Source organism: Nocardia otitidiscaviarum NBRC 14405 (genome assembly GCF_000308635.1).
GTDB lineage: Bacteria > Actinomycetota > Actinomycetes > Mycobacteriales > Mycobacteriaceae > Nocardia > Nocardia otitidiscaviarum.
In genome coordinates, this window is sequence record NZ_BAGD01000081.1 from 169,168 (window position 1) to 226,510 (window position 57,343).

Here is a 57,343-nt window from a genome sequence, read left to right on the forward strand (position 1 = left end):
TCATCGGCTGCGCCGCCATCGCGGCCCGACACGAGAACCGCAGGCGTGCGGCCGGGATCGTCTTCTCCGGTGTCGGGGCCGGCATCGCCGCGGCCGGGCTGCTGGTGCTCCTCACCCAGCACGTGCTGTCCTGGCAGGCGCTGTGGCTGGTGTCGGCCGCGGTCACCGCCGCGCTGCTCGCGCCTACGCGACGCCTCGACATCCGACCGGGCACCCGGCCCGGCACGGGGGCACGGACCGGTGCGAGCGCCCCGCCACCGGATGGCGATCCGGCCGGGCACCGCGTGGTGGGCCGCCCGATGGCCGCACGAATCCGGCCCCGTGTCGCCGCCGAGGAGGCCGTATGCCGGGTGGGCCAGGGCGAGATCATCGCGTCTCAGGTGGGGCACGGCGAGATCACGGCACCCCGAGCGGACGGCCCGCCCCGCCCGGGGCGTGCCTGGCTGGCGCTGCGTGTGTCGTACCTCCTGGAGGGACTCGGCTATATCGTGATCGGCACCTTCCTCGTCGCGGCCGTCGCTGGGCCGGGCCGACAGGCCGAGAGCACGCTGATGTGGATTCTGGTGGGATCGGCGGCGGTTCCATCGACGGTGCTGTGGGGTGCGGGCGCGCGCCGGTGGTCGGCCTCCCGCATGCTCGTCCTCGCCCTGATACTGCAGGCGATCTCGGCCGCCCTGCCCGCCGTATCGTCCGGCACCGCCGCCGCGCTGGTCTCGGCCGTCCTGTTCGGCGCGACGTTCATGGGCATCGTCATGTTGGCCATGGAGATCGGTGACGATCTGGTCGACGGCCCGGCGGCCGCCACCCTGACCGCGGGCTACGGTTTCGGGCAGATGCTCGGCCCGCTGGTCGTCGCACCGGTGCTCGGGAGCGGGTACACCGCGGCCTTCGGTATCGCCACCGCGGTCCTGCTCGCCGCCGCGGCGGCGGCATTGGTTGTGCACCGGTCATATGCTTCGATCGAGACATGACGGACAGCATTGATGTCGCACGGGTCGTGAGCGCCAGCCGGGAGGTCGCCGCGAACGCGGAGCGGATCTTCGACCTCATCGCCGATCCGGCACAGCAGCCGCGCTGGGACGGCAACGAGAATCTCGATCGCGCACCGGACGGGCAGCGCGTGCGCGCGGCGGGTGCGGTGTTCACGATGACGCTCACCAACGGCCATGTCCGCGAGAACCACATCGTCGAGTTCGAGGAGGGCCGCCGCATCGCCTGGCTGCCCTCGGAACCCGGTAAGGACTCCCCCGGCCACCTGTGGCGCTGGGAACTGGATCCCCTGGGCGACAACCGGACTCGGGTCACCCACACCTACGACTGGTCGAACCTGACCGACGAGAAGCGCCTCCCCCGAGCCCGTGCGACGACCCCGGACAAGCTACTGGCCTCCATCGACCGTCTGGCCGCCCTCGCCGAAAGCGAGTAGCTCCGCGCGGGTCAGCCTGCCGCCGGTTGGAAGAGTTCGACGACATTACCCGCCGGATCGAGCAGCAGGATCTGTTGTCCGCCGGGGCCTTTCACGATGTCGTTGCGGAACGGCACCCCGGCGGCACGCAGTCGCTCGACCTCGGCGGCGATATCGTCGACGATGAGCTGGACGCGGTTCCATCCACCCGGGTGCGGGACCTCGCCGTCCGGCATGGGGCGGCCGGCGGAACTCTTCGGCCCGGAGAGCAGCAGTCGCAGTGGGCCACGGCTGATTCCGGCGAAAACCGGGGCGGCGTCGAGATCGACGCTGAAGCCGAAGTTGTCGGTGTAGAAGGCGAGCGCGGCGGCGACATCGTCGACCATATAGCGGACGCTGATCTGGTCAGTTGCGGTGTTCGACATAATCGACACTCCTGGGAGTGAATGTGGGTTCCATAGCGGTCGACAGGAATCGGATACGGGTGTCGAGTTCAGCCGCGACACGGCAGAACTCGGCGTATTCGGCCTGCGGAGTGGACCCGGCGGCCGCCGGGTCCGGCATGCTCCAGTGCATGCTGACGGCCGCCCCGTGGTCACGGGGTACCTCACGGACCTTGTCGCATAACGTGATCACGTAGTCGAAGTGGCGGTCGGCGACGGCCGACAGCCCCACGGTGCCGTGGCCGCTGAGGTCGATGCCGTACCGCTCCCGCATGACGCGCACGGTGTTCGGATGCAGTGCGGACTTGGGATGACTGCCCGCACTGGCCACCTCGAGGGCACCGCCACCCCGCCGACGCAACAGCGCCTCCGCCATCGGTGAGCGGGCGCTGTTTCCGGTGCACAGGAACAGCACCGCGCCGGACGGCTCCCCGGCGGCGTCGACGGTGGGAGCCAGGGCGGGATGCAGCGCCGCCGATGCCGCGGCGAAGGCCGTGCCGCAGCGGGCCAGATCGAGGTGGTAGTAGCTGTCGCGGCCGTCGAAACTACTGCGCCGCACCGTCACCAGACCGGCCGAGCGCAGCAGTCGCAAATGGTAGGAGACCAGATTCTGCGGCTCCCCGGTCGCGGTGACCAGTTCCCGCACGCGCCGATCACTGCCCGCCAGTTCGGTGAGCAGCGCCCAGCGCAACGGGTGCGAGGCCATCCGCATGAGGAGTGGGACCCGATCGACCACCATGTCTCGAAAATACATCAAACCAGTTTGATGCACTAGGGGTGCGCGGGGCCCGATCCCGTCAGATACGTACAGCGACAATCCGGAAAGGCGTCGTGGGCGTCCCCGGAGCCATCGGCCCACCCTTGTCGAACTGGGAGGCCACGACCAGCGTTCGATCTCCCACACGCACCAGAGTCGTCGGGATGGCGAGGGATTCGTCGGTGAACTGCTCGGCGAGGGTGGCGGTGGCGTAGTCGTCGGACATGGTCCAGCGGCTCAGCGTGTTGGTGGTGTTGTGGGCGACCCGCAGCGTGTGATCCACCAGGTCCAGGCCGTCACCGTGAGCCACGTCGCCACCGTTCAGGACCACCTTGCGCACCGGCTCCGCCGCGTCGGGCGCGGTCGCGATGCGGTACAGATCCCCGCCGGTCATATCGACGATCAGCAGATACCGGCCCGTCGGATCGACCACGATGCCGTTGATGCCGAAGGCATCCTCCGGGAGTGGTTCGAGATGCGGCGCGAGATCGAATACCGGTGCGAGTTCGGCATTTCCGCCGGCGACGACTTGCTCGGGGGTCACGCGGTAGACGACCGAGCGGATGCTGTCGGTCAGGTAGGCGGTGCCGTCGGGCGCGAAGTCGAGATCGTTGACGAAACGCGGCGCATCGCCCGGCACGTCGAAGCGCGCGACCAGCGCCCGGGTGGCGATGTCGTAGACGGCTACCCCGGCGGTGGAATCGGTGACCCACAGCCGACCGCGGTCGTCGACCTTCATGCCGTTGGCCGTGGCCCGGCCGTCGGTTCCGGCGGGCAGGAAGACCTCCGCCGCGGTCGCACCGGCGGCGGCCCGGTAGACCGCGCCATTGGTGTAGGAGCCGACATAGGTGTCGCCGGTGCGGGCGTCGAGGGCGATGCCCTCGGGATAGGCGCGGTCATCCGGCAGCGCGTAGGCGGTGGCGACCCGCGTCTCGGGATCGTTCGAGCTCGCGGCCGGTTCGTCGGACTGCCCGCAGGCGGTGAGGACGAGTGCCGCCGCCAGGGTCGCGATGAACGTCGGCATGCGGCGGGGTGCGGTGAGCATGGGTTTCTCTTCTCGACAGCACGAATGAGTGACTACTCATCATTGAGTGGTCACGAATGTAGATTAGAGGTCTAATAATCGTCAAGACACTAATCATGGGACGACCGGATACCATGCCTGCATGACCGCCATGCCTGCCGCCGAGCGGATCGGCTCCTATGTCAAACGCGCCGAGCAGGCTCTCAACGCGGCCAAGAACGCCGCCCTCAAACCGGCCAGGGTGACAGTCGCGCAGTACGCCGCCCTGCTCTTCCTCACCGAGAATCCCGGCATCTCCGCCGCCGCCCTCGCCCGGCTGTGCGGCGTCACCCCGCCGACAATGAATACGATCCTCACCAACCTCCAGGACCGCGGGCTCATCGAGCGCACCCCGCACGCCTGGCATCGAAATGTCTTGGAAACCCGTCTGACCGAACAGGGCGAGCAGGTGATGCACGATGCCGACGCCCGCGCCGTCCGCGTCGAACGCGCCCTGGCCGAGGAGTTCACCGCCGCCGAACGGCAAACCCTGCTGGACCTGCTCACCCGCTGCGCGGACCGCCTCGACACGATTCGTCCCGAACCCCAACCCGGGAAGCGGTGAACCAGGGCGGGCGTACCCGCGCCCCCACCGTGTGATTGCCGTCGCGATGCGCGGGAACCACCACGGTTATGACGATGATCGTCGGCACCTCGGGCTGGCAGTACGCGGATTGGCGTGCGGTGTTCTACCCGAGGGGCGTCGCGCAACGGCGGTGGCTCGAGCACTATGCCGCCTCGTTCGCCACCGTGGAATTGAATGCCGCGTTCTATCGGCCGGTGACCCGATCGACCTTCGAAGGCTGGCGGGAGCGCACCCCGGCCGACTTCACCATGGCGGTGAAGGCCAGCCGGGTGGTCACCCACTATCGGCGGCTGGTCGATGTCGACCTTCCGCTGGAGCGGTCACTCGCGGCGGCATCCGGACTGGGCGACAAACTGGGTCCGATCCTGCTGCAACTGCCGCCGAATCTGACCGCGGCACCGAATCGGCTGGATGCGGTGCTGCGGCTGATTCCCACCGCCCTGCGGGTGGTCGTGGAGCCGCGCCACGAGAGTTGGTGGAGCGATGAGGTGCGCGCCGTGCTGGCGGCGCATCGGGCGGCACTGTGCTGGGCCGATCGGCTGAACGAGCCGGTCACGCCGCTGTGGCGGACCACGGACTGGGCGTACGTCCGCTTCCACGAGGGTACGGCCGAGCCGTGGCCGCGCTATTCGGACGAGGTGCTGGCCGCCTGGGTGCGGCGGATCGGCGATACCTGGGGCACCGACCGAGACGTGTACGTGTACTTCAACAACGATCCGGGCGGTGCGGCGATCCACAATGCCGTTCGCTTCGCCGCATTCGCGCGCGCTGCGGGCTGGCCGGTCACGCGCACGCCCGCGCCACTGGCACCGGCCGTGGACCCGCCCGAGGTATCCAGGGAGTGGAACACGCCGTGGTGAAATCCGAGATCATGTTTGCCCTCGATCGAGCCGGGTAGTTGCCGAAACATAGCTGAACCAAGGTCATTCGATTCCGAGAATTCGAGGAGCACTACCATGACTGGACTGCTCGACGAGATCATCGGCAATTCCGTGTACGACCGCGGTGGCGACAAGATCGGCAAGGTCAAGCAGATCTACATCGACAACACCTCGGGCGCGCCCACCTGGGCTGCGGTCTCCACCGGCTTCTTCCATGACGACTCCCTGGTGCCGCTGGCCGGGGCCCGGCACGAGCCCGGCTCGGACGCCCTCCAGGTGCAGGTCGCCAAGGACGAGGTGAAATCCGCCCCGCACGTCGACCTCGAACCCGAGATCAGCGTCGACGACGAGCGCGAACTGTTCACCCACTACCACCTGGACCCGCGCGGTGCGGGCTGGGACGCCGGCGGCGGACCCGGCTACGACCGCCGAGCCGACGACGAGATGATCCGCTCCGAGGAACGCCTCGAGATCGACAGGGAGCGAACCACCACGGGCCGCGCCAGGTTGCGCAAGTACGTGGTGACCGAGGAGCAGACCGTCACGGTGCCGACCACCCACGAGGAGGTCCGCATCGAACGCGAGCCGATCACCGATCCGCGCGCGGCGGAGCACGCGGATATCGGCGACGAGGAGCGCGAGGTCACCCTGCACGAGGACCGGTTGACCGTCGACACGGAGGCCGTCCCGGTCGAGCGCGCCCGCTTGGCCGTCGACGAGGTCGAGGACAGCCGGACCGTCTCCGGCATCGTCCGCAAGGAACGCTTCGAAACCGAAGGCGTCGAGGACGATCCGAACCGCGAGCGCTAGGGAGTCCGCGCCCGCCGATCCCGCCACGGAACCGAGGGGTCGGTGGGCGCGGCACCGGCTACGTCGACACTGCGGCACGGACTCCGCGTCCGACGCAGACCAGTGCCGCGACAATCAATGCCGCAGGTACCAGGAATGCCCACCAGCCCGTCGCCCTGCCCAGCGCCACAGCGCCTCCCGCACCGACCACCAGTCCGGCGATGCGGGCCGGTGACCACGGGTCCGCCTTGCCGGTCGCGGCGAGATCGCTACAGAAGCGGGTGAAGGTGCTCGTCAGATAGGTGGTGGGGGAATTCGGATCGGCCGCCATCACCGTCGCGGACTGCATGCCCATGGCCAGCGAAGCCAGCACCAGCAGCGGCGCCCGGCCGAACCCGTCGCCGCAGACCACGGCCAGTGCGGCGAGCGCGCCGACGAGAACGGCTTCGGCGACGAGACATTCGAGTACACGGCGCTCGCGGCGCCCGCGCTCCGCACGACACCAGCGGGCCGCCACCACGACTCCCACCGCATAGCCGCCCAGCACGGTGAGCGGGCCCGCGACATCCGTCCACGGCAGTGCCGCGGCCACGCCGAGCAGCACCAGATTGCCGGTCAGGACGCTGGCGAACACCTTGCCCAGCTCGGTGAACACCAGCGCGTCCGTGGCCCCGGCCCCGGCGCTGAGCAGCACCAGCGCGGTGGGGCCGCCCGGAAAGCCGATTCGGCTCCCCTGTTCGATTGCCATGCGGTCACCGTATCCGCGTGGCGCCTAGCCGCCCGGCAGCGACGAGAGCGAGCCGCGTCACCCCCGCGCATCGACGGCGACGCCGTGACCGCAGCACCGGGACGCGGATCGGCCCCGTGAGCCGACCGTCAAGCCGATGTCGCGGCGGGTTTCACTCCGAGGCTGTCGAGGCTGGTGAGCAGGAAGTCGTTCACCGCGGTGGGGTTCTCCAGCTGCACCAGGTGACCCGCGCCGGGCACCTCCACCACCGCGCGCAGGTCCGGGACCGCGGCCCGCATGGTGGCCAGCGGATCGCGGCCGCTGAAGCCCTCCATATCGGGATCGTGCTCACCGTAGAGGAAATAGGCGGGCACGCTCACCGTCGCGTCGGCGAAGTCGGCGGTCAGTTCCCAGTTGCGGTCCAGATTGCGGTACCAGTTGAGCCCGCCGGTGAATCCGGTGCGCTCGAAATCGACAGCGAGAGTGTCGAATTCCTCCTGGGTGAGCCAGGACCACGGCAGTGCGGGGGCATCCGGCAGTACGTCCAGGTAGCCGAGGCCGGGCGGATTCTTCCAGGTATCGAGGTAGTGGTAGGCGCCGCTGAGCGAGTAGTACACCCGGGCCAGGAATTCCCGTGGGCGGGCGGCGAGTTCGGCATCGGCCACACCCGGCTCCTGGAAGTACGACAGGTGCAGGAAGTGCCGCTGCGCGGCCTTGGTCCAGAACGCCGACGGCGGCTTGGGCGGGCGCGGGGCGAACGGATTGTTCAACACCATGACGCCGTCCACCCGCTCGGGGGCGCGCAGCGCCAGCTCCCACACCAGCTGCGCCCCGAAATCCAGGCCGACGAAGACGGCCCGCTCGGCTCCGATGTCGTCGAGCAGGGCGAGCAGATCCCCGATGACGACCGCGTTGGTGTACGCCTCGGGATCGGCGGGAGCGTCGGTGCGGCCGTATCCGCGCAGGTCGGGGGCCAGTGCCCGGTAGCCCGCCGCGGCCAGCGCCTCGACCTGGTGGTGCCACACGAAGCCGGTGTGCGGGAACCCGTGACAGAACACCACCGGGTGCCCCTGCCCCCGCTCGGTGACATGCATATCGATGCCGCTGGTCCGCACCGTGCGATGGCTGTTGTCCACTACCGCCTCCAACTTCTAGAACACGTTCTTATTTCAAGGTAGTGTCCAGCGGTTGTGAGCGAAATACCCAAGATTCTCGACGGCCGGGTCGCGGTGGTCACCGGCGCGAGTCGCGGTATCGGCAAGGGCATCGCCCTGGAGCTGGGCGCGGCGGGTGCCACCGTGTATGTCACCGGCCGCAGCACCACGGCCGGACAGCTGCCCGGAACCGTGCACGCCACCGCCGCCGAGATCACCGAACTCGGCGGCGCGGGAGTGGCGGTGGTGTGCGATCACCACGACGACGCGGCGGTGGAACGCCTCTTCGCCCAGGTGCGCGCCGACCACGGGCGACTCGACGTGCTGGTGAACAACGTCTACAACTCGCCGTCGGCGGCGCGCTGGCTCGGACGCAAGTTCTGGGACGTGCCGCCGAAAGCCTGGGACGAGACCTTCGATATCGGGGTGCGATCCCATTACGTGGCAAGCGTTTTCGCTGCTCCCCTGCTCATCGAGGCGGGCGGACTGATCGTGAACGTGTCCTCGCCCGGCGCGCAGCGGCACATGCACAATGCCGTCTACGGCGTCGGCAAGACCGCCCTGGACCGGATGACCGCCGACTTCGCGCACGATCTCGCCGACACCGAGGTCACGGCGGTGTCCATCTGGCCCGGCATCGTGAATACCGAACTACTGCAGATGGTTCCGGCCGACGAACACGGCCGCCGAATGGTCACGCTGCCCGGTGAGGGCACCTTCGACCTCGACGCCGCCGAGTCGCCGCGCTTCCCGGGCCGTGCCGTGGTCGCGCTGGCCGCCGATCCCGAACGCCGCAAGCGGACCGGAAAAGCCTGGCGGGTGGCCGATCTCGCGGACGAGTACGGATTCACCGATATCGACGGCCGTATTCCGCGCGCCGACTAGCGCACCGCACCAATTCGCAGCAGTTTTCCGACAGAAGGAGTGCCAAGTATGCGACGCGTATTCATCGTGGGTGTCGCCATGACGCCGTTCGTCAAGATCGGCTCCCGCGAATGGACCTATCCGGAGATGGTCGCGGAGGCGGTACGCGGGGCGCTCGGCGACGCGGGCATCGGCTACGACCGGATCCAGCGCGCCGCCGTCGGCTACGTCTTCCAGCCGTCCGCGGCCGGGCAGCGCGCCCTCTACGACATCGGACTCACCGGCATTCCGATGGTGAACGTCAACAACAACTGCGCCACCGGCTCCACCGCGCTCATGCTGGCCCGGGAATGGGTCGGTGCCGGCCTCGCCGACGTGGCGCTGGCGGTCGGGTTCGAGCAGATGACCAAGGAGGCCATGGCCGGACCGGCCAGCAAGCCCAAGGCGACCACCGTCGACCACCACCTGACCGTCATACGCGGGCAGTTCGACTTCGGGAACGCGCCCATCACCACGCAGTTCTTCGGCAATGCCGCCATCGAGCACATGAAGCGGTACGGCACCACGCCCGAGCAGCTGGCGCGGGTGGCGGTGAAGAACCACGAACATTCGACCCGGAATCCGCTGGCGCAGTTCCAGAACGCGTACACCCTCGACGAGGTGCTGACCGACAAGCCGGTGCACGGACCGCTCACCCGCTCGCAGTGCTCCCCCATGTCCGACGGGGCGGCGGCCGCGGTGGTGGTGAGCGAGGAGTTCGTGCGGGAGCACGGGCTCGAGGCGCAGGCCGTGGAGATCCTCGCCCAGGAGCTGGCCACCGACGATTCCGCCGCTTTCGCCTCCGGATCGATGATCGATGTGGTGGGCTCGGGTATGACCCGTCGCGCCGCACAGCGGGTGTTCGACTCCGCCGGAATCGGCATCGGCGATGTCGACGTGATCGAACTGCACGACTGCTTCTCCATCAACGAACTCATCACCTACGAAGCCCTCGGACTCTGTGGCGAAGGCGAATCCGGTGCGCTGGCCGAATCCGGGGCCACCACCTACGGCGGCACCTGGGTGGTGAACCCCTCCGGCGGCCTCATCTCCAAGGGCCACCCGCTGGGCGCCACCGGACTGGCGCAGGCCACCGAATTGTCCTGGCAGCTGCGGGGTCTCGCCGGTGAGCGGCAGGTACCCGATGCCCGGATCGCCCTCGCCCACAACCTCGGACTCGGCGGTGCCACCGTCGTCACCCTCTACGCCGCGCCCAGCGCCTGACCGGAACGGGAGTTGAATTACCCATGACTGCCATCGATCCCGACACCCGCCTGCGGATGCCGGTGCACAACGGCCACAGCCTGCTCGCCGGACTGCGCCGCCACAAGCGCAATCCCGTTGTGACACTAGGCGATACCGTACTCACCGGCGCGGACGTACTGGACGCCATCAGCCGGTACGTGGCCGCGTTCGAGGCCAATGGCGTGAGCACCGGAACGCCGGTCGGCATTCTCGCGCTCAACCGTCCCGAGGTGCTGTTCACCATCGCGGCCGGGCAGGTCCGCGGGCAGCGGCGGACCGCACTGCACCCCATCGGCGGACTCGACGATCACGCGTACGTCCTCGCCGACGCCGGTATCACCACCCTGATCCTCGATCCGGTGCCCGCCTTCGTGCAGCGCGCCCGCGCACTGGTCGACCGGGTACCGAACCTGACCAAGGTGCTCGTCCTCGGCCCCGTACCGGACGAATTGGCCGACGTCGGTGTGGACTTCCTCGCCGAGGTGGAGAAGTTCGAACCCGAACCGATCGAGGCCACCGAACTGCGGCCCGACGATGTCATCTCGGTGAGCTACACCGGCGGCACCACCGGCAAACCCAAGGGCGTGGTCGGGACCGCGCTCACCATGGCCACCATGACGCAGATCCAGCTGTCGGAATGGGAGTGGCCGAAGCGTCCGAAGTTCCTCATCTGCACGCCGCTCTCCCATGCTGGCGCGGCCTTCTTCGTGCCGGTGGTACTGCTGGGCGGCGAATGCATCGTACTGCCGCGCTTCGACGCCGGTGAGGTGCTGAAGGCCATCGAGGAACACCGGATCAGCGCCACCATGCTGGTGCCGTCCATGATCTACGCGCTGCTCGACCACCCGGATGTCAAGACACGGGATCTCTCGTCGCTGGAAACCGTCTACTACGGGGCATCCGCCATCGACCCGAACCGGCTGACCCAGGCCATCGAACGGTTCGGACCGATCTTCGCGCAGTACTTCGGGCAGTCCGAGGCGCCCATGGCCATCAGCTACCTGGCCAAGGACGAGCACGACAAAGCGCGGCTGAGCTCCTGCGGACGGCCCTCGGTCGCACTGCGCGTCGCACTCATCGACGACAAGGGCGAGGTCGTACCGCAGGGTGAGGTGGGCGAGATCTGCGTATCCGGGCCGCTACTGGCGGCCGGATACCTGAACCTGCCCGAGGTGACGGCCGAGACGTTCAAGAACGGCTGGCTGCACACCGGCGACCTCGCCCGCGAGGACGAGGACGGCTTCCTGCACATCGTCGGCCGCAGCAAGGACATGGTCGTGACCGGAGGGTTCAATGTGTTCCCGCGCGAGGTCGAGGACGTGGTGTCCGAACATCCCGCCGTACTCGATGTCGCGGTGGTCGGCGTGCCGGATCCGCAGTGGGGCGAGGCGGTGACCGCGGTCGTGGTGCTCGACGCCGCCACGGCCGCCGACACCGCCGCGGTGGACACGGTGACCGCCGAGATCCAGGCCACCGTGAAACAGCGCAAGGGTTCGGTGCAGGTGCCGAAGAATGTCGTGGTCATCGACAAACTGCCGCTGACCGGGCTCGGCAAGCCCGACAAGAAGGCGGTACGGGTGATCGCCCAGGAGCGACTGGGTATCTCGTGATCGGCCCGGCCGTCTGACGTTCTAGGCCCGGCCGGTGGTCGGGCGCGCGGCCCCCAGTGTGCGCAGCAACAGCGCTCCTCTGCGCACACTGTCGGTCGCCGCCTCGACCACAGCGCGAGTCACGAAGTGCCCCAACGCCGTTGCCACGAAGACGGCGGAAATGAGGAGCGGTGCCCATTCCCAGCCGAGTGCCAGCAGCGTGCGTTCGAACGTGTCGCGCGGCTGCACCACCGGCTCCCACGAATTGAGCCGCACCCAGCGCCCCAGAAAGACGCCGATCGCGCACAGCAGATGCGTCAGCAGCGTCAGCGGGGTCCGCCAGGCCCCGAGGCCGGACCGCTCCAGGAAGCGGTTCATCTCACCGAGCACCAGGTAGTAGGCCACGAACCCGGAGGCGATGAAGGCCGCGTACACCGGCAGTACGGTGGTCACGACCGGCCCGTCCCCCGCCCACCGGATGTCATCGCGCAGATGCACCAGATCGGTCACCACGTACGGCGCGTTCGGCAGGAACAGCAGCAACAGCACCGCTCCCGCCCACCACACCGGCGACACCAGCAAACGCCGCTCCCGCGGTTTCGCCATCCGGAACACCAGCAGCGCCAAAACCACCGGGACCCAAGCCAATACCGTGTTCCACCCCATCCAGAACAGGTTTCGGTGCAGCACCCCCGTCAGGCTGGGCCCGACCGCATCGACAATATCCATGCGCTCATCTTGCCCACGGATCGGCCCGATCGGCCGCCGCTCTCACAGACCCCACAGTGTCTACACACGATCGCCACGAACCGGTCCGCCCAGCGCGAATCACCCGGGTGCCGCCGTGGCGGCACCCGGGTGATTCGAAGCCCGTCAGCTTACGAGAACTTGATCTCCAGGCCGATCCCGAGAATGGCGATCAACCAGACGATCCCCGTGAAGATGGTGATGCGATCCAGGTTCTTCTCGACCACGGTCGACCCGGAAAGGCTGGACTGCACGCCGCCACCGAACAGGCTGGACAGACCTCCACCCTTGGCCCGGTGCAGCAGCACCAGCAGCACCAGCAGCACGCTGGTGACGATCAGCAGGATGTCCAGGAACATGCGCATTTCACGGAGTATATGCGCATGTCACCGGTACGTTCCAACCGCCCCCGGTCCGTGCGGAAGGCAGAGGACTCGAACCCCCGGGACGCGATGCCCGCCTCCGGTTTTCAATACCGGCTGGTCTCCACAGGCCGGAGCTTTCCCTGCGCACGATCGAAACTTGCGGTACAACCACGTTCGCAGAAAAGGCCGCGCGGCAACAACCGACTTTCCCACCCCGGGGATCCTCTAGGCAGAGCCATCCCGCCGCAGCGAACCGCGGGGTAGGCATCACACCGGTCAAAGGATTACTCGAATACCGCGTCGATGCGGTCGGCGGTCAGCACTCGCGCCGCCCACACCCGCAACCGAGCCGCCTCCGCACCCCGCACCGCCACCTCGACCTCCGCCGCCAGCGGCCCGAACTTGAACGTAAGCTGCTCGAGCAGCAACTCGGCACGCCCCCGCGCCTCCCCGCGGGCTTCACCCCGGGCTTCACCCTCCGCGCGAAGCTGTTCCGCAGCCGTCACGATGACCTCCTTGACCTCGGGACCGAGCCGGTCGACCACCGGCCCCAGATCGGAATCACTGGTATTGCCGACAGTAAGAATGTACGTCACCACACACTCCAGGTCATCGACACCACCGGGCGCGGCCACCAGCGCGTTCAGATCCGCAACCAGCGGCAACAGGTCCGTTCCCAGCGAGCTTCAACAACACCAAGAGAACCCGTGCCGCGGGCGTCAACTCCCGCGCACACAAAGCCGGCACCGACTGCGCGGTGAGGTCGTCGAGCAGAAACCGGAACCGTGGCAGGCACGCACCGAGCGCGTCACGGGTGGCCGGATCGATGTCGATCACCTCCGACAGCTCCGTCGGAACCTCCCAGCGACGGCCGTCCGGGCTGGCGTGCACGACCAACGGGATCACCACCGGCAGCGTCCTGGCCTGCGAGTGGTCGCCCACCGTCCAGCCGAGTGCCGAACAGTAGGTCGCTGTAGCGCGAACGCAACCGCTGAGAGACGAAGCTGCACGGCTGCAGCACCAGCGCGTCCCAATCCAACCGGGCCACCACTGATTCCGGCAGCATCGCCCGTAGCTCACCGGCGACGTCGGCGGGGCGCGACATCACGTGCCGGAAGTAGGCGTCATGTGGGTTCGACGGTGAGTCGGTCACGGACGGGCAAGCTGCTCCCAGGCAGATTGCGACACACCGATTTCTTGCGGTTCCGCTGGTGGTTGCGCGCTGCGATCCCGACCGTGTCGCGACGGCCGGGATCGGCGGCGAAGGTGATCAGTCGTTTACCGGGGTGAAGAAGCGGAAGTCGTCCAGGACGGCTGGGGGTTCGCCGCCGCCGGGGGCCTCGGAATCGTCCTGGCCGTGCACGCCGCCGTAGCGGTTGGTGTGCGGGACCTGCTCTTCGGTGAAGGTTCCGGACAATACCGGGTGCGGGGAATCGCCCAGGTATGCCGCGTAGGAGTCGCCCTCGGCGCGCAGGCGGACCGTGGTCCCGTCGGGCCACTTGAACCACACCGGGATGTATTTGTCGGTGCCCGCGGCGGGGGTGAACGTCGTTCCGTCCCAGCTCAGCAGCGAGAGGCCCATCGAGGTGGCGGTGAACCAGAAGTGCACGCCCGCGTGCTGGGTGGCGGGGTCCGCGCGCAAGGCGATCGACATCGCGGAATGTTCGGGGTTGCGGCCGTTCCAGCGAATGGTGGCCTGGACCTCTTGCGTCTCGCCAGCGGCCGGCACCGCGTGGAACGCCAACGATACCGGTTCGCTGGGTGTCCCATCGGCCGAGAGCCGTCCCTCGACGATATGCAGCGTGCCGCCGCCGGCGGTGATCCAGTTCGCACCCAGTTCGGTACGATCGAACTCGTCGGTCGCGGCGTTCGCCCCTCCCGTCGATCCCACGTTGAACAGTAGAACAGCGGTCGCGGCGATTGCCGTACCCACGGTTCGTTTCACTACATGCCCCCTTCTGCACGTCCTTATCGTGTAGATCAAGTTGCTGAGGATAGCCGCTATTCCCAACCGACCGGTCGCGTGTCCCGACGGATGGGGTACCCCCGACCGACCGGTCGAACCGGATCGCACGGCCGGTGCCGACCGTTGCGTACCTGCGTAAAGGGCGGACAGACGGCAGGTGAACCGCGACTGTGCGACATGCGACCGATGGTCGGTCCTGTGGACGGCGAATTGTGAACAGCGGCCGCGAGATCGGTTGGAGATCACACATTCGGCGGTGGTGTGCCGCGCCGAGAATTGCGCGACATTCCGACTCTGTTCGTCGGTCACTCGGTGTGGACGTGTGCGAGTTCCGCCGGGCGGTCACCACTCGGCACACGAGATCGGCAGCCGACGACGGCGGCGAATGTTCCACCCGCCGAGCCTGGTCCGAGCATCGCGAAGCCCCGACGTACAGGGGGTCACGTCGGGGCTTCTCGCATCAGTATGCGCCTGTCCGCCCGCGCGCGTGGAAGATTCGCCGAAACATCGGCCGTGGACATCACCCCTGGTGGAGCATGTGCGAGGCCCCGGCGCGAAGGGAGTGACCGGGGCCTCGATAGGTTTGTCGGGAATGCCGGGCCGCTGTTAGCAATCCGATCGGTTGTGTCGCACCGCGTCAGGATGCCGCGGCCAGGTCGACCACCGGGGCCGCCGCCGCCGTGCTCTGCACCGACGCGATGCCCTTCTTCGCGGCATCCTTGCTCGTGTACGCCTGACTCTGGGCGACGATCTCGCCGTTACCCGCCTCGAGCCGCCACCGGAACTTGCCGGAGGTGTCACAGAAGATCTCGAACTTCCCTGACATGACTGCCTCGATTCTCGGTCGCTGGATAATCGCCGGAATGGTGGAGGTATGCCCACTCACCGCTGGGTAAACCCGGAGCGACACCACCGAGTCGGTCTCGTGACCCATGGCGGCGATTCCTCACGTCCGCGGTGGGATCCGCGGCGGCACCGCGACCAGGTGCAAGGTATGACTCTCGCCGATGGTGAACTGGGCGACGCGGGCCTCGGCGGCCTGATCCTGGGCGGTCAGGCGGAGTTGGTGCTGGAGCATATGCTCGGCCCAGGAGCGGACCACGAACGCCTCGATGTAGCGATCGGTGGAGCCCACATCGCGGAAGAGCCGCCATTCCATCGCGCCGGTGCGCTGCCGGGAGCGACCCACCCGCGACATGGCCCGGACGAAGTCGGGGGCGAGTTCCTCGGGGACCTTGTACGTTTCCAGGACCAGCACGGGGCCGTCGGTGGGTGCGGGTTCGAAGACCAATGTCGGTTCGGGCCAATGGGCGGACGGCGTGGTGTCCACCGAGGCCACCTTGACCGGCAGCCAGCGGGTACTCACGGCGCACAGTGCGAGCAGCGCGGCGGCCGCGAGTAGGGCGGACTCCATCCCGAACCAGCCCGCGACCAGGCCCCACAGCAGCGAGCCGAGAGCTTGGCCACCCATGAACACCAACAGATAGACCGACAGGCCGCGCGCCCGCACCCACCCCGGCAGCAGCAACTGCATGGTGGCGTTCAGGGTGGACATGGCGGTGATCCAGCCGAACCCACCGAGCACCAGCAGCACGAGGACGACGACCTCGTTGCGCAGTTGGGCGGCGGCGAGAGTGGCGAGGCCGAAGGCGATCGCGCCCACGGCCAGCAATCCGGTGGGCCGCATGGACTTTCGCAGCCGCGCGAGCTGAGTGGCGCCGATGATCGCACCCAGGCCGAGCGCGCCGAGCAGCAGTCCGTAACCGGAGGAGGACAGTCCCAACCGGTCGTGCGCGACCACCGGCAGCAGCGCCCACAGCGCGCTGCCGGGACCGACGAAGAGCAGGCAGCGCACCAGCACCCGGCGCACGGCGGGCGACGCCTGGATGTAGCGCAGCCCGGCCTGCAGGGCGGCGATCGGCCGCTCGGTCGGCAGATCCCGGTCGGCCGTCGGTCGCCGCCAGCGCACCAGCACCACCAGAATCCCGGTGAACGACAGGGCGTTGAGGGCGAAGACCCAACTCGGCCCGGACACCGCCACCAGCGCTCCAGCCAGTGCCGGGCCGACCGCGCGACCGATATTCATGCCCATGCTGCCCAGGGCCGCCGCGGCCGGAATCTGATTGCGCGGCACCAGATCCGGTTGGATGGCCTGCCAGGCCGGACCGGTGAGCGCCTGTCCGCAGCCGAGCACGAACAGCAGGAGCAGCAGCACCGCGGGCGTGGTGTGCCCGGTCGCGGTGAGCACGGCCAGCAGGGCCGCGAATCCGGCCATGGTCGACTGCGCGGCGATGAGCAGCCGCCGCCGGTCCACCAGATCGGCCAATACCCCCGAGGGGACGGCCAACAGCATGACCGGCAGCGTGGTGGCCGTCTGTACCAGTGACACCAGGGTGGCGGCATTCGGATTGTCGACCAGCACCCACTGCGCGCCGACGGTCTGCATCCAGGTGCCCAGATTGGAGACCAACTGGGCGATCCAGAGCGCCCGGAAGACCTTGGACGCCAGCGGCGCCCAGGCCGAATCACCGCGTTTCGCAACAACCTCGCTCACTGGCACGAGCGTATTTCCCACCTACCGGTCGGTGCGAACGCCACGCTGTCCGGGAATCAGGCCAGCGCCAGGAACAACTTCTCCAGCTCGTCCACGGTCATCGGATCGGAACCCTCGGCCCGCTCCTCGGTCAGACACTCGCGCAACCCGGTGGCGACGATCTTGAACCCGGCCCGGTCCAGGGCGCGGGACACCGCCGCGAGCTGGGTGACGACCTCCTTGCAGTCGCGCCCCTGTTCGATCATCGAGATCACCCCCGCCAGCTGTCCGTGCGCGCGACGCAACCGGTTGAGCACCGGTGCGATGCTGTTCTCGTCGCCGACCATGATGTCTCCTCCTCGATCGAACCCCGTCCCACGATACCCGGCGGGGTATCGCGGGACGGGCTGCCGCCCACCCTCAGTGGTGGGCGAAAGTGATGGTGGACAGCACCGCGCGCAGCCAGCGCGGCGACCACCACGCGCCGTGCCCGGTCAGCCGCAGCGTGACCGGCAGCAGCACCAGGCGCACCACGACGGCGTCGAGCAGCACCGCGACACCGAGAATGATGCCCATCTCCTTCGGTGGCAGCGGCTCGGCCAGCGCGAAGGTGAAGAACACCGCCACCATGACCGCCGCGGCGGCGAGAATCACCCGCCCGGAGTGGGCCAGGCCGTCCACCTGCGCGACCCTGGCGTCTCCGGACCGCTCGTAGTGCTCCTTGGCGGTGGCGAGCAGGAACACGGTGTAGTCCATGGCGATCGCGAAGATCATGGCGAAGAAGAACACCGGACCCCACCCGTCCAGGAAGCCCTGCGGGGTGAAGCCGAGCAGACTCGCACCGTGACCGTCCTGGAAGATCAGCTTCGCGACCCCGAACGCCGCCGCGGTCGACAGCAGACTGACCAGCGTGCCCAGCGCCGCGATGAGCGGGGCCTGCAGGGCGACCAGCAACAGGACGAAACCGAGCACGAGGATCACGCCGACGATGATCGGCAGATAGTCATCGAGGGCCTGCTGCAGATCCAGATTCTCCGCGGGCGCGCCACCCACCAGCGCCGCTTCCGGCAGCCGGTCGCGCAGCCGTTCCAGGGTCTCCCCCAGCCGTGCGTCGGAGGGGTCGACGTCGGGCAGCGCCTGCAGCATCGCCAGACCCGATCCGTCCCCGGCCGCCTGTGCGGGCGTGACCATGGCGATGCCTTCGGTCTCGGTGGCCAGGCGCGCGGTCTCGGCGGCCGCCTCGGCGGGGACGACGATCTGCAAAGCCCCCGGCGCACCGGCGCCCAACTGCCGTTGCACGAGTTCATACCCCTGCCGCACCGGCGCGTCGGCCGGGACGACCTGGATCGAGGGCATCGCGACCCGCAGCCCGAGCACCGGAATCGACAATCCGATCAGCACCGCCAGACCGGCGACCGCGAAGGGCACGGGATGCGCGTGCAGCAGCTCGCCCCACCGCGCGAACCGCGGTGACCGATGCCGCTGCCGCGTGGCGTACGGCAGCGCGCCGGCATTGATCCGGCTGCCGAGCGCACCCAGTGCGGCGGGCAGCAGCGTCAGGGTCGCCGCGAGCACGAAGACCACCGCCAGCATGATGCCGACCGCCATGGTGCGCACCGCCGGTGCGGGAACCAACAGCACCGCCGACAGACTCACCAGCACGGTGAGCCCGGACAGCACGACGGCCTTGCCCGCGGTGTCCATGGTCTCGGCCACCGCGGCGCGCGTGTCGCCGGCCTTGGCCAGTGCGTCGCGGAAACGCGCGACGATGAACAGCGCGTAGTCGATGCCCAGCGCCAGGGCGAACATCATGGCGAAGTTCATGGCCCACACCGAGATCGGCGTGACCTGGTTCAACAGCACCAGCCCGCCTGCGGACGCCACCAGCCCGGCGACCGTCAGCAGCAGCGGCAGCCCGGCCGCCACCAGTGATCCGAAGGCCAGCACCATGATCGCCAGAGTGACCGGCCAGGAGAACAATTCGGCCTTGATCATGGCGTCGTGATTGGCCTTGTTGAAGTCGCTCCAGAGGGCTGAGGCCCCGGTCGGGTAGACCTCGATGCCGTCACCGGAGAGCGCGGTCAGCGCCTGCTTGTGCTCGTCCACGGCGCGCACCATGTCATCGGTCGAGGCATCGGCGCCCGCGATCAGGATTCCGGTGTGGTTGTCGGGACTGATCGTCATGCCCGGCCGCGGTGCGATCACCGCGCCGAACCGGTCGTCCCCGGCCAGCTGTGCGGTGACCGCACCGATCACCCGCTGTACGGCGGGGCTGTCGACGGTCTCGGTGTCGGAGTGCACCACCACCTGCACGGCCGCCGAGGAATTGCCGCCGAAGTGCTGCTGCGCCAGCTCGCGGACTCGCACCGACTCCGATCCGTTCGCCTGCCAGCCCGCGCCGGCGAGGGAGGTGAACACGCTCGGCGCGGCGGCGCCCAGCGCGATCAGCACCACCAACCACGCGCCGAACACCCAGCGGGTGTGCCCGGCCATGGCCGCGCCGAGCCGCGCCAGCGGCCCGCCCGCGCGCGTTCCGGCCTCCTCCGATCCGGTCGTGATCATCGTGTCCGTCACCTGAGCACCTCCGTGGCGGTGCGACCGTCGCGATTCGGCATACTCTCACTCCTTCTATACCCCCTGGGGTATTTACCCGAGCGAGAATACCCCAGGGGGTATAGAGATGGCCATACGCGGCGTCAGCGCGGACGCCCGAAGCGGCCCGACTCACATCGCCGCGACGCCGATCAACCCTCCGGCGCGGCCGCCGCCCGAGCGGCATAGGCCGCCAACATGTCCTCCACCAGGGTGAGAACGGCGGCATCGAGATCGGGGCGCGAGTAGACGCCGCGCACCACCGCTTCACCGGAGAACATGTGCAACATCATGAAGAACAGCGGCTCGCGCACCTCGGCCGGGAAGTCGTCGAGCAATCGCGCCCGGTTCAGTTCCGCCACGATTGCGCGATAGTAGTTGTCCGCGATGGGTGAAATACGTTCGCGCAGTTCGGCATCCGACCGTGCGGCCAGGTAGATCTCGCGCAGGGCATGGGCGGGATTCGACTGCTGCGCCTGCCGCAGAAATCGCAGCGCCACGTCGATCGCGTTCTCCTGCGCGCTCAGATGATCCATGACCACCCGAAAGCCCGCGAGCTGCCGACCGAACACCTCGTCGGCGGTGCGCACGATGAGATCGAGGCGGGTGTCGAACTGCCGGAACATGGCCCCGGCCGACAGTCCGGCGCGGCCGCAGATCTCCTGCACGGTGGCGCGCTGATAGCCCACTTCACCGATGGCGGCGATGGTGGCATCGACGAGTTTGGCCACCGTGGCGGCACGGCGCTGCTCCTGGGTCCGGCGCGGAGGGGGGACTTCGCTCACGGTCCGATCATCCCGCCTTCCCGATCGGGTCGGCCGACCCGGGCCACACGTGACCGTTGACACCCGCTTGAACTGTCCCATACAGTTTGCGCCACTTAGATAGCAATCGCTCTCTATTTTGGTAGAGGCGCGCGCCCCAGGGCGCGGGGTGTGGAGGCAGCGATATGACAGCGCGGACACGGGCGGTGGCCCAGGCGTGCATGGCGGTGGCGGCGGGACTGACCGTGGCGGTGTTCCCGGTGGCGACGACAAGGCGGAGGATTCCCTGTCCATCAACTGCGCGCCGTCCTACACCCTCCAGATGGGGTCGCTGCCCAATCCGCTCAATCCCGTGATCGGGGCGGAGTTCATCGAGGTGCAGGCCATGCTGCAACTCGGGCACGCCGTGGTGGTGCCCGACCACCAGGGGCCCAACGCCGCCTACGCCGCCGGTCCACTGGGCGGGCGCATCACCCTGGACGGTATTCGCGCCGCCGAGCGCTTCGAACCCGCCGGACTGTCCGGCACCGACACCCGGGTCGCCATGTGGGGCTACTCCGGCGGCGCCATACCCACCGCCCACGCCGCCGAACTGCAGCCCGAGTACGCCCCGGAGATCAACCTGGTGGGCTCCTCGACGGGCGGACTCATGGCCGATATTCACGCGGCCATCGAATACAACAACGGCACCTCGGTCTTCGGCGGCGCGGTGCTGGGCGGGCTGTTCGGCGTCGCCCGCGAGTATCCGGCGCTGAACGAGTTCATCGACCGGTACATGAATCCGCTCGGCAAGGCCGTGCGGGTGGTCCACGAGGGCCAGTGCGTGGCGCTTCAGTTCGCGGGATTCCCGTTCGTGAACATCAAGGGGCTGTTCGACTATCCGGGTGATCCCCTGCTCGCACCGGAAGTGCGGCCGGTAATCGACGACCTCCAGCTCGGGCGACGCGGCACGCCGACCGCGCCGCTGCACATCTACGAAGCGCCACTGGACGAGGTGATGCCGATCAATGCGGTCAACCGCCTCTACGACACCTACTGCACCGATCCCGACGCCCAGGTGTTCTACACCCGCGACCTGCTCAGCGAGCACGGCATCGCCGCGGTGAGCGGGACCGCCAGCGCGGCGCTGTGGCTCAACGACCGGCTCAACGGCATCCCGGCTGCGGCCGGATGCTCGAACCGCGATGTCGTCACCCAGCTGCTGGACCCCGGCGCGCTCGCCGCCTTCGCCGATGCGATCGGGCAGACACTCGCGTCGGCACTGGGCATGCCCGTCTGATCTCCGTACGATCGGCCCCATGCCAGCTACTCGACTATGGGGCGGGCTCCTCGTCGCGGCCGCCGCGATCGCCGTCGCCGGATGTTCCTCCGGCGGCGACGACGGCGCCACCCCGGCAGCCACTCCGATGGGCCGCGACTTCGTCTCCACCGAGGTCGAGGGCCTGCCGATCCCGGGCGGCGGGCCCTTGACGCTCAGTTTCCGGGAAGGCCGGGTGACGGCCAACGCGGGCTGCAATACCGCTACCGGCCCGGTGAATCTCGACGGCGGCGTGCTCAACGCCGGTCAACTCGCCACCACGCTCATGGGCTGCCCGGACGACCGGGCGCAGGCCGACGCCTGGCAGGAGGGCCTGCTGAAGTCCGAGCCGACCTGGAAGCTGGACGGCGACACGCTGGTCGTCAGCGGCAACGGCAGTACCGTCACCCTGCTGGATCGCGAGGTCGCGCATCCGGACAAGCCGCTCACCGGCACCACCTGGGTGGTGACCGCCGTGCTGACACCCGAGGCGGAGATCCGTTCGCAGACCATCGACGAAGTGCGGCCGACACTGCTCATCGCCGCCGACGGCGCGGTCTCGGGCAGCGCCGGGTGCAATGGGATGATCGGCACCGCCGAGATCTCCGGCACCGATGTCACCTTCCAGATCGGCACCACCAAGAAGCTGTGCGATCCGCAGGTCATGGAGCTGGAGCAGCAGGTGCTCAGCGCGCTGAACGGCACGGTGACCGCCACCGTCGAGGCCGACACGCTCACGCTGCGCAACCAGGCCGACGGCAGCGGATTGAAGCTGCGCGCCGAGTAGCACGCGGACGAAAATCGGTGTCGCCCATCGGGAACCGCCGGTAGCGTCCGCCGCCATGAACGAACGATTCCTCAATGTGGTGGACGTCGAGGCCACCTGTTGGGAGGGGGACACTCCGCCCGGCCAGCCGAGCGAGATCATCGAGATCGGCCTGTGCGTCCTCGACACCGAGACCCGGGAGCAGGTGGCGAAGCACAGTATCCTGGTGCGGCCGGAGCGCTCCACGGTGAGCGAATTCTGCACCCGGCTCACCACTCTCACACCGGAACAGGTGGCGACGGGCATCCCCTTCGCCGAGGCGTGCGCGCTGCTGCGGGAGCGGTTCCACACCGATGCGCGGCCGTGGGCCAGTTGGGGCGACTACGACCGCGTGCAGTTCCAGCGGCAGTGCGGGGCCACCGGGGTGCCGTACCCGTTCGGCGCTCGGCACACCAATGCCAAGCTCGCCTTCTCCGCGTCCCGGGACACCTCGCGGCGCTACGGAATGGCGGGTGCGCTGCGGCTGGCGGGGATCGCCCTGGAGGGCACCCATCATCGTGGTGGCGACGACGCCTGGAATATCGCCGCACTCGTGATCGACATGATGCGGCGCGATTCCTGGCCCGCGTGACTCGCGGGCGCGTACCGTGATTCTCCCCGGGGAACGCGGCACACCACTAATCTGAAACACCGCAGAACGGGACACATACCGCAGGACCGAAGAGAGAGGCGGGCGGGTCATCGGCGAGCGGGAAGCGGAGTTGGACCAGTGGTTTCGCGCGGAGCTCACCGCGACGACGCCGGGGGCGACCCGAGCCCGCGACGAACCGCTGACGCCGACCGGAACCCTCAGCGGCGCACGGTGTCTGGAGCTGTTCGACGCCCAGGCGACCAGTCGCCACCTGGACCTGGCGGCGCGCCGACTCGGCCGGGACGGCAACGGGTACTACAGCATCGGGTCCGCCGGGCACGAGGGCAATGTGGTGCTGGCGGCGGCGACACGGGTCGACGATCCGGCGCTGCTGCACTACCGATCGGGGGCCTTCTTCGTGCACCGGGCCGGACAGGTGGCGGGGACCGATCCCGTCCGCGATGTGCTGCTCGGTGTCGTGGCCGCGGCGGCCGATCCGATTTCCGGTGGGCGGCACAAGGTTTTCGGCAGCAAGGCCGCCGCGGTGATCCCGCAGACCTCGACCATCGCCTCCCAGCTGCCGCGCGCGGTGGGGTTGGCCTTCGCCCTCGAGCGGGCGGCCAAGCTGGGGGTGGCGTGCGAGTGGCCGGCGGATGCGGTGGTGCTGTGCAGCTTCGGCGACGCCTCGGCCAATCACTCCACGGCGACGGGTGCCGTCAATGCCGCCGTGCACACCGCCCAGCAGGGCATCGCCATGCCCATCCTGTTCCTGTGCGAGGACAACGGCATCGGCATCAGCGTCCCCACCCCCGGCCGCTGGATCGAGCACGCCTACGGATCCCGGCCCGGGCTGCGGTATTTCGCCGCCGACGGTTCGGATCTGCCGCAGGCCCTGGACACCGCGACCGCGGCCGTGGACTGGGTGCGGGAGCGGCGGCGGCCCGCCTTCCTGCACCTGCGCACGGTGCGGCTGCTCGGGCACGCCGGATCGGATGTGGAGACGGCCTATCGGCGGCCCGCCGAACTGGCGGCCGAGCTGCGACGCGACCCCGTGACGGCGACCGGGCGACTGCTGGTGGCCGCGGGCGTGGCCACGGCGAGCGAGGTGATGCGCCGCTACGACGAGATCGGCGCACGGGTGGCCGAGACCGCCGACAAGGTCCGGCACGAACCGAAACTGCTGACCGCGGAGATGGTCATGGAGCCGCTGGCTCCCACCCGCCCCACCGTGGTCCGCACCGACGCGCTGCGTACGGCCGCCCCGTCGACCCCCGGAGCCCGCCCGCGCACCGGGGTCGCGCGCCCGGTCTCGCGGCCTGCGCCGTCGGCCGCGGCCGACGGCGGGCACCCGATGACCTTGGCGCAGGCGGTGAATCGTACGCTCGCCGATCTGCTGGCCCGCGATCCGGACATCCTGGTATTCGGCGAGGACGTGGGCCGCAAGGGCGGTGTGTACGGCGTGACCAAGGGTTTGCAGCAGTCCTTCGGCGCGCGTCGGGTTTTCGACACGCTGCTCGACGAGCAGTCCGTACTCGGCACCGCGCTCGGCGCGGGCCTGGCCGGATTCGTGCCGATCCCGGAGATCCAGTACCTCGCCTACGTCCACAATGCCGCCGACCAGCTGCGCGGCGAGGCGGCGACGCTGTCGTTCTTCTCCGCGGGCCGCTACCGCAATCCGCTCGTGGTCCGCATTGCCGGATACGCCTATCAGAAGGGCTTCGGCGGACATTTCCACAATGACAATTCCATTGCGGCACTGCGCGATATCCCCGGCGTCGTCATCGCGTCGCCATCGCGCGCCGACGACGCGGCCGCCATGCTGCGCACCTGCGTCTCGGCCGCGCGGGTGGACGGCCGCGTCTGCGTCTTCCTGGAACCCATCGCGCTCTACCACACCCGCGACCTCTACCGGGACGGCGACGGCGGCTGGGCGGCCCCGATCACGAATCCGCGGCACGCGGAGATCGGGCGGGCGCGGGCGCACGGCACCGGAACGCATCTCACCATCGTCAGTTTCGCCAATGGCGTGCCCATGAGCCTGCGCGTGGCGCGCCGCCTGTCCGAGCGCGGTATCCATGCCCGGGTCGTGGATCTGCGCTGGCTCGCACCGCTGCCCGTGGACGATCTGCTCGACCATGCCCGCGCCAGCGGGCGGGTGCTCATCGCCGACGAAACCCGGCGCAGCGGCGGCATTTCCGAGGCGGTGTACGCGGCCCTGCTCGACGGCGGCTTCGACGGACCCATCGCCCGCGTCACCAGTGCGGACAGTTTCATACCGCTCGGCCCCGCCGCGAATCTCGTTCTGCTGGACGAGATTCGAATCGAGGAGGCGGCCACCGCGCTGCTGGGCCGATAGCAGTCATCCCGAATCGGCGGGAGTGGGCCGATGAGGGGGTGGCCCACGCCCGCCGATCGTCGACGCCGCTTGCCGGACGGCGTCCCCTGTGCCGATGAGGGGGCGGCACAAGTTCTACGTACTTCGCAGTGCACTATCTACGTAGTACGTACGTAGATAGTAAACAGATCGCGGCGGAACGCGCAACCACGTACTCCGCGAGCGCACGTACACTCGAGACGGTGGATGGGAGGTGTGGGTGAGCGCCGCGGTCTGTTCGATCGTGTTCGGCTTCGTCATCGCCGTCCTGGCCCCGCCGCTACTGCTCCGGATCACCCGCACGGCGGCGTCACCGCGCGTGGCCCTGATGGTGTGGCTCGTCGCCATCGGGCTCACGGCGCTGTCCTGGGCCGCCGCCGTGATCGCCCTGATCGTGGATTTCCTCCACCACCGCCTGTTCCCGCTGAACCAGCCGATGATGGACGCCTGCGTCAGCCAGCTGCACGATGCCGCCGTCGGCGGCTACGGCGATGCGGTACGAGTCGGCGCGTTCACCCTCGCGGCGCTCACGGTGCTGGCGGGTACGGTCCTGACGGTCCGACTGGGCCGGTCGCTGTGGGAGGCGCGGCGCACCACCTTCACCCACGCGCGCATGGCACGGATCGCGGGCCGGCACAGCCGTGAACTCGACGCGGTGGTCCTGGATGTGGACGAGCCCGCGGCGTACTGCGTGGCGGGCAAGCCGCATACGGTGGTGGTGACCCGCGGCGCACTCAGCGCGCTGGACGACCGCCAGGTCGAGGCGGTGCTGGCGCACGAGCGGGCCCATCTGGACGGACACCACCACCTGCTGCTCGCGGTGACGCGCGGACTGGCGACGGCACTGCCCCGCATCGGCCTGTTCACGACGGGTGCGCGTGAGGTGGCTCGACTGCTCGAACTGATCGCCGACGACGCGGCGGTCCGCAGTCACGGGCGCGGCACCGTGCTGCGCGCACTGCTCGCCCTCGCCGAGACCGAGGACGGTCCGGAGGGTGCCGCGGGAGCCGCCGACACCGGGCTCGACCGCCGGATTCGGCGACTGAGCGGAATACGGTGACCGCGCCCACCGTTGCATGATCCGGGACAGGGGGCGTACCCTGACCCATATCCGCTCCGGGTGGTTGTAGGAATTTCTCCCACCGGCGGTCGACATCCCTTCACCGGAGACCTTCGGCGACATCTCTGTCGTAGCGCCGCATCGCACGCGCCGCCGGCTCGTCTCCCGTACTCCCCGTGAGGAAAGCCCATGAACAACAACATATCTCAGCAGCCGAGCGAGACCGGACGCACCGTATCCGGAATCCTCGACAGCACCGACCAGCACGCCGGACTGCGGGTGCGGGGATATCTCCCCGACGCCGCGGATATCCACGTGCCGAACCGGCTGATTCGCGAAACACAGCTTCGGCGTGGCGATTTCGTCACCGGTATCGCCGCACCGCCGAGCGGCAACGGCAAATACGACCGCCTCACCGCGGTGACGGCGGTGAACGGGCAGGACCCGCGCCAGGCCGCGCACCGGCCACGTTTCGCGGACCTGACCCCGATCCACCCGAATCAGCGCCTACGCCTGGAAACCGAACCGCACGAACTCACCACGCGCGTCACCGATCTGGTCATGCCCATCGGCAAGGGCCAGCGCGCACTGATCGTGGCACCACCCAAGGCGGGCAAAACCTCTGTGCTGCAATCGATCGCGCACGGTATCGCCAAGAACCACCCGGAGTGTGAGCTCATGCTCGTCCTGGTCGGCGAACGCCCCGAGGAGGTCACCGACCTGGCCCGTTCGGTGCCCGCCGATATCGCCGCCGCCACCTTCGATCGCGCGCCGCGCGAGCATGTGGCCCTGGCCGAGCTCGCCATCGAGCATGCGAAGCGACTGGCCGAAACCGGTCGCGACGTGGTGGTCCTGCTCGACTCCCTGACCCGGCTGGCCCGCGCCTACAACCTCGCCGCGCCGTCCTCGGGCCGGGTGCTGTCCGGCGGCGTGGACGCCGCCGCCCTGGCGCATCCCAAGCGCTTCCTGGGCGCGGCCCGCAACTTCGAGGAGGGCGGGTCGCTCACCATTGTCGCCACCGCCCTCGTCGAAACCGGTTCCACCGCCGATTCGGTGATCTTCGAGGAGTACAAGGGCACCGGCAACGCCGAACTCAAACTCGACCGCGCCACCGCCGACCGCCGCGTGTTCCCGGCCATCGACATCGCCCGATCGTCCACGCGCCGAGACGAACTCCTGCTCACCGCCGATGAGCTGACCGCCACCGATCTGCTGCGCCGCACCCTGGCCGCGGTCGATACGCAGCGCACGGAACTGCTGCTCGAGGGGCTGCGGCAGACGCAGACCAACGCCGAGTTCCTGGCTCAGCTCGCCACGCCGCGCCGCACCGCCTGAGTCGCCGGTTCCGCGCCGTCACGCGCCGCCACCCGCACCGCGCCGCGGTCCAGTCGGTAGAGCGCCAGGGCCGACAGCGCGCCAATCACCATGAGTCCGACCCAGACCGCCCAGTCCACGCCCGCCGCACGGGCCGCACCCACCACCGCGCCGGTGGCCAGATTGCCGACCAGAATGCCCACACCGACCACCGTGTTGTAGAAGCCGTAGTGGGTGGCCACCAGGCGATCTCCCGACAGCGATACGACGGTATCCATTTCGAAGGGAAAGACCGCCGCGGTGCCGACGGCGAGTACCGCGGCCGCGACCAGCAGGGCCGCCACGGCAGCCACCGAGCCGAGTCGGCCGGGACCGGGCACCAGCGCCAACGGCAGAAAGGCCACCGCCAGCAGACCCATTCCCACGGCCAGGCCGCGACCAGTGCCCCAGCGGGTCCGGAACCAGGCCGTGATGCGCAGTTGGCCCGCCACCGCGACCACACCCGAGATCACGAAGATGGCCGAGGTGAGGGTCTGCGCCCGGTCCCCCGCCACGAACTCCGCCTGCAGCGGGAGCGCCAGGTACACCTGGAACGACAGTACGTAGGAGCCGATCATGGCCAGCGCGAAGGCCAGGAACCGGCGGTTGCGCACGACCACCCGCCAGTCCTCGAGCACGGAGGAGCGCTCGGTGCGCACCGCCGCGCGGGCGGGCAGCGCGAACAGCTGCGCCACCGTCAACACCGCGAACACCACCGCCGAAGCGCCCGCGACCAGGCGGAAGTCCAAGGCCAACAGCGCGAGTCCGACCAGCGGTCCGGCCAGAATGCCCGCCTGATAGAAGATGTTGAACACCGCGAACGCCTCCACGCGCCGCTCACCGGCCTCCGCCGCGAGGTAGGCGCGCACCGCCGGATTGAACAGCGCGCCCGCGAACCCGGTCGCCGCCGAGGCGATCAACAGGGCGGGCAGCGAGGTCGCGAAGACCAGCAGGGCGAATCCCACGGTGCGCAAGAGACATCCGGCCACGATGAGCGGTTTGTATCCGAGCCGGTCGGCGAGGGTCCCGCCGAGCAGAAACATGCCCTGCTGGGAGAAGTTGCGCACCCCGAGCACCAGGCCCACCGCCCACGCCGCCAAACCCAGTGGGCCGGCCAGGTATCCGGCCAGATACGGCATGAGCATGTAGAAGCCCAGATTGATACCGAACTGGTTGACCATCAACAGTCGGGCCGCGGCGTCGAAGCCGCGGAAGGTCGCCACGGCGCTCACGACAGCGCCTCCCGCGGATCGACCACGGTGGTGCAGCGGGTCCAGGACCGCACCACGCACCGGCTCGGATGGTCGATGGTCCGCGGCTCGGTGGGTGGGGTGTCGAGCAAACCGTGCTCCTCGCAATAGCTGTCGTTGTAGACCGTGTCGAAGTAGCGGTGCGGACCGTCGGGGAAGACCGCCGCGATCCGGGTCCCCGGCGGTCGGGTGCGGGCCGCCCAGCCCGCCACCAGAGCCGCCGCGCCGACACTCCAGCCGCCGCTGGCGTGGTAGGTGGCGGCCAGGGCGCGACAGGCCCACACGGCCTCGGCCGGTGCCACCCAATGGATTTCGTCGAAGGCGGCGTAGTCCACATTGCGCGGGTGGATGCTGGAGCCGAGGCCGCGCATGAGCCGCGGCCCAGCGGGTTGGCCGAAGATGGTGGAGGACACCGTATCCACGCCGATGAGGGTCAGGTCCGGATTGAACCGCCGCAGCACCCGCGCCACCCCGGCCGAGTGCCCACCGGTGCCGACCGCGCACACCAGCACGTCGATCCGGCCCAGTTGATCGGCCAGTTCCATTGCCAGGGAACGGTATCCATCCACATTATCGGGGTTGCCGTACTGGTCCGGGCACCAGGCTCCCGGCTCACGATCGAGCAGCTCCGCCACCCGATCGCGCCGCGCCTGCTGCCAACCGCCCACCGGATGCGGGTCCGGGACGAGTTCCACCCGGGCTCCGTAGGCGGCGAGCATATTCGCCACGATCGGCTCCAAACCCGGATCGGTGACCACCGTCACCGGGTGCCGATACACCATTCCCGCCAGCGCCAGCCCCAAACCGAGAGTGCCGCTGGTGGATTCGATGATCCGCGCGCCCGGGGCGAGGTCACCGCGCTCGCGCGCCCGGCGCACCATGTGCAGCGCCGGGCGGTCCTTCATCCCGCCGGGATTGCATCCCTCCAACTTCGCCCAGAACCCGCGCCCGGCGGGAGCCAGCGGCTCCCCCACCCAGAGCACGGGCGTATTGCCCACCAGGGCGCGCGGTTGGCGGGCGGCTCCGGGAGCCGCGGCCGACCGGTCGAGCACAACCTTGTCCATGACTGTCGCTTTCTGTATCCGCCCGGGGGCGGCGAGACTGATGCGGGCAGCGGACACCGGCCGATGCGGTGATCGGCCTGGCGCTGACCGATCAGCGTCGGGAGATACAGAAGCGGGTCAACAGCGAGCGACCGGCGAGTGCGGGTAGCGGGGGCGGGCCTCGCACTCCCCCGCCCGGGTACAGCGCCACGACGGCCAGCAGGGCGACCGCCATGCCGTCCGGGAGCGCCGGGAGCTGCGGGGCACTCGCCGCGAGCAACGGCGGCAGCGCCTTCTCGCAGTGCTCGGTATCGGGAAGACACCGTGCCGTCAGGTAGTCGAGGGGCGCGAAGGCGGTGCCGGAGGTGTCCGCGGCCGACACGGCCGCGGTGTCGGCGGGTGAATGCGTGTGCCCGGTCGTCTCGACCAGTGCGCAATCGATCAACGGCACGATCAGCAGCAGGATGGCGATCACCGCGGGCAGATGTCCGCGAGAGCGCAGCCGCCCGCTCGACCTCACCGGCTATCGACGCCTTTCCTTACCGGAACCAACTATCTACTAGCTACGTACGTAGATAGTAGACACAATCGATCTCCGATGCGGGAATCCGGTACTTCAGGCGCGCTTACCGCGGGTGAACTTGCGCAGGGCGGCCCGCAGCCCCTCCGACTCCTCCGGACTCATCTGCTCCACGAAGTGCGCGAGCACCAATTCCGATCGCCCGCCCGCACCCAGCGCGTCACGCATGAGCCGGGCACTGTACTGCTCACGGCTCAGGGTGGCCCAGTAGTGATACGCCTTGCCCACCCGCACTCGATCCAGCCACCCCTTGCGGTGCAGGTTGTCCATGGTGGACATGACCGTCGTGTAGGCGATGTCACGCGTGGCGGCGAGCTCGTCGTACACCTCGCGAACGCTCGTCCGCTCGGTGCGCGTCCAGACACGGTCCATGACGACCGCTTCCAAATCCCCGAAGCCTCGCCCAGCCATGGTGCCGACACCTCCTCACGTCACGGCGTCCGCCGGAACCTCAACCTACTGTCCAGTTGCGTAGATCTCGATCGTAAGGGTCGCGGGAAACCCCCTCAACCGGAACCTGCGAGCGGAAACATGGTATTCATACGATCTACGTACGTACTTAGTAGACTCTCATGATGGGCCGACTTCGCGTGGCCGAAACCAGGAGAAACCAGATGTCATCCAGCCGCCTCCCGAATCCCGCCCTCAGCAGACGCGGATTCCTCGTCCTGGGCAGCGCGCTCACCCTCGCCGCGTGCACCCGGGAGACAGCGACGAGCCGCACCGTCGTGCAACCCGATTCCGACGCTGTGCGGGCAGCGGAGGGCCGCCGGCGCGTCGCGGGCGCACCCGTGCGGGAGGTGACGCTGCGCGCCGAGCCACAGACGATCGACCTCGCCGGGGTACGCGCGCGGACCTGGAGCTACGGACCGCTCCCCGCCGCCGAGATCCGGGTACGCCAGGGTGAGGTGTTGCGCGCCGAGGTGATCAACCAACTGCCCGCGCCCACCACCGTGCACTGGCACGGTATCGCCCTGCGCAACGATATGGACGGGGTGCCGGACATGACCCAGGCTCCCATCGCCCCGGGCTCCTCGTTCCGCTACGAGTTCGCCGTGCCCGATGCCGGGACCTACTTCTTCCACCCACACGTCGGCGTCCAGCTCGATCGCGGGCTCTACGGGCCGCTCATCGTCGAGGACCCCGCCGACGGCAGCGATTACGACCTGGAAGCCGTTGTGGTGCTGGACGACTGGTTGGACGGCGTGGACGGCCGCGATCCGGACCAGGAGCTGAGACGGCTCCGCGACGGCGGCATGGCCGGAATGCACATGGGCGACGGCGGGCACGGGGGCATGGGTGAAACGAGCATGGACGGAATGGGTATGGGCGGTGACCCGAACCTACCGCTCGGCGCCGACGGCGGGGATGTCGAGTATCCGTACTACCTGCTCAACGGGCGAGTCGGCGACGATCCGGTGACCTTCACCGGCAGGCCCGGACAGCGCATGCGGCTGCGCATCGTGAACGCGGGCTCCGATACCGCGTTTCGCGTCGCGGTCGGCGGCCACCGGCTGCGGATCACCCACAGCGACGGCTTCCGGGTACAGCCCGTCACCACCGACAGCGTGCTCGTCGGCATGGGGGAACGCTACGACGCGATCATCGACCTGGCCGACGGCGTCTTCCCCCTCGTCGCCGGCGCGGAGGGCAAGACGGGTCAGGCCTTCGCCCTGATCCGCACCGGCGGCGGCAGCCCTCCCCCGCCGAACGTCCGCCCCGCGGAACTGAATTCACCACCACTCACCGCCGACGCGCTGAGCGCGGCCGAGGCGGTCCGTCCGGCGCGCCGCACTCCCGACCGCATCCTGGACGTCGTACTCGGCTCCGATATGCGCGAGTACACCTGGACCGTCAACGGCAAGGCCTTCCCCGACACCGACCCCTTGGACGTGACCGAGGGAGAACGGGTCCGACTGCGCTTCGTCAACCGCACCATGATGGCCCACCCCATGCACCTGCACGGCCACACCTATCAGGTGGTGACCGCGACCGGCACGGGCCCCCGCAAGGACACCTCACTCGTCCTTCCCATGCGCACCGTCGAGGTGGATTTCGACGCGAACAACCCAGGCCGCTGGATGACCCACTGCCACAACATCTATCACGGTGAGGCGGGCATGATGGCGGAGCTGTCGTACGTGGACTGACGTGTCCGGATCAGCCCACCGTGTCCCCCGCTCCCCGGTAGTCTCATCCGCGCTACCGCGAATCACCAAGGGGGAGAACCCAGTATGCGTGCACGTCTGACAGGAAGCGTTGTCGCTGCGGCGACCACGATGCTGAGCGTCGTCGGCTCCGGTGCCGCCGCCGCCTATCCGAATGTCTACGACGGTGTGCAGGTCGGCGGTTGCGCCTGGTACGACGCTGCCAGCAAGGTGAGCGGCCCGGCCGATTGCGATGCGACACAGGCGAGCTACCGACTCGTGGAGATCCATCAGCTCACCCCGGAGACCCAGGATCTCGCGTGCGGCGATCCACTGGCCGCGCTCTCCTACCACCACCGCACCGACGACGGCTACCGGCTCTCCCTGTACTGCTTCGTCGAGAACTTCCGGGTCGGCGACTGCTGGAACTTCACCGACATGAAGCTGCGACATCGTGTCGACTGCACCGCTCCCGAGCCGGGAGCCGACCGATTGACGGCGATTTTCCTGGGTGTCACGGATGCCCCTCGCTGCCACGGCATGGGGAACGACGCCGTGGTCTGGCCCAAGCGCGATATCACCGTCTGCGTCGAACCCGTCTAGCCACCGGGCCGTGCGGCCGCCTGCCCCGGCTACTCGGCGATGCGGTGACCGGCGTCCCGCAGGGCCGCCGTGGCGTCCGGCAGGCGGTGGGACGGGACCAGGACCAGGTCGGCGTGGTAGGTGGAGGCCACGAAGACCGGGATGGCGGCGGCCGCGAGCGGGGCCACGAGGGCGGCGAGCATGCCGGGGGCGTCGAGGGCGTGGGAGCCGTCGCCGTAGATGCCCTTCCAGATCTCGCCGTCCGCCCAGGGCGGGGCCTCGCGGATCACGGTGAGCCCCTCGGGGGCTCGAACCAGCGCGATCCACTCGTCGTCCTCGGGGAAGGTCGAGTTCGGCAGGTGTTCGATGACGAACTGGGAGGGGACGACGCTCAGGCGCTGGCTGCCGGTCATGGCGACATCGTAGGCGCGGCCGTGGATCCGGCGTGCGCGATGATCGCGGCGACCTGCTTGCCACGCCGCATTCGGCGTCGTTCCTGCCTCGCCCGCGCCGAACGCGGGTGAGCTGGCGCGGCGGTCCGGCGCGCCGGTGCCGGTCCGCGCGATCCTGACGGAGCGCGCGACACGTGTACTCGCGGTCGCGGCTCGGCACGAGGTGCGCGATCTGGTGCTCGGGGCGTGGGGATGCGGAGTGTTCCGCAATGATCCCGCCGAGGTCGCGGCGGCGTTCGAAGGCGCGCTGACGTGTCACGGGGCCGCCTTCGAGCGGGTGGTCTTCGCGGTGTGGGATCGCACCCCGGACTCGGCCAATCGGGCGGCCTTCACCGCCCGGTTCGCGGCCGCCGACGCCTAACCGTCATCGAATGTTTCGCCAGGTCAGGGCGACCGTTAACGACGGACGAACCGGGAAGTGATTACCGTGTCTTATGGGCGTGTCTCGTCGGCGGTTGTTGCGGATCGGGGCCGCGGGTTCGGCCGCCGTGCTGGTGGGAACCTCGGCGGTGAGCAGCGGGCGGCTGCGCGCGCCGCGCTGGATCGGCGGCGATCCGTTCGCGTTGGGGGTGGCCTCGGGTGATCCGACGCCGGACGGTGTGGTGCTGTGGACGCGGCTGGCACCCGACCCGCTGGCACCGGACGGTCACGGCGGGATGGCGTTCGATCCGGTGACCGTGGACTACGAGGTCGCGCACGACGAGGGTTTCCGACAGGTGGTGGCGCGCGGCAGTGCCGTCGCGACCCGCGAACTCGCGCACAGCGTGCACCCGGAGGTGCGGGGGCTGGAGCCGGATCGCTGGTACTACTACCGATTTCGCGCCGGGTCGGCCCTGTCACCGGTCGGCCGCACCCGCACCGCTCCCCCGTTCGGGCGGGCCACCGCGCGGCTGCGGTTCGCCTTCGCCTCGTGCCAGTCCTGGAGTTCCGGCTACTTCACCGCCTACCAGCACATGAGCCGGGAGGATCTGGACCTGGTCGTCCATCTCGGCGACTACATCTACGAGCGCAGTTGGACCAACGGTCGCGAAGGGGTTCCGGCCAGCGCGGTGTTCCGGACCGAGGCCGTCGACCTGACCGACTACCGGTTGCGCTATGCCCAGGTCAAGGCCGAGGCACCGCTACGCGCCGCGCACGCCGCCTTCCCGTGGCTGACCACCATGGACGACCACGAGGTCGACAACAACTGGGCGGGCGACTCCCCCGGCCTCGGATTCGACATCTACCGGCTGCCGTTCCTGTTCCGCCGCCGTAAGGCCGCCGCCTTCCAGGCCATGTACGAACATCAGCCGCTGCGTATCGAACAGCTGCCGAGTGGTCCGAACATCCTGCTGCACAGACGGTTCCACTATGGGGATCTGGCGGATATCACCATGCTGGATACCCGTTCGTATCGAACGCCGCTGGCGTGTGGCGACGGCGACGTGGTCGTCGGATGCGATGAGCGCGCTGCCCCAGATCGCACCATACTCGGTGCACGGCAACGTGATTGGCTACTGGACGGCCTGTCCGGCTCCCGGGCCCGCTGGCAGGTGCTGGGCAATCAGGTGTCCATGAGCCGCACCGACACCGATCCGGGTCCGGAGGTTGCCATGGGCACCGATGCCTGGGACGGCTATCTGGCCGACCGCGCCGCGGTGCTGGGTGCGGCCGCCGCGCGCGGGGCCGGCAATCTGGTGGTCATCACCGGCGACCGCCACCAGCACTGCGCCTCCGATCTGCGCCGCGACCACGGCGATCCGGACTCGCCGGTGGTGGCCTCGGAATTCATCGGCACCTCGATCACCAGCGGTGGCGACGGCAGCGATGCGAGCCCCGGTGTCCGCCGTCTGATGGCGGCCAATCCCGATCTGAAGTTCAGCAACTCTCAGCGCGGCTATGTCCGCGTCGAACTCGATCACGACCTGTGGCGCAGCGACTTCCGCGTCCTGCCCTATGTCCGCCGCCCCGACGCCCCCATCCACACGCGAGCCACCTATGTGGTGCAGAACGACATTCCCGGAGTCGTGCAGGCGTGGCGGCCCGATGCTCCGGACCCGGCCGAACCCGATACCGACGCGGGGCCGGACACCGATGCCGCCGGGCCGCGCTGAAACGCCCCGGCGGGCCTCGATATTCGCTACCGGTTCGCGGTCTCGACGTACTGCTTGATCCGGGTCAGCGTCTCGAGCATGCCGTCGCGGTTGGTCTTGCCGCGGGCCCGGCCCGCCAGCAGCCAGTACAGCCGCAGCACCGGTGAGTCGTGCAACTGGAAGGATTCCGTGACCGCGGTGCCGCCGTCGGCGGGCTCCAGGTGATAGCGCCAGGTATTGATCGGCATACCGCCGGGACCGAGCACGGTGAAGGCGAATTCCCGCCCGGGTTCGCAGTCGATGATGCGGCAGACGGTGGAGTACTTCAGCCCCCAGCCGTTGCGATTGACGCGACCGCGGAACTTCGCACCCACCGCGGGGCCGGTCGCCCCGCCGAGCCATTCCGCGCCGTAGGTTTCGGGGCTGAACCGCCCGACATCGGTGACATCGCTGATCACCTCCCAGATTCGTTCGGGGGGAGCCGCCATCTGGACCGTGACCGAATCTCGCACAGCCCGAGCCTACGTGCCGACCAGTCCCAACGGAATGTGAGCATTCCGGCACCCGACACGCGGGACGCTCACCTGATAATCACCTGAAAGCACGGCAAATCCGGCACTCTGATCGCTATCCGCGCGTTGATCGAGTAGAACGGCCGAGTCGGCCGTCAGGAAGGGAGTTACGCCATGGGCGCCATCGGAACCCTGCTCGGCCTGGTCGTAGGGGTGTTCCTGCTGCTCCTACTGGCCCGCCTGGTGCTGGATTGGATTGTCACCCTCTCGCAGAGCCCGTCGCCGGGAATCTACAAGGCACGCGAGTTCACCCACCGCTTCTCCGAACCGGTGCTGGCTCCGGTCCGCAAGGTGCTGCCGCCGATCCGGGCAGGCGGCCTGCAGATCGACCTGGCCTTCACGGTGGTCTTCATCGTCGCGCTGGTGCTGTACAACATCCTCATCTAGTCACCCGCGATCCAACGGCAAGGGCCGGACATCCATCGGATGTCCGGCCCTGCTCGTCTCGGCGGACGTGCCCTACGGCAGCGGGCCGCCCGCGGCGATGGCCGACAGGGTGGCGAATTCGTCACCCTTGAGCGAGGCACCACCGACCAGCGCGCCGTCGATATCGGTCTGGGAGACCAGCTCGCCGACGTTCTTGGCGTTCACCGAACCGCCGTAGAGGACGCGCACCGACGCCGCGACCTCCGGATTCGCCAGTTCGGCCAGTTCGGCGCGGATGGCCCCGCACACCTCCTGGGCGTCGGCGGGAGTGGCGACCTTGCCGGTGCCGATGGCCCACACCGGCTCGTAGGCGATGACGACCTTGGCGATGTCCTCGGCCGACAGCCCCTTGAGCGAACCGCGCAGCTGCTCGAGGTTGTACTCGACGTGCGTCTGCGCCTCCCGCACACCAAGGCCCTCACCGATGCAGACGATCGGGGTCAGGCCGTGCTCCAGAGCCTTCTTGGCCTTGGCGAGCACGGTGGCGTCGTCCTCCAGGTGGTACTGGCGGCGCTCGGAGTGGCCGACCACCACGTAGGTGCAGCCCAGCTTGGCCAGCATGGCCGCGCTGATCTCGCCGGTGTACGCACCCGCGTCGTGGGTGGAGACGTCCTGCGCGCCGTAGGTGACGAGCAGCTTGTCTCCCTCCACCAGCGTCTGCACGCTGCGGATGTCGGTGAACGGCGGGATCACCGTCACGTCGACCTTCGCGAAGTACTTCTCCGGCAGGGCGAACGCGATCTTCTGCACCAGGGCGATGGCCTCGAGGTGATTGAGGTTCATCTTCCAGTTGCCCGCGATGAGCGGTTTACGCGCCATGGCTCAGCCCTCCGCGGCGTCGTCGAGCACGGCGATACCGGGAAGTTCCTTGCCCTCCAGGTATTCCAGCGACGCGCCGCCGCCGGTGGAGATGTGCGAGAAACCGTCGTCCGGCAGCCCCAGGGTGCGCACGGCCGCGGCCGAGTCGCCACCGCCGACCACGGTGAACGCGCCCTTGCCGGTCGCCGTGGCAATCGCCTCGGCAACTCCGCGCGTACCCGCGGCGAACTTCTCGAACTCGAAGACGCCCATGGGACCGTTCCAGAACACCGTCTTGGCCTCGGTGAGCAGCGCCGCGAAGCGGTTCACCGACTCCGGACCGATGTCCAGGCCCATCCAGCCCTCGGGAATCTCGTTGGCGGGCACCACCTTCGACTCGGCATCGGCTGCGAAGGAGTCCGCGACGACGATATCCATCGGCAGGTGGATGACGTCGGCGTAGGTCTCCAGCAGCTTCTTGCAGGTGTCGACCATCTCCTCCTGCAGCAGCGAGGAGCCCACCGGGAGGCCCTGTGCGGCAAGGAAGGTGAAGCACATGCCGCCGCCGATCACCAGGGTGTCGACCTTGGGCGCGAGCGCCTCGATGACCGCCAGCTTGTCGGAGACCTTGGAGCCGCCCAGTACGACCGCGTACGGCCGCTCGGCGTTCTCCGTGAGCTTCTTCAGCACCTCGGTCTCGGCCGCGACCAGACCACCGGCGTAATGCGGCAGCAGCTTCGCCACGTCGTACACCGACGCCTGCTTGCGGTGCACCACGCCGAAACCGTCGGAGACGAAAGCACCGTCGTCGCCGACCAACTCGACCAGTGCCGCCGCCAGCTTGGCCCGCTGCGCGTCGTCCTTGCTGGTCTCGCGGGCGTCGAAGCGCACGTTCTCCAGCAGCAGCACATCGCCGTCGGTGAGGCCCTCGGAGCGCGCGAGGGCGTCCTGGCCCACCACGTCACCGGCGAGCTGCACATTGCGGCCCAGCTCCTGCGCCAGCCGCTCGGCGACCGGGGCGAGGGAGAACTTCGGGTCCGGCTCACCCTTCGGGCGGCCCAGATGCGCGGTGACGACCACCTTCGCGCCCGCCTCGGCGAGCGCGGCGATGGTCGGCGCCGACGCGATGATGCGGCCCGGATCGGTAATGACGCCGTTGTCGAGGGGAACGTTCAGGTCGGAGCGCACCAGCACGCCCCGACCCTCGACACCCTCGTTCAGCAGATCCTGGAGTGTCTTGATCGCCATAGGTTTACAGCGACTTGCCGACGAGGCCGATCAGGTCGGCCAGACGGTTGGAGTAGCCCCACTCGTTGTCGTACCACGAGGCGACCTTGACCTGATTGTCGATGACCTGGGTCAGCGGCGCGTCGTAGATGGAGGAGTGCGGGTCGGTCACGATGTCGGAGGAGACGATCGGATCGGTGTTGTACTTCAGGATGCCCTTCATCGGGCCCTCGGCGGCCGCCTTCATGGCAGCGTTGACCTCGTCGACCGAAGCGGCCTTGGCCAGGTCCACGGTGAGGTCGGTGAGCGAGCCGGTCGGGACCGGCACCCGCAGCGCGTAGCCGTTCAGCTTGCCGAGCAGCTCGGGCAGCACCAGGCCGATGGCCTTGGCGGCACCGGTGCCGGTCGGAACGATGTTCAGCGCGGCGGCACGGGCGCGACGCAGGTCGCTGTGCGGGCCGTCCTGGAGGTTCTGGTCCTGGGTGTAGGCGTGCACGGTGGTCATCAGACCGCGCTCGATACCGAAGGAGTCGTGCAGCACCTTCGCGATCGGGCCGAGGCAGTTGGTGGTGCAGGACGCGTTGGAGATGATGTTCTGCGAACCGTCGTACTTGTCGTCGTTGACGCCCATGACGATGGTGATGTCCTCGCCCTTGGCCGGGGCGGAGATGATGACCTTCTTCGCGCCCGCGGCCAGGTGCCCCTTGGCCTTGGTGGCGTCGGTGAAGATGCCGGTGGACTCCACGACCACGTCGACGCCCAGGTCGCCCCACGGCAGCGCCGCCGGGCCCTCCTTGATGGCCAGCGCCTTGATGCGCTGGTCGCCCACCACGATGGTGTCATCGCCGTCGAGCGAGACGTCCTGCGGCAGCCGGCCGAGGATCGAGTCGTACTTCAGCAGGGTGGCCAGCGTCGCGTTGTCGGTGAGGTCGTTGACCGCGACGATTTCGATGTCGGTGGTGCCGAGCGCCTTCTGCGCTTCGACCGCCCTGAAGAAGTTACGTCCGATGCGGCCGAAGCCGTTGATGCCTACCCGGACAGTCACGTTATCGCTCCTCAGTTGTGTCGCGGAATCTTTTCCGTTGCCTACTAACCCTAAACCCGGCGGGGAACATCACAGAAACACCCCCGGGGATGTGAACTCCCATCCCGACCGGGGGTGTTCGGCGAACGCACCGGCTACCGAACGGTCCGTCTCACGCGTCCTCGAGCAGTTCGGCGGTGACGGCGGATTCGGTATCGGGGACGCCCAGCTCCTTGGCGCGGCGGTCGGCCATCGACAGCAGTCGGCGAATCCGGCCCGCCACAGCGTCTTTCGTCATGGGCGGATCGGCGAGCTGGCCCAATTCCTCCAGCGATGCCTGCCGGTGCAGCACGCGCAGCTTGCCCGCGGCGGCCAGATGGTCCGGCACGTCGTCGCCGAGGATCTCCAGCGCGCGTTCCACCCGCGCCGCGGCGGCCACGGCCGCGCGGGCCGAGCGGCGCAGATTGGCGTCGTCGAAATTCGCCAGGCGATTGGCGGTGGCCCGGACCTCGCGGCGCATCCGCCGCTCCTCCCAGGTCAACCGGGTGTCCTGTGCGCCCATCCGGGTGAGCAGCGCGCCGATGGCCTCACCGTCGCGCACCACCACGCGATCGGTGCCGCGCACCTCGCGCGCCTTCGCGGAGATGCCCATCCGCCGGGCCGCGCCCACCAGCGCCAGCGCCGCCTCCGGTCCCGGGCAGCTCACCTCGAGGGCCGAGGAGCGCCCCGGTTCGGTGAGCGACCCGTGCGCGAGAAACGCTCCGCGCCAGGCCGCTTCGGCATCGGAGATGCTGCCGCCGACCACCTGTGCGGGCAAACCCCGCACCGGCCGACCGCGCACATCCAGCAATCCGGTCTGCCGGGCGAGCGCCTCGCCCTCCTTGGAAACTCGTACCACATACCGGGAGGTTTTGCGCAGTCCGCCCGCGCCGAGCACGTGCACATCCGAGCCGTAGCCGTACAGCTCGAAGATCTCGCGGCGCAGCCGACGCGCGATGGAACCCATGTCCACCTCCGCTTCGACGATCACCCGACCGCCCACGATGTGCAGTCCACCGGCGAACCGGAGTAGTGCGGACAACTCGGCCTTGCGCGAGCTCACCTGTGACACGGTGAGTCGGCTCAGCTCGTCCTTCACTTCCGCTGTCATCGCCACGAGACGCGCTCCTTTCCACCCAACCCGGACCGCACGTGCTGGCCCATACGCCGTCCTTCGCTTCGAAGCCCTGCCAGTTCCGGCCGAGGCTGCCGGATCACCTGATCCAATGCGGCGGCAAGCTTTCCGGGGTGGTGCCGGTCCGTCCCCGCCTCGGCGACATCAGCGAAGGTTACTCGTGCTCGCAGCTGTTCGGCAGCTCTTGCCACATGTTCGCGTTCCCTACCCTCCGGTACGGAGCCGGAATCGACCACAATATCGTCGACTGTGAAATCCGGTGCGTGCTGGGACAATACATGCAGGTGCCGCTCCGCGGAGAATCCGGCCGTTTCGCCCGGTTCGGCGGCGAGGTTGAGTACCAAGATCTTCCGACCCCGCGTGTACACCAGCGCATCGTGCAGTTCCGGCACCAGCACATGCGGAATCACGCTGGTGAACCAGCTGCCGGGGCCCAGAACGACGACATCCGCGTGCTCGATCGCGGAGGTCGCCTCCGGGCACGCGGGCGGGTCGGACGGGATCAATCGGACACGTCGCACCTTGCCCGGCGTGGTCGCCACCGCCACCTGACCGCGAATGCAGCGACTCACGCGCGGATCGGCCTCCAACCCCGCAACATCCGCCTCGATGGTGAGCGCGAGCGGCGACATCGGTAGCACTCTGCCTGTGATGCGCAGAATTCTTCCCGCCTCGTCGAGCGCCGCGACCGGATCACCGAGCTCCTCGGTGAGGCCCGCCAGGATCAGATTGCCCACCGAATGCCCGGCCAGCGCGCCCGTCCCGCCGAAGCGATGTTGCACGGTGCGCGCCCAGATGCCATCGGTCTCCTCCGCCAGCGCCGCCAGGGCCATGCGCAGATCACCCGGGGGCAACATGCCCAGTTCGGCGCGCAATCGGCCCGACGAACCGCCGTCGTCGGAGACCGTCACCACCGCCGTGATCTTGCGAGTGAGCCGACGGACCGCCGTCAGGGTCGCGTACAGCCCGTGTCCACCACCCAGCGCGACGATCGCCGGGTTCGTCTCCCGCCCGCTCATTCTCGCCCCAGGTCCCGATGCACCACGCGGACCACGTCCACCGAACCGTTGTCGACGTCGTCACCGAGCAGTCCGCCCAGCGCCTCCGCTATCGCCACGCTGCGGTGCTTGCCGCCGGTGCAGCCCACTGCCACGGTCATGTATCGCTTCCCCTCTTGACGGTAGCCGTCGGTGGTGAGGTCGATGAGGTGCCGGCAGGTGCTCAGGTAGTCCCGCGCGCCCCGCTGCGCCAACACATACTCGCTCACCTCGGCGTCCTGTCCGGTCTGTTCGCGGAGTTCCGGCACCCAATGCGGATTGGGCAGAAAACGCACATCCAACACCATGTCCGCGTCCAGGGGAACTCCGTACTTGAAACCGAACGATTGGACGGTCAGTTGCAGGGCGGTGGGCGTACCGCCGCCGTAGACCTCCTCGAGCCGCCGGTGCAACTGGTGCACCGACAGCGCGGTGGTGTCGATGACCACGTCGGCGGCGGTCTTGACCGAGGCCAGCCGACGCCGTTCCGCGGCGATGCCCTCGGACAGCGTGCCGTCAGCGCTCTCACTCTGTAGAGGATGCCGCCGGCGGGCGAAGCCGAAACGTCGAATCAGCACATCATCGGACGCTTCGAGGAACAGGATGCGGGTGCGCACGCCCGCGCCGCGCAACTGCTCGGTCACGGCCGAGAGGTCACCGGTGAAGAACCGGCTGCGCACATCCATGACCAGGGCCAGCTTGCGAATGGGGGGTTCGGCCGAGGCGCCGAGTTCGACCAGCCGGGCGATCAGCTCGGGAGGCAGATTGTCGGCCACGTACCAGCCGAGATCCTCGAGCACGCGGGCCGCGGTGCCGCGACCCGCACCGGATAGTCCGGTGACGATGACGACCTCGACGGGCGCGGCGGGAACATCGTCGGGAGTTGCTGTCGTCGGGGCACTGTCCGCTGTACTACTGGATTCGACGCGCGTCATGTCCTACCGGGGTTCGTGTCTGGGCGTTGCCTCGATCATGCTGCACCGATCACCGATCCGACATCGCGACACGCCGATGTGCGGCAACCGTCACGCCGGGCGTGTCCCTTTCGGGCGGGTTATTCCGCGTCGCCGACTCGTATTTCCCGGTCACGCCGTTCCCTGCCAGACCGTTCCTGGTCGGACCCATCCTGGTCGCCGACCTCCTGGTCGCGGTCGCCGCGCAGGGCGGACAGCACCGCCGTGGCCGTCGCCACACCGATGCCCGGGACCTCGATGATCTCCTCCACCGTAGCCTGCTTCAGTTTGGCGACCGATCCGAAGTGGGTCACCAGCGCCGTTTTGCGGGTCGAACCGAGACCCGGCACCGCGTCGAGGGCGGATTCGGTCATGCGGCGGGAGCGCTTGCTGCGGTGAAAGGTGATGGCGAAGCGGTGCGCCTCGTCGCGCACGCGCTGCAGCAGGTACAGCGATTCACTGGTGCGCGGCATGATCACCGGGTCGGGCTCGTTCGGCACCCACACCTCCTCGAGGCGTTTGGCCAGACCGATCACCGCGACGTCGGTGATGCCGAGTTCGTCGAGCACCTCGGCGGCGGCGTTGACCTGGGGGGCGCCGCCGTCGACCACGTACAGGTTGGGCGGGTAGGCGAAGCGGCGCGGCCTACCGGTCTTCGGGTCGATGCCGGGCAAGCTGGAATCGATTGTCTCGGTGCTGGATTCGAGTTCGGACGCGGCTGCGGCATCGAGGTCCCGACGCAGTTTGGCGAAACGCCGCCGGGTCACCTCGGCGATGCTGGCCACATCGTCGGAGCGCCCCTCCCCGGCCGCCTCCTTGATGGCGTAGTGGCGGTACTCCGACTTGCGGGGCAGCCCGTCCTCGAACACCACCAGCGAGGCCACCACATCGGTGCCCTGCACATGGGAGATGTCCACGCACTCGATGCGCAGCGGGGCGCTGTCCAGATCGAGGGCGTCCTGAATGCCCTGCAATGCCGCCGAGCGGGCGGTCAGGTCGCCGGCGCGCTTGAGCTTGTGCTGGGCCAGCGCTTCCATGGCATTGCGCTGCACGGTCTCCGCCAGGGCCTTCTTGTCGCCACGCTGGGGCACCCGCAGCTGCACCGCCGAACCGCGCAGGCCCGACAGCCACTGCTGCACCTGTTCGGCATCGCCGGGCAGGGCCGGAACCAGCACCTCGCGCGGGACCACGGCACCGGGATGCTCGTCACCGGACTGGGCGGCCACCGCCGACTGCTCACCGTAGAACTGGGTGAGGAACTGCTCGACCAGCGCCGGCAGCTCTCCCCCGGCCGCCGCACCGCCGTGTCCGCTACGACCCGAGTCGGAGGCCTCCGTGGTTGCGCGAGCTGCCGCCTCCGGGCCCGACCAACTCAGGTCGAGGGCGTCACCCGATTTGTCCACCACCCAGCCGCGCTGCCCGCGCACCCGCCCGTCGCGCACGTGGAAGATCTGCACCGCGACCTCGAGTTCGTCGAGGGCGAAGTTGACGACGTCGGCGTCGGTGCCGGTGCCGAGCACCACGGCCTGCTTCTCCAGCGCCCGCCGCAGCGCCTGCACGTCGTCACGCAGCCGGGCGGCGGTCTCGAAGTCGAGCTCCTCGGCCGCGGCGTGCATGCGCTTCTCGAGGTCCTTGACGAGTTTGTCGGTCTTGCCGGAGAGGAAGTCGCAGAAGTCCTCCACGATCTGCCGGTGCTCGGCCGCATTCACCCGGCCGATGCACGGCGCGGAACACTTGTCGATGTAGCCGAGCAGGCAGGGCCGCCCGATCTGGTTGTGCCGCTTGAAGACTCCATTCGAGCAGGTGCGCACCGGGAACACCCGCAGCAGCAGATCCAGCGTCTCGCGAATGGCCCAGGCGTGTGCGTAGGGCCCGAAATAGCGCACCCCCTTCTTGCGCGCGCCCCGGTACACGAAGACCCGCGGGTACTCCTCGTTCAGGCTGACCGCCAGCACCGGATACGACTTGTCGTCCCGGTAGCGCACATTGAAGCGCGGATCGAACTCCTTGATCCAGTTGTATTCCAGCTGAAGGGCTTCCACCTCCGTGGAGACCACCGTCCACTCCACGCTGGCGGCGGTGGTGACCATCTGCCGGGTGCGCGGATGCAGCGACGCCACATCGGCGAAATAGGAGTTGAGCCGACTGCGCAGACTCTTGGCCTTGCCGACGTAGATGACCCGCTTGTGCGCGTCCCGGAACTTGTACACGCCGGGTTCGACAGGAATGGTGCCCGGGGCGGGCCGGTACGTCGCGGGATCTGCCACGGCACCAAGGTTACTGATCCGGTCCGACAGCACACGACGCCTCGGCCCGAACCGGGGCGGTCGCGACAGCGCCCGACCCCGCCACCGGCCGGGCCAGCGCCCAGACGACCAGAGCGCAGAGCGTGTAGGCCGCACCGAGACCGCAGGAGGCGGACCAGCCCCAGGTGCCGTACGCCCAGGTGGTCGTTACCGCTCCCAGTGCGGAGCCCAGGGAATAGCAGGCCATGTAGCCGCCGATGACGACGCCGGTCCGATCCGGCCGCGCCGCGGTCAGCAGGTGCTGGTTGCCGACATGGACGACCTGCACGGCGAAGTCGAGCACGACCACACCGACGACGAGCGGCCACAGCGTCGCCTCCGTACGGGCGATGAGCAGCCAGGAGGCGGCCAGCAGCACCAGCGCCCCTCCGGTGATCGCCGGCGCGTGACCGGAATCGGCCCACCGGCCCGCGCGGGCGGCGCCGAGCGCACCGGCCAGTCCGGCCAGCCCGAACAGACCGATCTGCGTGGTGCCGAGGTGCCAGGGCGCCGCGCCCAGCGGCAGCGCCAGTCCGCTCCACAGGGTGCCGAAGGAGGCGAAGAGGAACAGTGCGATGAGCCCCCGGCTCAGGAACAGCCGATCGGTGCGGGCGAGCCGTCCCAACGAGGCCAGCACCTGCCCGTAGCGCGCCGCGAGAGCGGGGCGATCGGCGTCGAGGGTGGCGCGGACGACGATCGCCAGCGTCGCGCACAGGACGGCGAGCACCGCGTAGACGGCCCGCCAGCCGACGGTGTCGCCCAGCGCGCCCGCGAGGACGCGGACGCCGAGGATGCCGATCACCACGCCCGAGGTGACCGCCCCGATGGTGCGGCCGCGCTCGTCCGGCGCGGAGACCGCCGCGGCGTACGCGACGGTCACCTGCACCACCACCGCGAACAGACCCGCGAACGCCAGCCCCGCCAATGCGACGACGCCGGTCGGGGCGACGGCCACGACGGCGGTCCCGATCGCAGTGAGCAGCAGCTGACCGGTGATGAGCCGACGACGATTCATCATGTCGCCGAGCGGAACCAGCAGGACGAGACCGGCGAAGTAGCCGATCTGCCCGGCCGCGACCAGCGCACCCACCGACTCGTGCGACATGCCGAGGTCGGCGCCCGCCGACTCCAGCACCGGCTGTATCGCGTAGACGGTGGATACGGCCACCGCGCATACCAGTGCCAGGACGAAACGTCGCTCCCTCGTCACTCCTCCTACGGCCACCACGCCTCCTCGATTAGTAGCAATTTGAAACCGTTCGAGCATAGGTATCATTGGTTTCACATTGCAACCGATTGGGAGGGTTCATGACCGCGACGCCGCGTTCCGACCACCGCTGGACCGATCCCACCTGCCCCGTCGCCCGCACCGTCGACCTGGTGGGTGATCGGTGGAGTCTGCTCATCGTGCGCGACGCCATGGACGGCGCCGCGACCTTCACCGAATTCCAGCGACGCCTCGGCATCGCCCGCAACATCCTCACCGACCGCCTGCGCAGACTGGTCGACCACGGCGTTCTCACCACGAGCACCGCGCCGGGCGGCAAGCGGCACAGCTATGCGCTCACCCCCGCCGGACAGGATCTGTTCACCCTCGTGGTGGCGCTGCGGCAGTGGGGCGAGCGGCACGCCTTCGACACCGGGGAAGCCCGCTCGACACTGGTGGACCTCGACGGTGGGGCGATCGCGCCGCTGCGGGCGGAGAACGCGGCGGGCGTCCCGGTGTCCGCGGCGACCACCCGGGTGCGCAAGGTGGGTGAGCGCGCCGAGTGAGCGCGGCGCGCCGAGTGACGCATCCGCCGTGGCTCCCACTCCGAAGTACCGACCGACGTCAGTATGGGGTGGGAGTTCCAGAGCACCACCGGTCGATTCGAGGGAGTTTCACCATGATGAACCGTCTTCGCCCGCACCGCCGGACGCTGTCCATCGGCTCCGCGGTCCTGCTCACCGCCGCGGGACTGGCCGCCATGGCCGCGCCCGCCTCGGCCGCGGGCGTGGGATGCCGGATCGACCGGCCGAGTATCGACAGCGTCACCTTCACCTGCCCGGACGACGTCTGGTACGTGGGCATCGTGCGCTGCCTCGGTTCCCGCGCCGTCGGCCACGGACAGCAGGCACCCACCTTCATCGTCAGCGATTCCGCCCGCCCGTTCGCCCCCATGACCCTCACCTGCAACGGCGAATCCAAGCGCGGCATCGCCCTCGACGCCTGGACCGACGGCGTCTGACCGCCGCACGCTGCCCCGGCGACAGACGCTCGCCCGTCCACGCCCGTCGTGGCCACGCCGAATCAGCCGATGGCCGGAGCGGGTGCGCCGCCGCGGTCGGCGATCCGAAAGGACGACGGCACCGGCTGTGGCCGCCCGACGTCGACGGCCGCGCCACCGGCCTAACGCACAGCCGCGGCGAGTGCGGGCGCGAGGTCGCCGCGCTCCCCCACCTCGATCGTGTCGAGTTCGAGCCAGTCGGCCATCTCGCGCAGTGATTTGGCGAGTTCGGCCGCGATGCGCGCGGTGTCGCGGCCGGGTTCGGTGAAGGCGCCGGGGGCCAGGAGGCGGCCGGTGGCGCGCTCGGCGCGCAGGTCGACGCGGCCGACGAGTTCGCCGTCCAGGAGGAAGGGGAAGACGTAGTAGCCGTGTACGCGCTTGTGGGCCGGGGTGTAGATCTCGATGCGGTAGTGGAAGTCGAAGAGGCGTTCGGTGCGGGGGCGGAAGAAGATGAGCGGGTCGAAGGGGCACAGCAGGGCCGCGCCGGTGACGCGGCGCGGGGTGCGGGCGGTGTGGTGCAGGTAGGCCGGTTTGTCCCACCCCGCGACCGTGACCTGTTCGAGTTCGCCCGCGTCGAGGAGATCGGCGATGGCGGGTTCGGTCTGGCGACGGGTGAGGCGGTAGTAGTCGCGTAGGTCGGTTTCGGTGCCGATGCCGTGTGCGGCGGCGGCCCGGCGCACGAGTTCGCGCACCGCGTCGGCCTCGTCGATCCGCCGCGCGAGCACATCGGCGGGGAGGACGCGTTCGGTGAGATCGTAGTAGCGCTGGAAGCCGACGCGCTTGTCCACCGACACCTCGCCGGCGGCGAACAGCGCCTCGCAGACCACCTTGGTGTCGCTGTAGTTCCAGCCCCAATGATCCTTGGCCCGTGGACGATCCAGCTCCAGATGCTTCTCCACCTCACCGGCCGTGCACGCCCCGAATTCGCGCAGAACCCCGAGCACGTCGTCGGCCAGGGTCGGATTGCGTGCGAACACCTGCTGCGCCCCGCCCCAGCGGCCGCTGCGGTACTGCTCCATCCGCCACCGCAGGAGCGTCCAGTCCTCGACCGGCAGCAGCGCGGCCTCGTGCGCCCAGTACTCGACCAGCCGCCGCGGCCTGCGGGCGGAGTGGCTCCACGCCGTCGCGTCCAACAGGTCCCGGTCGTAGCCGCCGATCCGGCTGAACACCGGGGTGTAGTGGGCGCGCACGGCCGCCGACACCGAATCCAGTTGCAGCAGTCGCGTGTGCTCCAGGGCGCGCAGCACGGTACGGCGGGTGGGCGCGCCGGTGGGCCGGGTGGCGGCGAAACCCTGTGCGGCGAGGGCGATGCGGCGGGCGGTGGCGACGGTCATGGGCACAGATCGCCACCTTGCCACGCCCCACCGACATCTTCGCTCCGGCAATCCCTACCCGCATCCCTATCACCGGGGCTAACCTGGTTCGATACAGTCGTGTATCGAACTTCTACGACCGAGGACAGGGCATGATCGAGAATCCGGATGTGATCGTGGTCGGCGCCGGGCTGGCCGGCCTCGTGGCCACCTACGAGCTGGTCCAGGCGGGCCGCCGGGTGCTGGTGCTGGACCAGGAGAACCGAGCCAATCTGGGCGGACAGGCGTTCTGGTCGCTGGGCGGACTGTTCCTGGTGGACACCCCCGAGCAGCGACGGCTCGGGGTCAAGGATTCACTCGAACTGGCCTGGCAGGACTGGCAGGGCGCGGCCGGATTCGACCGCGAGGACGAGGACCACTGGGCCCGGCAGTGGGCGCGCGCCTACGTCGAGTTCGCGGCCACCGAGAAACGCCAGTACCTGCACGACCTCGGCCTGCGGGTGACGCCGCTGGTGGGTTGGGCCGAACGCGGCGGCGCGACCGCCGACGGCCACGGCAATTCGGTGCCGCGCTTCCATCTCACCTGGGGCACCGGCCCCGAAGTGGTGCGTGTCTTCGCCGAACCGGTGCTGGCGGCCGAGCGCCGCGGCCAGGTGGGATTCGCCTTCCGGCACCGGGTGGACGACCTCGTGGTGAGCGACGACGCCGTCACCGGCGTGCGCGGCAGCCTGCTCGCCCCGAGCGATGCCGAGCGCGGCGTGGCCTCGTCACGAGAGGTGGTGGGCGAGTTCGAGTTCCACGCCAAGGCGGTGGTCGTCACCTCCGGCGGCATCGGCCACAATCACGAACTGATCCGCCGCAACTGGCCCACCGATCGGCTCGGGCCCTGCCCGGAGCACATGATCTCCGGCGTCCCGGCGCATGTGGACGGTCGCATGCTGGCCATCGCCGAGGCCGCGGGCGGCCGCATCGTGAACCGGGATCGCATGTGGCACTACACCGAGGGCATCCACAACTGGGATCCGGTCTGGCCCGATCACGCCATCCGCATCATCCCCGGCCCCTCCTCGCTGTGGTTCGACGCCACCGGAAAGCGGCTGCCCGCACCGTGTTTCCCCGGTTTCGACACCAATGCCACCATGAAGGAGATCCTGTCCACCGGCTACGACTACTCCTGGTTCATCCTCACCCAGTCGATCATCGAGAAGGAGTTCGCGCTCTCCGGCTCCGAGCAGAACCCCGACATCACCGGCAAGGATCTCAAACTCACCCTCAAAAGCCGGGTCGCCAAGGGCGCACCGGGGCCGGTGGAAGCGTTCAAACGACACGGCGCGGACTTCGTCGTCGCCGACACCCTGGCCGAACTCGTGCAGGGTATGAACAAGATCGCCCGGGGACCGCAGCTCGATCTCGCCGACCTGGAACGCCAGATCGTCGCCCGCGACCGGGATATCGAGCACAAGTTCAGCAAGGACGCCCAGCTGATGGCGATCGGCAATGCGCGGCGCTACCTCGGCGACAAACTGGGTCGAGTGGCGACCCCGCACCGCATCCTCGATCCCGCGCACGGCCCGCTCATCGCGGTGCGGTTGAACATCCTCACCCGAAAGACGTTGGGCGGCTTGCAGACCAATCTCGACTCACAGGTCGTTCGCCCGGACGGCACCCCGTTCCCCGGGCTGTACGCGGCCGGTGAGGTGGCGGGCTTCGGAGGCGGCGGCGTGCACGGATACAACGCCCTGGAGGGCACCTTCCTCGGCGGCTGCATCTTCTCGGGCCGCGCCGCCGGGCGGGCACTGGCCCGCACCCTGTCCTGATCGTCGCGGCCGATGCCCCGAATCGGCCGCCGCACAGCCGATCGAGCGACGGCGCGACCCGATCACGGTTGGGCGCGCCGTCCGGCGCACCGGGGTCGACTCAGGATGTGGCGGCGAACCAGGCGTAGACGTCGCGCCGCAGCAGCAGCGCGAGTACGACGCCCGAGGCCATGATGCCGGCGAGCACGATGAACGGCCCCACCCCCGTGGGCAATTCGGTCGAGAACAGCGTGAACACCCCCAGGAAGGTCTGCAGGCTCGATACCGCCAGCGCACCGATCCAGACCCAGCGCGAGCGAATGCCGAACAGCACCGCCATCGCCCCGGTCAGCCAGGCGGCGAAGAAGTGCCCGCCGCTGCCGAGTACCGAGAGCACGCCGTCGGGAATGGCGAGCAGGCAGTGCAGCACGGCGAAACCGGCCGTGGCCCAGGCCGCGTAGCGGGCCTCACGCACCTTCGCGGGCACCTCGGCGCGCAATGCGTCGCCGATCTCGGAACGATCACGGAGCGCGATCCCCAGTGCGCCGGAGACACGTTCGAAAAACGCTGCGGGAGTACCCTTGTCCGCATCGGTCGAATCGGCTTCCACCTCATCGACGACAGCCGAATGCGCAGTCACAGCTACTCCTCATCGAGCATCCATCCATTGCGCGCCCCCTGCGAACGCGCAATCCGACGCTAACCAACCGTTTCGATATCCGACAATCGCGGCGGCCAAGTTATGACCATGGCCACAGCCCGCCCCCACTGTGTCCCAGCACACAGCACGGCCGCGCACGATTATCGTGCGCGGCCGCGAAAAGCACTGGTCCCGAGCTGTTTTCGCCCGGCCTGCCGTAAATCGGCGAGATTACTTGTCGTCCAGCGGAATCGGTGGCAGCACCGGATATTCACCGGTGTAACCGGCCCGCTCCGCGGCGATGGCCAGCACCCGCTTGCGAGCGACGAGCCAGCCGACGGCGAGCGCCGGGACGATGATGGCGAGACTGGCGACGGTCCAGGTGCCGACCGGGTAGTCGAAGGCCATGAGCACCAGCACACCGACCAGGAAGGCCAGGGTGAGGATGCCGGTCCAGGGCGCGCCGATCATCCGGAACGCCGGGCGCTCGGCGCGCCCCTCCTGCGACCAGCGGTACAGCTTCAGCTGACACAGCACGATGGTGGCCCACGAGGCCAGAATTCCCAGCGACGCCACATTCAGCACGATTTCGAATGCCTGCGACGGCACGACGTAATTCAGCCAGATGCCGAACAGCGCGATACAACTGGTGAGCAGAATACCGCCGTAGGGCACACCGCTGCGGGACATGCGCGCGGTGAAAGTCGGCGCACTGCCGTTCATGGCCATGGAACGCAGAATGCGCCCGGTCGAATAGAGTCCGGCATTGAGCGAGGACAGCGCGGCGGTGAGCACCACGAAATTCATGATCGAACCCATGTGCGCCACACCGAGTTTGCCGAAGAACGTGACGAACGGACTCTCGCCCGCCTGGTAGGCGGTATACGGCAGCAGCAGGGCCAGCAGAATCACCGAACCGCAGTAGAACACCGCGATGCGCATGATGACCGAATTGATCGCGCGCGGCATGATCTTGGCCGGATTCTCGGTCTCACCGGCGGCGATGCCCACCATTTCCACGGCGGCGTAGGCGAATACGACGCCGGAGGTGACCGTGATGAGCGGCAGCACGCCGGTCGGGAACCAGCCGCCCGCGGCATCGACCATGCCGAACCCGGTGGGCTGGCCGTCGACCTCGAAGCGACCCGCGAAGAAGATGGTGCCCACCACCAGGAAGCTGACCAGGGCGGCCACCTTGATCATGGCGGCCCAGAACTCCATCTCGCCGAACCACTTCACCGACACCAGATTGATGCCCAGCACGATGAGCAGCGCGCCCAGCGCCAGCACCCACTGCGCGACGGGCTGGAACGGTCCCCAGTAGTGCAGATAGGTCGCGATGGCGGTGGTGTCGACGATGCCGGTCATGGACCAGTTCAGGAAATACATCCACCCGGCGACGAAAGCCGCCTTCTCGCCGAAGAATTCCCGCGCGTAGGAGACGAAGGAGCCCGACGACGGTCGGTGCAGCACCAGTTCGCCGAGCGCCCGCAGAATGAAGAAGACGAAAATGCCGCAGATCAGGTAGACCAGGAACAGCGACGGTCCGGCGCTGTGCAGGCGACCGCCCGCGCCGAGGAACAGGCCGGTGCCGATGGCGCCGCCGATGGCGATCATCTGCAACTGCCGCGGCTTGAGGCTCTTGTGATAGCCGGAGTCCTCCGCCGTGAGGTTGGTGGCCTGTGTCCGGATCTCGGTCATACGCCGGTTAACCCTCCGCAATCGTGTAGTGAGGCGTTGTGACGATACCTTGCCATTTACCGATAACCACATCGCTGTCTCGACCGGGGCGGATGATGGTTTCCAGCGGCATTTCGACGGTTCGCCACCTACCTGTCTTACAGGTTGCTTCGAGGACGCTCAACTTTGGCCTCCCCGACAGGGCACGCTTATTCGCCATCCGCCGCGAAAGCCCCGTCCACCGCGTCGCCCGGCGTTAGAGTCCGATCATGAGGCGTACGCGGAACTGGAGCGGCGCGGCCGCCGCCCTGTTGCTCCTGCTCGGATTGGTCACGGCCTGTACGACCGGCCCGGAGAACGAGGCCGACGGCACCTGCGTGACGGGTGCCAACGGCACCCCGCTGACCGCCCGCGCCGCACCCGGCACGACCACCACGAATCTGAGCACCAATCCCGAGATCGCCTCCGGCTATCGCACCGGGATGACGCCGGTGCGCACGGCGACGTTCTCCGTCTCCACCGCCAATCCGCTCGCCACCGACGCGGCCTGCCGGGTGCTGCGTGACGGCGGCACCGCGGCCGATGCCCTGATCGCGGCACAGACCGTGCTGGGGCTGGTGGAACCGCAGGCGTCGGGGATCGGCGGCGGGGCGTTCCTGCTCTACTACGACGCCGCCACCGGGGCCGTGGACGCCTACGACGGGCGTGAGACCGCGCCCGCCGCGGCCACCGAGAACTATCTGCGCTGGATCAGCGACACCGATCGCACCGAACCGCAGCCGTCCACCCGCGCCAGCGGACGTTCCATCGGCACCCCGGGCGTGCTGCGCATGCTGGAGCTCGCCCATCGCGAGCACGGCAAACAGTCGTGGCGGGAGCTGTTCGATCCCGCCATCGCCCTGGCCGATCAGGGCTTCGCCATCAGCCCCCGGTTGGCGGGCCAGATCGCGGAGTCGGCGGACGATCTGGCCCGCGACGAGAATGCCCGCGCGTACTTCCTGCAGCCCGACGGCAGCCCCAAACCCGCGGGCACCAACCTCACCAATCCCGCGATGTCCAAGACGCTCAACGCGATTGCCGCCGATGGCGCGGAAGCGTTCTACACCGGTGCCATCGCCGCCGATATCGTCGACGCGGTGGCCTCGACCGACGGTGGCCGCACCCCGGGTTTGATGTCGCTGGCGGATCTGGCCGGATATCAGCCGAAGAAGCGCACCGTCCTGTGCGCGCCCTATCGCGAGCACATCGTGTGCGGTTTCCCCAATCCGTCCTCGGGCGGCATCACCGTGGCCGCCACCCTGGGCATCCTGTCGAATTTCGACCTGCCCGCCCTGCGGCCCGACCAGCTCGACGGCGGGGATGCCGCGCTCGACGGCGGCAAGCCGAAAGCCGAAGCGGTGCACCTGATCTCCGAGGCCGAACGACTCGCCTACGCCGACCGGAACAAGTACATCGCGGATTCGGATTTCGTGCCGCTGCCCGGCAATACCCCGCAGACCCTGGTGAATCCGGACTACCTGCGGCAGCGGGCCGGTCTCATCGATCCGGGCCGCAGCATGGGCACCGCGCAGCCCGGCGATTTCGGGCCGGTCCCGCTCGGCACCGGCCCCCAGCCGCCCGAGCACGGCACCAGTCACATCTCCGTCATCGACAGCTACGGCAATGCCGCGTCCATGACCACCACGGTCGAATCCGCTTTCGGCTCTTTCCATCTCGTCGACGGCTTCATCCTCAACAACCAGCTCACCGACTTCGCCGCCGACCCGCTCGGCGAGGACGGTCTCCCGGTGGCCAACGGCATCGACGCCGGGAAGCGCCCCCGCAGCTCCATGGCCCCCACCCTGGTCTTCGACCGCGCCGCCGACGGCGAGCGCGGGCGGCTCACCCACGTCACCGGCTCCCCCGGCGGCTCCCTCATCATCCAGTTCGTGGTGAAAACCCTGGTGGCCATGCTGGATTGGGGCCTGGATCCGCAGCAGGCCGTCTCGGCGGTCGATTTCGGCGCGGGCAACACCCCCACCACCAATGTCGGCGGCGAGCATCCGGCCGTCGACGCCGACGCCGACGGCGACAACGATCCGCTCGTCCAACGCCTGCGCGAACTCGGCCACACCGTCTCGGTGGCACCGCAGACCAGCGGCCTGTCCGCGCTGACCCGCGACGGCGACGGCTGGATCGGCGGCGCCGACCCCCGCCGCGAGGGCGCGGTCATGGGCGACAACCGCTGACCCGGGCGCGGCACACCGGTCACGCCGTCACCCGCGCTCGGGCGTAATCGATGGCGGCCGTGGTGGTGTCGAAGATCCGTTCACCGGCGGGCAGCGCCCCCACCGCCGCCAGCCGACGCCGGTGATCGGGGCGCAGCCCCGACAGCAGTACGGTGATGCCGCGGTGCTCGAGCTTCCCGACGGCATCGGCGAGCACCAGCGCGCCGGTGCTGTCCAGCGAGGTCAGATGCGCCATCCGGAGCACCACCACCTGGACGTCGGCGACCTCGGCCAGCTCCAGTAGGAAGCGGTGCGCGGTCGCGAAGAACAGCGGCCCCTCCAGGCGGTAGGCGACGATGTGGTCGTGCAGCAGCGCGTGCTCCTCCGCGAGATGGTCGGAGTCGTCCAGCGGCACCTGCGACAGCCGGGCCTCGCGGGCGATCGACCGCAGTGCCAGTATCGCGGCGATGCCGACGCCGACCGCCACGGCGGTGATCAGATCGAGTGCGACCGTCACCGCGAAGGTGGCCGCCATGATGACCGCGTCGCCGCGCGAGGCGCGGGCGATGGCGGCCAGCGAGGCGGTCTCCACCATGCGCACGGTGGTGGCCAGCAGCACTCCGGCCAAGGCCGCCACCGGAATTCGCGCCACCAGCGGCGCGGCGGCGTACACGATGCCCGCCAGGATGAGCGCGTGGGTGAGCGCGGCCAGCCGGGTCCGCGCCCCGGAGCGCACGTTCACCGCCGTCCGGGCGATGGCCCCGGTGGCCGGGACGCCGCCGAACAGCGGGGCCGCGATATTGGCGAGCCCCTGCCCGAGCAGTTCGCGATCCGGATCGTGCCGGGTGCCGACCGCCATGGCGTCGGCGGCGGTCGCCGACAGCAGCGATTCCAGCGCCGCGAGCGCGGCGACCGCCAAGGCGGGCGCGAGCAGTGCGCCGAGCCGGTCCGGATCGACGAATTCGAGCGTGGGAGCGGGCAATCCAGTGGGCAGCGCACCGATGCGGACGATGTCCAGGTGCGTCCACTCGGCCACCAGCGTCGCCGCGCCGACCGCGGCCAGAGCGAACGGCAGCTTGGGCAGATACCGGCCGCCCAGCAGGATCACCGCCGCGACCACCACCGCCGTCACCGGCGCGGCCGCCACCGGATGCGCGGCGAACGCGCGCACCGCCGCGACGGCGACCTGCCACACCCGCTCACCGTCGAGTTCGCCGACGCCGAATGCGGCGGGCACCTGCTGCAATGCGATCACCACCGCGATTCCGGCGGTGAAGCCCTCGATCACCGGTGCCGGGACGAAGCGCACCGCCCGCCCCACCCCGGCCGCGGCCATGGCGACCAACAGCAGGCCCGCCAGCAGGCCGACCATGAGGACGCCCGACGCGCCGTGCTGGTGCGCGATGGGCACCAGCACGACGGTCATGGCCCCGGTGGGACCCGATACCTGGAAGCGGGAGCCGCCGAATACCGCGGCGAGTGCGCCCGCGATGACCGCGGTGGCCAGCCCCGCCGCCGCGCCGAGTCCGGAGCTGATCCCGAACCCCAGCGCCAACGGCAATGCCACCAGCGCGACGATCAATCCCGCCAGCAGGTCCGCACCGGGAGCTTTCACGGCCGGAGCCCAATCCGATCGGACCGGGAGCAGCGACCGCACGGTCAGTTCACCGTGGCGTCGTCGCCGCGATAATCGGCCAGGCGCAGCTTCAGCGCCGCGAGTTGTTCACGCAACGGCTCGGGCAGCCGGTTGCCGCCGATGGTCGCGTACCACTCGTCGATCAGCCGTAGCTCGGCCACCCACTCCCGCTTGTCGACGGCCAGCGCGGCG

The 57,343-nt window shown here is 69.0% G+C and carries 55 protein-coding genes, 1 tRNA gene and 2 pseudogenes (2 of these 58 running past the window's edge); 23 read left to right on the plus strand and 35 right to left on the minus strand.

The window, feature by feature from the left end:
* Positions 1-971: the 3' portion of a YbfB/YjiJ family MFS transporter gene (locus ON31_RS17375; protein ID WP_051037393.1), read on the plus strand. It extends 352 nt beyond the left edge of the window; only the last 971 of its 1,323 coding nucleotides appear in the window; the start codon falls outside the window, past its left edge; the stop codon is at positions 969-971.
* A complete protein-coding gene (locus tag ON31_RS17380; protein WP_039814915.1) occupies positions 968-1,426 on the plus strand; it encodes an SRPBCC family protein in 459 nt (152 codons plus the stop codon). The genes ON31_RS17375 and ON31_RS17380 overlap by 4 nt, the downstream gene beginning before the upstream one ends.
* Positions 1,427-1,437: 11 nt before the next feature.
* Here ON31_RS17380 and ON31_RS17385 read toward each other — a convergent pair whose 3' ends face one another.
* From ON31_RS17385 to ON31_RS17395, 3 genes are read right to left on the minus strand one after another with little or no spacing between them, the layout of a single operon-like run.
* A complete protein-coding gene (locus ON31_RS17385) occupies positions 1,438-1,830 on the minus strand; it encodes a VOC family protein (RefSeq protein WP_039814916.1) in 393 nt (130 codons plus the stop codon).
* The gene (locus ON31_RS17390; RefSeq protein WP_218007343.1) at positions 1,811-2,587 is read right to left on the minus strand and encodes an arsenate reductase/protein-tyrosine-phosphatase family protein; all 777 of its coding nucleotides are present in this window, start codon (positions 2,585-2,587) and stop codon (positions 1,811-1,813) included. Before ON31_RS17390 ends, ON31_RS17385 begins: the two co-directional genes overlap by 20 nt.
* A gap of 58 nt (positions 2,588-2,645) precedes the next feature.
* Entirely contained in the window at positions 2,646-3,650 is a 1,005-nt protein-coding gene (locus tag ON31_RS17395) for an SMP-30/gluconolactonase/LRE family protein (RefSeq protein WP_051037394.1), read from the minus strand.
* A gap of 121 nt (positions 3,651-3,771) precedes the next feature.
* On the opposite strand from ON31_RS17395, the gene ON31_RS17400 reads away from it, so the two are divergent.
* The 3 genes from ON31_RS17400 to ON31_RS17410 all read left to right on the plus strand — a co-directional run bounded on the left by ON31_RS17400 (position 3,772) and on the right by ON31_RS17410 (position 5,945).
* Entirely contained in the window at positions 3,772-4,233 is a 462-nt protein-coding gene (locus ON31_RS17400; protein WP_255222145.1) for a MarR family winged helix-turn-helix transcriptional regulator, read from the plus strand.
* Between the two features lie 68 nt (positions 4,234-4,301).
* Positions 4,302-5,114 (plus strand): DUF72 domain-containing protein, encoded by an 813-nt coding sequence (locus ON31_RS17405; RefSeq protein ID WP_051037395.1) that lies wholly within the window; start codon positions 4,302-4,304, stop codon positions 5,112-5,114.
* 96 nt (positions 5,115-5,210) lie between these two features.
* The gene (locus tag ON31_RS17410; protein WP_039814917.1) at positions 5,211-5,945 is read left to right on the plus strand and encodes a PRC and DUF2382 domain-containing protein; all 735 of its coding nucleotides are present in this window, start codon (positions 5,211-5,213) and stop codon (positions 5,943-5,945) included.
* Positions 5,946-6,003: 58 nt separating this feature from the next.
* On the opposite strand, the gene ON31_RS17415 is transcribed toward ON31_RS17410, so the two are convergent.
* Complete coding sequence (locus ON31_RS17415; RefSeq protein WP_051037396.1) at positions 6,004-6,672, minus strand: YoaK family protein; 669 nt, start codon at positions 6,670-6,672, stop codon at positions 6,004-6,006.
* A gap of 128 nt (positions 6,673-6,800) precedes the next feature.
* Positions 6,801-7,745 carry an alpha/beta fold hydrolase gene (locus tag ON31_RS17420; protein WP_051037425.1) on the minus strand — a complete coding sequence of 315 codons (945 nt, stop codon included), beginning with the start codon at positions 7,743-7,745 and terminating at the stop codon, positions 6,801-6,803.
* Positions 7,746-7,841: 96 nt separating this feature from the next.
* Here ON31_RS17420 and ON31_RS17425 point away from each other — a divergent pair, with 96 nt between their 5' ends.
* Genes ON31_RS17425 through fadD8 form a run of 3 tightly spaced genes read left to right on the plus strand, consistent with a single transcriptional unit; the run spans position 7,842 to position 11,563 of the window.
* Positions 7,842-8,690, plus strand: coding sequence for an SDR family NAD(P)-dependent oxidoreductase (locus ON31_RS17425; RefSeq protein ID WP_039814918.1), 849 nt, complete (start codon positions 7,842-7,844; stop codon positions 8,688-8,690).
* 48 nt (positions 8,691-8,738) lie between these two features.
* Complete coding sequence (locus ON31_RS17430) at positions 8,739-9,932, plus strand: thiolase C-terminal domain-containing protein (RefSeq protein ID WP_039814919.1); 1,194 nt, start codon at positions 8,739-8,741, stop codon at positions 9,930-9,932.
* Positions 9,933-9,955: 23 nt separating this feature from the next.
* Positions 9,956-11,563, plus strand: a complete 1,608-nt coding sequence (fadD8, locus tag ON31_RS17435) for a fatty-acid--CoA ligase FadD8 (protein ID WP_051037397.1) — start codon at positions 9,956-9,958, stop codon at positions 11,561-11,563.
* A 21-nt stretch (positions 11,564-11,584) separates the two neighbouring features.
* Here the strand turns inward: fadD8 and ON31_RS17440 are convergent, their stop codons facing one another.
* The 11 genes and pseudogenes from ON31_RS17440 to ON31_RS17480 all read right to left on the minus strand — a co-directional run bounded on the left by ON31_RS17440 (position 11,585) and on the right by ON31_RS17480 (position 20,530).
* Positions 11,585-12,271 carry a DUF1361 domain-containing protein gene (locus ON31_RS17440; protein ID WP_039814920.1) on the minus strand — a complete coding sequence of 229 codons (687 nt, stop codon included), beginning with the start codon at positions 12,269-12,271 and terminating at the stop codon, positions 11,585-11,587.
* Positions 12,272-12,420: 149 nt separating this feature from the next.
* The gene (gene secG, locus ON31_RS17445) at positions 12,421-12,654 is read right to left on the minus strand and encodes a preprotein translocase subunit SecG (protein WP_039814922.1); all 234 of its coding nucleotides are present in this window, start codon (positions 12,652-12,654) and stop codon (positions 12,421-12,423) included.
* A gap of 54 nt (positions 12,655-12,708) precedes the next feature.
* Positions 12,709-12,794, minus strand: a tRNA-OTHER gene (locus ON31_RS36755).
* A 144-nt stretch (positions 12,795-12,938) separates the two neighbouring features.
* Positions 12,939-13,319: a hypothetical protein gene (locus tag ON31_RS34735; protein WP_051037398.1), complete on the minus strand. Its 381-nt coding sequence runs from the start codon at positions 13,317-13,319 to the stop codon at positions 12,939-12,941.
* A pseudogene (locus ON31_RS38575) lies at positions 13,264-13,759 on the minus strand (Rpn family recombination-promoting nuclease/putative transposase). Before ON31_RS38575 ends, ON31_RS34735 begins: the two are co-directional and overlap by 56 nt.
* Before the next feature lie 165 nt (positions 13,760-13,924).
* Complete coding sequence (locus tag ON31_RS17455) at positions 13,925-14,545, minus strand: hypothetical protein (RefSeq protein WP_039814924.1); 621 nt, start codon at positions 14,543-14,545, stop codon at positions 13,925-13,927.
* Between the two features lie 712 nt (positions 14,546-15,257).
* On the minus strand, positions 15,258-15,446 hold the full coding sequence (locus ON31_RS17460) for a YegP family protein (RefSeq protein WP_039815130.1): 189 nt from the start codon (positions 15,444-15,446) through the stop codon (positions 15,258-15,260).
* Positions 15,447-15,566: 120 nt separating this feature from the next.
* Complete coding sequence (locus tag ON31_RS17465; RefSeq protein WP_039814926.1) at positions 15,567-17,174, minus strand: MFS transporter; 1,608 nt, start codon at positions 17,172-17,174, stop codon at positions 15,567-15,569.
* Between the two features lie 56 nt (positions 17,175-17,230).
* Positions 17,231-17,500, minus strand: a complete 270-nt coding sequence (locus ON31_RS17470; protein WP_029924528.1) for a metal-sensitive transcriptional regulator — start codon at positions 17,498-17,500, stop codon at positions 17,231-17,233.
* A gap of 73 nt (positions 17,501-17,573) precedes the next feature.
* A complete protein-coding gene (locus ON31_RS17475) occupies positions 17,574-19,715 on the minus strand; it encodes an MMPL family transporter (protein ID WP_081592543.1) in 2,142 nt (713 codons plus the stop codon).
* Between the two features lie 182 nt (positions 19,716-19,897).
* Positions 19,898-20,530 (minus strand): TetR/AcrR family transcriptional regulator, encoded by a 633-nt coding sequence (locus ON31_RS17480; RefSeq protein WP_051037399.1) that lies wholly within the window; start codon positions 20,528-20,530, stop codon positions 19,898-19,900.
* 196 nt (positions 20,531-20,726) lie between these two features.
* Between ON31_RS17480 and ON31_RS17485 the strand changes: the two genes are divergently transcribed.
* The 6 genes from ON31_RS17485 to ON31_RS17510 all read left to right on the plus strand — a co-directional run bounded on the left by ON31_RS17485 (position 20,727) and on the right by ON31_RS17510 (position 27,972).
* Positions 20,727-21,788 (plus strand): lipase family protein, encoded by a 1,062-nt coding sequence (locus ON31_RS17485; protein ID WP_255222148.1) that lies wholly within the window; start codon positions 20,727-20,729, stop codon positions 21,786-21,788.
* A 19-nt stretch (positions 21,789-21,807) separates the two neighbouring features.
* Positions 21,808-22,593, plus strand: a complete 786-nt coding sequence (locus tag ON31_RS17490) for an META domain-containing protein (protein WP_039814930.1) — start codon at positions 21,808-21,810, stop codon at positions 22,591-22,593.
* 55 nt (positions 22,594-22,648) lie between these two features.
* Positions 22,649-23,203, plus strand: a complete 555-nt coding sequence (locus tag ON31_RS17495) for a 3'-5' exonuclease (protein WP_039814933.1) — start codon at positions 22,649-22,651, stop codon at positions 23,201-23,203.
* 130 nt (positions 23,204-23,333) lie between these two features.
* On the plus strand, positions 23,334-25,559 hold the full coding sequence (locus ON31_RS17500; RefSeq protein WP_081592523.1) for a thiamine pyrophosphate-dependent enzyme: 2,226 nt from the start codon (positions 23,334-23,336) through the stop codon (positions 25,557-25,559).
* A 238-nt stretch (positions 25,560-25,797) separates the two neighbouring features.
* Positions 25,798-26,637 (plus strand): M56 family metallopeptidase, encoded by an 840-nt coding sequence (locus ON31_RS17505; RefSeq protein ID WP_081592544.1) that lies wholly within the window; start codon positions 25,798-25,800, stop codon positions 26,635-26,637.
* A gap of 189 nt (positions 26,638-26,826) precedes the next feature.
* Positions 26,827-27,972 carry a transcription termination factor Rho, short form gene (locus tag ON31_RS17510; RefSeq protein WP_051037402.1) on the plus strand — a complete coding sequence of 382 codons (1,146 nt, stop codon included), beginning with the start codon at positions 26,827-26,829 and terminating at the stop codon, positions 27,970-27,972.
* Here ON31_RS17510 and ON31_RS17515 read toward each other — a convergent pair.
* The 4 genes from ON31_RS17515 to ON31_RS17530 form a co-directional block, all read right to left on the minus strand.
* Positions 27,942-29,171 carry an MFS transporter gene (locus ON31_RS17515; protein WP_051037426.1) on the minus strand — a complete coding sequence of 410 codons (1,230 nt, stop codon included), beginning with the start codon at positions 29,169-29,171 and terminating at the stop codon, positions 27,942-27,944. The genes ON31_RS17510 and ON31_RS17515 overlap by 31 nt on opposite strands.
* Before the next feature lie 47 nt (positions 29,172-29,218).
* Positions 29,219-30,304 carry a PLP-dependent cysteine synthase family protein gene (locus ON31_RS17520; RefSeq protein WP_081592524.1) on the minus strand — a complete coding sequence of 362 codons (1,086 nt, stop codon included), beginning with the start codon at positions 30,302-30,304 and terminating at the stop codon, positions 29,219-29,221.
* Positions 30,305-30,395: 91 nt separating this feature from the next.
* Positions 30,396-30,803, minus strand: coding sequence for a putative copper homeostasis (lipo)protein LpqS (gene lpqS / locus ON31_RS17525; protein ID WP_147287158.1), 408 nt, complete (start codon positions 30,801-30,803; stop codon positions 30,396-30,398).
* A gap of 96 nt (positions 30,804-30,899) precedes the next feature.
* Positions 30,900-31,274 carry a BlaI/MecI/CopY family transcriptional regulator gene (locus ON31_RS17530; RefSeq protein WP_039814938.1) on the minus strand — a complete coding sequence of 125 codons (375 nt, stop codon included), beginning with the start codon at positions 31,272-31,274 and terminating at the stop codon, positions 30,900-30,902.
* A gap of 203 nt (positions 31,275-31,477) precedes the next feature.
* Between ON31_RS17530 and ON31_RS17535 the strand changes: the two genes are divergently transcribed.
* Positions 31,478-33,013 (plus strand): multicopper oxidase family protein, encoded by a 1,536-nt coding sequence (locus ON31_RS17535; RefSeq protein WP_039814940.1) that lies wholly within the window; start codon positions 31,478-31,480, stop codon positions 33,011-33,013.
* Between the two features lie 84 nt (positions 33,014-33,097).
* On the plus strand, positions 33,098-33,613 hold the full coding sequence (locus ON31_RS17540; RefSeq protein WP_147287157.1) for a hypothetical protein: 516 nt from the start codon (positions 33,098-33,100) through the stop codon (positions 33,611-33,613).
* A 29-nt stretch (positions 33,614-33,642) separates the two neighbouring features.
* Here ON31_RS17540 and ON31_RS17545 read toward each other — a convergent pair whose 3' ends face one another.
* Positions 33,643-34,005, minus strand: a complete 363-nt coding sequence (locus tag ON31_RS17545; RefSeq protein ID WP_039814944.1) for an ACT domain-containing protein — start codon at positions 34,003-34,005, stop codon at positions 33,643-33,645.
* A gap of 97 nt (positions 34,006-34,102) precedes the next feature.
* Between ON31_RS17545 and ON31_RS17550 the strand changes: the two are divergent.
* Both ON31_RS17550 and ON31_RS17555 read left to right on the plus strand, forming a co-directional pair.
* Positions 34,103-34,405, plus strand: a pseudogene (locus tag ON31_RS17550) (TIGR02452 family protein); the annotation flags it as partial.
* 73 nt (positions 34,406-34,478) lie between these two features.
* Positions 34,479-36,137, plus strand: a complete 1,659-nt coding sequence (locus tag ON31_RS17555; RefSeq protein ID WP_039814946.1) for an alkaline phosphatase D family protein — start codon at positions 34,479-34,481, stop codon at positions 36,135-36,137.
* A 26-nt stretch (positions 36,138-36,163) separates the two neighbouring features.
* On the opposite strand, the gene ON31_RS17560 is transcribed toward ON31_RS17555, so the two are convergent.
* Entirely contained in the window at positions 36,164-36,628 is a 465-nt protein-coding gene (locus tag ON31_RS17560) for an SRPBCC family protein (RefSeq protein ID WP_081592526.1), read from the minus strand.
* A gap of 174 nt (positions 36,629-36,802) precedes the next feature.
* On the opposite strand from ON31_RS17560, the gene ON31_RS17565 reads away from it, so the two are divergent.
* Entirely contained in the window at positions 36,803-37,075 is a 273-nt protein-coding gene (locus ON31_RS17565; RefSeq protein ID WP_039814948.1) for a YggT family protein, read from the plus strand.
* Positions 37,076-37,147: 72 nt separating this feature from the next.
* Here the strand turns inward: ON31_RS17565 and tpiA are convergent, their stop codons facing one another.
* The 8 genes from tpiA to ON31_RS17605 all read right to left on the minus strand — a co-directional run bounded on the left by tpiA (position 37,148) and on the right by ON31_RS17605 (position 46,822).
* Positions 37,148-37,933, minus strand: a complete 786-nt coding sequence (gene tpiA, locus ON31_RS38015) for a triose-phosphate isomerase (protein WP_029924498.1) — start codon at positions 37,931-37,933, stop codon at positions 37,148-37,150.
* 3 nt (positions 37,934-37,936) lie between these two features.
* Positions 37,937-39,160 carry a phosphoglycerate kinase gene (locus tag ON31_RS38020; RefSeq protein ID WP_039814949.1) on the minus strand — a complete coding sequence of 408 codons (1,224 nt, stop codon included), beginning with the start codon at positions 39,158-39,160 and terminating at the stop codon, positions 37,937-37,939.
* A gap of 4 nt (positions 39,161-39,164) precedes the next feature.
* A complete protein-coding gene (gene gap / locus ON31_RS17580; protein ID WP_029924496.1) occupies positions 39,165-40,184 on the minus strand; it encodes a type I glyceraldehyde-3-phosphate dehydrogenase in 1,020 nt (339 codons plus the stop codon).
* Positions 40,185-40,335: 151 nt separating this feature from the next.
* Entirely contained in the window at positions 40,336-41,319 is a 984-nt protein-coding gene (gene whiA / locus ON31_RS17585) for a DNA-binding protein WhiA (protein ID WP_029924495.1), read from the minus strand.
* Complete coding sequence (locus ON31_RS17590; protein WP_039814950.1) at positions 41,310-42,356, minus strand: gluconeogenesis factor YvcK family protein; 1,047 nt, start codon at positions 42,354-42,356, stop codon at positions 41,310-41,312. The genes whiA and ON31_RS17590 overlap by 10 nt, the downstream gene beginning before the upstream one ends.
* Positions 42,353-43,309 (minus strand): RNase adapter RapZ, encoded by a 957-nt coding sequence (gene rapZ / locus ON31_RS17595; RefSeq protein WP_039814952.1) that lies wholly within the window; start codon positions 43,307-43,309, stop codon positions 42,353-42,355. The genes ON31_RS17590 and rapZ overlap by 4 nt, the downstream gene beginning before the upstream one ends.
* Positions 43,310-43,428: 119 nt before the next feature.
* Entirely contained in the window at positions 43,429-45,594 is a 2,166-nt protein-coding gene (gene uvrC / locus ON31_RS17600) for an excinuclease ABC subunit UvrC (protein ID WP_051037404.1), read from the minus strand.
* 10 nt (positions 45,595-45,604) lie between these two features.
* On the minus strand, positions 45,605-46,822 hold the full coding sequence (locus ON31_RS17605) for an MFS transporter (RefSeq protein WP_051037405.1): 1,218 nt from the start codon (positions 46,820-46,822) through the stop codon (positions 45,605-45,607).
* Between the two features lie 98 nt (positions 46,823-46,920).
* Between ON31_RS17605 and ON31_RS17610 the strand changes: the two genes are divergently transcribed.
* Together ON31_RS17610 and ON31_RS17615 are read left to right on the plus strand one after the other, a co-directional pair.
* Positions 46,921-47,385, plus strand: coding sequence for a winged helix-turn-helix transcriptional regulator (locus ON31_RS17610; RefSeq protein ID WP_039814954.1), 465 nt, complete (start codon positions 46,921-46,923; stop codon positions 47,383-47,385).
* A 113-nt stretch (positions 47,386-47,498) separates the two neighbouring features.
* Entirely contained in the window at positions 47,499-47,840 is a 342-nt protein-coding gene (locus ON31_RS17615) for a hypothetical protein (protein ID WP_039814955.1), read from the plus strand.
* Between the two features lie 161 nt (positions 47,841-48,001).
* On the opposite strand, the gene ON31_RS17620 is transcribed toward ON31_RS17615, so the two are convergent.
* On the minus strand, positions 48,002-49,213 hold the full coding sequence (locus ON31_RS17620) for a winged helix-turn-helix domain-containing protein (RefSeq protein WP_039814957.1): 1,212 nt from the start codon (positions 49,211-49,213) through the stop codon (positions 48,002-48,004).
* 131 nt (positions 49,214-49,344) lie between these two features.
* Between ON31_RS17620 and ON31_RS17625 the strand changes: the two genes are divergently transcribed.
* Positions 49,345-51,009, plus strand: a complete 1,665-nt coding sequence (locus ON31_RS17625; protein ID WP_039814958.1) for an FAD-binding dehydrogenase — start codon at positions 49,345-49,347, stop codon at positions 51,007-51,009.
* Positions 51,010-51,109: 100 nt separating this feature from the next.
* Here ON31_RS17625 and ON31_RS17630 read toward each other — a convergent pair whose 3' ends face one another.
* Both ON31_RS17630 and ON31_RS17635 read right to left on the minus strand, forming a co-directional pair.
* The gene (locus ON31_RS17630) at positions 51,110-51,628 is read right to left on the minus strand and encodes a hypothetical protein (RefSeq protein ID WP_029924486.1); all 519 of its coding nucleotides are present in this window, start codon (positions 51,626-51,628) and stop codon (positions 51,110-51,112) included.
* Positions 51,629-51,859: 231 nt separating this feature from the next.
* Positions 51,860-53,329: an amino acid permease gene (locus ON31_RS17635; protein ID WP_039814960.1), complete on the minus strand. Its 1,470-nt coding sequence runs from the start codon at positions 53,327-53,329 to the stop codon at positions 51,860-51,862.
* 248 nt (positions 53,330-53,577) lie between these two features.
* On the opposite strand from ON31_RS17635, the gene ON31_RS17640 reads away from it, so the two are divergent.
* Positions 53,578-55,536: a gamma-glutamyltransferase family protein gene (locus ON31_RS17640; RefSeq protein WP_039814961.1), complete on the plus strand. Its 1,959-nt coding sequence runs from the start codon at positions 53,578-53,580 to the stop codon at positions 55,534-55,536.
* A 19-nt stretch (positions 55,537-55,555) separates the two neighbouring features.
* Here ON31_RS17640 and ON31_RS17645 read toward each other — a convergent pair whose 3' ends face one another.
* Positions 55,556-57,178, minus strand: a complete 1,623-nt coding sequence (locus ON31_RS17645; RefSeq protein ID WP_228810406.1) for a SulP family inorganic anion transporter — start codon at positions 57,176-57,178, stop codon at positions 55,556-55,558.
* On the minus strand, positions 57,175-57,343 hold the 3' end of the coding sequence (locus ON31_RS17650) for a phosphoenolpyruvate carboxykinase (GTP) (protein WP_039814962.1). Its footprint extends 1,676 nt past the window's final position; the window shows 169 of its 1,845 coding nt (coding positions 1,677-1,845); its start codon lies off the right edge, out of view; its stop codon occupies positions 57,175-57,177. The genes ON31_RS17645 and ON31_RS17650 overlap by 4 nt, the downstream gene beginning before the upstream one ends.

Bases quoted from the DNA above. Each gene is read 5' to 3' on its own strand.
- ON31_RS17415 (WP_051037396.1), bottom strand. From the start codon at position 6,672: ATGGCAATCGAACAGGGGAGCCGAATCGGCTTTCCGGGCGGCCCCACC.
- ON31_RS17610 (WP_039814954.1), top strand. From the start codon at position 46,921: ATGACCGCGACGCCGCGTTCCGACCACCGCTGGACCGATCCCACCTGC.
- ON31_RS17620 (WP_039814957.1), bottom strand. From the start codon at position 49,213: ATGACCGTCGCCACCGCCCGCCGCATCGCCCTCGCCGCACAGGGTTTC.
- ON31_RS17395 (WP_051037394.1), bottom strand. From the start codon at position 3,650: ATGCTCACCGCACCCCGCCGCATGCCGACGTTCATCGCGACCCTGGCG.
- ON31_RS17590 (WP_039814950.1), bottom strand. From the start codon at position 42,356: ATGAGCGGGCGGGAGACGAACCCGGCGATCGTCGCGCTGGGTGGTGGA.
- ON31_RS17385 (WP_039814916.1), bottom strand. From the start codon at position 1,830: ATGTCGAACACCGCAACTGACCAGATCAGCGTCCGCTATATGGTCGAC.
- ON31_RS17440 (WP_039814920.1), bottom strand. From the start codon at position 12,271: ATGGATATTGTCGATGCGGTCGGGCCCAGCCTGACGGGGGTGCTGCAC.
- ON31_RS17640 (WP_039814961.1), top strand. From the start codon at position 53,578: ATGAGGCGTACGCGGAACTGGAGCGGCGCGGCCGCCGCCCTGTTGCTC.
- ON31_RS17405 (WP_051037395.1), top strand. From the start codon at position 4,302: ATGACGATGATCGTCGGCACCTCGGGCTGGCAGTACGCGGATTGGCGT.
- ON31_RS17635 (WP_039814960.1), bottom strand. From the start codon at position 53,329: ATGACCGAGATCCGGACACAGGCCACCAACCTCACGGCGGAGGACTCC.
- ON31_RS38020 (WP_039814949.1), bottom strand. From the start codon at position 39,160: ATGGCGATCAAGACACTCCAGGATCTGCTGAACGAGGGTGTCGAGGGT.
- ON31_RS17380 (WP_039814915.1), top strand. From the start codon at position 968: ATGACGGACAGCATTGATGTCGCACGGGTCGTGAGCGCCAGCCGGGAG.
- rapZ (WP_039814952.1), bottom strand. From the start codon at position 43,309: ATGACGCGCGTCGAATCCAGTAGTACAGCGGACAGTGCCCCGACGACA.
- ON31_RS17565 (WP_039814948.1), top strand. From the start codon at position 36,803: ATGGGCGCCATCGGAACCCTGCTCGGCCTGGTCGTAGGGGTGTTCCTG.
- tpiA (WP_029924498.1), bottom strand. From the start codon at position 37,933: ATGGCGCGTAAACCGCTCATCGCGGGCAACTGGAAGATGAACCTCAAT.
- ON31_RS17510 (WP_051037402.1), top strand. From the start codon at position 26,827: ATGAACAACAACATATCTCAGCAGCCGAGCGAGACCGGACGCACCGTA.
- ON31_RS17410 (WP_039814917.1), top strand. From the start codon at position 5,211: ATGACTGGACTGCTCGACGAGATCATCGGCAATTCCGTGTACGACCGC.
- ON31_RS17555 (WP_039814946.1), top strand. From the start codon at position 34,479: ATGGGCGTGTCTCGTCGGCGGTTGTTGCGGATCGGGGCCGCGGGTTCG.
- ON31_RS17475 (WP_081592543.1), bottom strand. From the start codon at position 19,715: ATGATCACGACCGGATCGGAGGAGGCCGGAACGCGCGCGGGCGGGCCG.
- ON31_RS17495 (WP_039814933.1), top strand. From the start codon at position 22,649: ATGAACGAACGATTCCTCAATGTGGTGGACGTCGAGGCCACCTGTTGG.
- fadD8 (WP_051037397.1), top strand. From the start codon at position 9,956: ATGACTGCCATCGATCCCGACACCCGCCTGCGGATGCCGGTGCACAAC.
- ON31_RS17460 (WP_039815130.1), bottom strand. From the start codon at position 15,446: ATGTCAGGGAAGTTCGAGATCTTCTGTGACACCTCCGGCAAGTTCCGG.
- ON31_RS17615 (WP_039814955.1), top strand. From the start codon at position 47,499: ATGATGAACCGTCTTCGCCCGCACCGCCGGACGCTGTCCATCGGCTCC.
- ON31_RS17400 (WP_255222145.1), top strand. From the start codon at position 3,772: ATGACCGCCATGCCTGCCGCCGAGCGGATCGGCTCCTATGTCAAACGC.
- ON31_RS17545 (WP_039814944.1), bottom strand. From the start codon at position 34,005: ATGACCGGCAGCCAGCGCCTGAGCGTCGTCCCCTCCCAGTTCGTCATC.
- secG (WP_039814922.1), bottom strand. From the start codon at position 12,654: ATGCGCATGTTCCTGGACATCCTGCTGATCGTCACCAGCGTGCTGCTG.
- ON31_RS17625 (WP_039814958.1), top strand. From the start codon at position 49,345: ATGATCGAGAATCCGGATGTGATCGTGGTCGGCGCCGGGCTGGCCGGC.
- ON31_RS17390 (WP_218007343.1), bottom strand. From the start codon at position 2,587: ATGGTGGTCGATCGGGTCCCACTCCTCATGCGGATGGCCTCGCACCCG.
- ON31_RS17470 (WP_029924528.1), bottom strand. From the start codon at position 17,500: ATGGTCGGCGACGAGAACAGCATCGCACCGGTGCTCAACCGGTTGCGT.
- ON31_RS17430 (WP_039814919.1), top strand. From the start codon at position 8,739: ATGCGACGCGTATTCATCGTGGGTGTCGCCATGACGCCGTTCGTCAAG.
- ON31_RS17490 (WP_039814930.1), top strand. From the start codon at position 21,808: ATGCCAGCTACTCGACTATGGGGCGGGCTCCTCGTCGCGGCCGCCGCG.
- ON31_RS17530 (WP_039814938.1), bottom strand. From the start codon at position 31,274: ATGGCTGGGCGAGGCTTCGGGGATTTGGAAGCGGTCGTCATGGACCGT.
- ON31_RS17515 (WP_051037426.1), bottom strand. From the start codon at position 29,171: ATGGTCAACCAGTTCGGTATCAATCTGGGCTTCTACATGCTCATGCCG.
- ON31_RS17420 (WP_051037425.1), bottom strand. From the start codon at position 7,745: ATGCATGTCACCGAGCGGGGGCAGGGGCACCCGGTGGTGTTCTGTCAC.
- ON31_RS17540 (WP_147287157.1), top strand. From the start codon at position 33,098: ATGCGTGCACGTCTGACAGGAAGCGTTGTCGCTGCGGCGACCACGATG.
- ON31_RS17535 (WP_039814940.1), top strand. From the start codon at position 31,478: ATGTCATCCAGCCGCCTCCCGAATCCCGCCCTCAGCAGACGCGGATTC.
- ON31_RS17520 (WP_081592524.1), bottom strand. From the start codon at position 30,304: ATGGACAAGGTTGTGCTCGACCGGTCGGCCGCGGCTCCCGGAGCCGCC.